The organism is Microbispora triticiradicis, from assembly GCF_005864065.1.
Taxonomy (GTDB): domain Bacteria; phylum Actinomycetota; class Actinomycetes; order Streptosporangiales; family Streptosporangiaceae; genus Microbispora; species Microbispora triticiradicis.
In genome coordinates this window covers 281,778-338,900 of record NZ_VANP01000004.1, presented here as the reverse complement: position 1 = coordinate 338,900, position 57,123 = coordinate 281,778, and the positions used below count along the sequence as shown (strand labels likewise).

Annotated in this window: 55 protein-coding genes and 1 riboswitch (2 of these 56 running past the window's edge); of the genes, 31 read left to right on the top strand and 24 right to left on the bottom strand. The window is 72.2% G+C overall.

Annotated elements, in window-relative coordinates; translation table 11 throughout:
- The 3 genes from FED44_RS12960 to thyX form a co-directional block, all read left to right on the top strand.
- Positions 1-323, top strand: the end of a protein-coding gene (locus FED44_RS12960; RefSeq protein WP_396700307.1) for an anthranilate synthase component I. It extends 1,846 nt beyond the left edge of the window; the window shows 323 of its 2,169 coding nt (coding positions 1,847-2,169); the start codon falls outside the window, past its left edge; the stop codon is at positions 321-323.
- A gap of 65 nt (positions 324-388) precedes the next feature.
- Complete coding sequence (locus FED44_RS12955) at positions 389-1,600, top strand: amidohydrolase family protein (protein WP_244301881.1); 1,212 nt, start codon at positions 389-391, stop codon at positions 1,598-1,600.
- Positions 1,601-1,717: 117 nt separating this feature from the next.
- A complete protein-coding gene (thyX, locus tag FED44_RS12950; RefSeq protein ID WP_111698680.1) occupies positions 1,718-2,500 on the top strand; it encodes an FAD-dependent thymidylate synthase in 783 nt (260 codons plus the stop codon).
- A gap of 21 nt (positions 2,501-2,521) precedes the next feature.
- Here the strand turns inward: thyX and FED44_RS12945 are convergent, their stop codons facing one another.
- Both FED44_RS12945 and FED44_RS12940 read right to left on the bottom strand, forming a co-directional pair.
- Entirely contained in the window at positions 2,522-3,598 is a 1,077-nt protein-coding gene (locus FED44_RS12945) for a WD40/YVTN/BNR-like repeat-containing protein (RefSeq protein ID WP_111698678.1), read from the bottom strand.
- A 24-nt stretch (positions 3,599-3,622) separates the two neighbouring features.
- Positions 3,623-4,804: an FAD-binding oxidoreductase gene (locus FED44_RS12940; protein ID WP_138460783.1), complete on the bottom strand. Its 1,182-nt coding sequence runs from the start codon at positions 4,802-4,804 to the stop codon at positions 3,623-3,625.
- 307 nt (positions 4,805-5,111) lie between these two features.
- Between FED44_RS12940 and FED44_RS12935 the strand changes: the two genes are divergently transcribed.
- Together FED44_RS12935 and FED44_RS12930 are read left to right on the top strand one after the other, a co-directional pair.
- The gene (locus FED44_RS12935) at positions 5,112-5,813 is read left to right on the top strand and encodes a gamma-glutamyl-gamma-aminobutyrate hydrolase family protein (RefSeq protein ID WP_138460782.1); all 702 of its coding nucleotides are present in this window, start codon (positions 5,112-5,114) and stop codon (positions 5,811-5,813) included.
- A 13-nt stretch (positions 5,814-5,826) separates the two neighbouring features.
- Positions 5,827-6,747, top strand: a complete 921-nt coding sequence (locus FED44_RS12930; RefSeq protein WP_138460781.1) for an alpha/beta hydrolase — start codon at positions 5,827-5,829, stop codon at positions 6,745-6,747.
- 15 nt (positions 6,748-6,762) lie between these two features.
- Here the strand turns inward: FED44_RS12930 and FED44_RS12925 are convergent, their stop codons facing one another.
- Both FED44_RS12925 and FED44_RS12920 read right to left on the bottom strand, forming a co-directional pair.
- Positions 6,763-7,944 (bottom strand): acyl-CoA dehydrogenase family protein, encoded by a 1,182-nt coding sequence (locus FED44_RS12925; protein WP_138460780.1) that lies wholly within the window; start codon positions 7,942-7,944, stop codon positions 6,763-6,765.
- Between the two features lie 18 nt (positions 7,945-7,962).
- Positions 7,963-8,568 carry a class I SAM-dependent methyltransferase gene (locus FED44_RS12920; RefSeq protein WP_138460779.1) on the bottom strand — a complete coding sequence of 202 codons (606 nt, stop codon included), beginning with the start codon at positions 8,566-8,568 and terminating at the stop codon, positions 7,963-7,965.
- Positions 8,569-8,721: 153 nt separating this feature from the next.
- Between FED44_RS12920 and FED44_RS12915 the strand changes: the two genes are divergently transcribed.
- The 15 genes from FED44_RS12915 (at position 8,722) to FED44_RS12845 (ending at position 25,403) form a co-directional block, all read left to right on the top strand.
- Positions 8,722-10,377, top strand: a complete 1,656-nt coding sequence (locus FED44_RS12915; protein ID WP_138460778.1) for an ATP-binding protein — start codon at positions 8,722-8,724, stop codon at positions 10,375-10,377.
- Positions 10,374-11,063 (top strand): response regulator, encoded by a 690-nt coding sequence (locus tag FED44_RS12910; RefSeq protein WP_138460777.1) that lies wholly within the window; start codon positions 10,374-10,376, stop codon positions 11,061-11,063. Before FED44_RS12915 ends, FED44_RS12910 begins: the two co-directional genes overlap by 4 nt.
- Before the next feature lie 168 nt (positions 11,064-11,231).
- A complete protein-coding gene (locus FED44_RS12905) occupies positions 11,232-11,384 on the top strand; it encodes a putative ATP-grasp target RiPP (RefSeq protein WP_111698653.1) in 153 nt (50 codons plus the stop codon).
- An 82-nt stretch (positions 11,385-11,466) separates the two neighbouring features.
- Complete coding sequence (locus FED44_RS12900) at positions 11,467-12,483, top strand: MvdC/MvdD family ATP grasp protein (protein ID WP_138460776.1); 1,017 nt, start codon at positions 11,467-11,469, stop codon at positions 12,481-12,483.
- Positions 12,464-13,435 carry a TIGR04500 family putative peptide maturation system protein gene (locus tag FED44_RS12895; RefSeq protein WP_138460775.1) on the top strand — a complete coding sequence of 324 codons (972 nt, stop codon included), beginning with the start codon at positions 12,464-12,466 and terminating at the stop codon, positions 13,433-13,435. Before FED44_RS12900 ends, FED44_RS12895 begins: the two co-directional genes overlap by 20 nt.
- Positions 13,432-13,608 (top strand): hypothetical protein, encoded by a 177-nt coding sequence (locus tag FED44_RS12890; RefSeq protein ID WP_165900508.1) that lies wholly within the window; start codon positions 13,432-13,434, stop codon positions 13,606-13,608. Before FED44_RS12895 ends, FED44_RS12890 begins: the two co-directional genes overlap by 4 nt.
- Positions 13,605-15,779 (top strand): peptidase domain-containing ABC transporter, encoded by a 2,175-nt coding sequence (locus tag FED44_RS12885; RefSeq protein ID WP_138460774.1) that lies wholly within the window; start codon positions 13,605-13,607, stop codon positions 15,777-15,779. Before FED44_RS12890 ends, FED44_RS12885 begins: the two co-directional genes overlap by 4 nt.
- A 10-nt stretch (positions 15,780-15,789) precedes the next feature.
- Positions 15,790-16,356, top strand: a complete 567-nt coding sequence (locus tag FED44_RS12880) for a CDP-alcohol phosphatidyltransferase family protein (RefSeq protein WP_244301880.1) — start codon at positions 15,790-15,792, stop codon at positions 16,354-16,356.
- A 3-nt stretch (positions 16,357-16,359) separates the two neighbouring features.
- Positions 16,360-18,864: a mannose-1-phosphate guanyltransferase gene (locus FED44_RS12875; protein ID WP_111698635.1), complete on the top strand. Its 2,505-nt coding sequence runs from the start codon at positions 16,360-16,362 to the stop codon at positions 18,862-18,864.
- 245 nt (positions 18,865-19,109) lie between these two features.
- On the top strand, positions 19,110-19,613 hold the full coding sequence (locus FED44_RS12870) for an FHA domain-containing protein (protein ID WP_111698632.1): 504 nt from the start codon (positions 19,110-19,112) through the stop codon (positions 19,611-19,613).
- A gap of 19 nt (positions 19,614-19,632) precedes the next feature.
- Positions 19,633-20,289, top strand: coding sequence for a transcriptional regulator FtsR (ftsR, locus tag FED44_RS12865; RefSeq protein WP_111698629.1), 657 nt, complete (start codon positions 19,633-19,635; stop codon positions 20,287-20,289).
- A gap of 98 nt (positions 20,290-20,387) precedes the next feature.
- Complete coding sequence (locus FED44_RS12860) at positions 20,388-20,858, top strand: bifunctional nuclease family protein (RefSeq protein WP_111698626.1); 471 nt, start codon at positions 20,388-20,390, stop codon at positions 20,856-20,858.
- A gap of 155 nt (positions 20,859-21,013) precedes the next feature.
- Entirely contained in the window at positions 21,014-21,631 is a 618-nt protein-coding gene (locus FED44_RS12855; protein WP_262367358.1) for a MerR family transcriptional regulator, read from the top strand.
- A 45-nt stretch (positions 21,632-21,676) separates the two neighbouring features.
- Positions 21,677-21,769: riboswitch (glycine riboswitch) on the top strand.
- Positions 21,770-21,949: 180 nt separating this feature from the next.
- Positions 21,950-24,775, top strand: a complete 2,826-nt coding sequence (gene gcvP, locus FED44_RS12850; protein WP_138460773.1) for an aminomethyl-transferring glycine dehydrogenase — start codon at positions 21,950-21,952, stop codon at positions 24,773-24,775.
- A gap of 91 nt (positions 24,776-24,866) precedes the next feature.
- The gene (locus FED44_RS12845) at positions 24,867-25,403 is read left to right on the top strand and encodes a hypothetical protein (RefSeq protein ID WP_111698617.1); all 537 of its coding nucleotides are present in this window, start codon (positions 24,867-24,869) and stop codon (positions 25,401-25,403) included.
- A gap of 44 nt (positions 25,404-25,447) precedes the next feature.
- Here FED44_RS12845 and FED44_RS12840 read toward each other — a convergent pair whose 3' ends face one another.
- Positions 25,448-25,855, bottom strand: coding sequence for a hypothetical protein (locus tag FED44_RS12840; protein ID WP_133305896.1), 408 nt, complete (start codon positions 25,853-25,855; stop codon positions 25,448-25,450).
- A 93-nt stretch (positions 25,856-25,948) separates the two neighbouring features.
- Between FED44_RS12840 and FED44_RS12835 the strand changes: the two genes are divergently transcribed.
- Positions 25,949-26,566: an alpha/beta hydrolase family protein gene (locus FED44_RS12835; protein ID WP_138460772.1), complete on the top strand. Its 618-nt coding sequence runs from the start codon at positions 25,949-25,951 to the stop codon at positions 26,564-26,566.
- On the opposite strand, the gene FED44_RS12830 is transcribed toward FED44_RS12835, so the two are convergent.
- Positions 26,563-26,763, bottom strand: coding sequence for a DUF5999 family protein (locus tag FED44_RS12830; protein ID WP_111698608.1), 201 nt, complete (start codon positions 26,761-26,763; stop codon positions 26,563-26,565). The genes FED44_RS12835 and FED44_RS12830 overlap by 4 nt on opposite strands.
- A gap of 295 nt (positions 26,764-27,058) precedes the next feature.
- Entirely contained in the window at positions 27,059-27,646 is a 588-nt protein-coding gene (locus FED44_RS12825) for a TetR/AcrR family transcriptional regulator C-terminal domain-containing protein (RefSeq protein WP_307801899.1), read from the bottom strand.
- A gap of 124 nt (positions 27,647-27,770) precedes the next feature.
- Here FED44_RS12825 and FED44_RS12820 point away from each other — a divergent pair, with 124 nt between their 5' ends.
- Entirely contained in the window at positions 27,771-28,223 is a 453-nt protein-coding gene (locus FED44_RS12820) for a hypothetical protein (RefSeq protein ID WP_244301879.1), read from the top strand.
- 67 nt (positions 28,224-28,290) lie between these two features.
- Here FED44_RS12820 and FED44_RS12815 read toward each other — a convergent pair whose 3' ends face one another.
- The 3 genes from FED44_RS12815 to FED44_RS12805 all read right to left on the bottom strand — a co-directional run bounded on the left by FED44_RS12815 (position 28,291) and on the right by FED44_RS12805 (position 31,410).
- Positions 28,291-29,706 (bottom strand): RNA polymerase sigma factor, encoded by a 1,416-nt coding sequence (locus tag FED44_RS12815; protein WP_208758951.1) that lies wholly within the window; start codon positions 29,704-29,706, stop codon positions 28,291-28,293.
- A 170-nt stretch (positions 29,707-29,876) separates the two neighbouring features.
- Complete coding sequence (locus FED44_RS12810; protein ID WP_138460771.1) at positions 29,877-30,191, bottom strand: hypothetical protein; 315 nt, start codon at positions 30,189-30,191, stop codon at positions 29,877-29,879.
- Positions 30,192-30,249: 58 nt separating this feature from the next.
- Positions 30,250-31,410, bottom strand: coding sequence for an AMP-binding protein (locus FED44_RS12805; RefSeq protein WP_244301877.1), 1,161 nt, complete (start codon positions 31,408-31,410; stop codon positions 30,250-30,252).
- Between the two features lie 82 nt (positions 31,411-31,492).
- On the opposite strand from FED44_RS12805, the gene menB reads away from it, so the two are divergent.
- The 6 genes from menB (at position 31,493) to FED44_RS38065 (ending at position 39,479) form a co-directional block, all read left to right on the top strand.
- Positions 31,493-32,323, top strand: coding sequence for a 1,4-dihydroxy-2-naphthoyl-CoA synthase (gene menB, locus FED44_RS12800; protein ID WP_111698600.1), 831 nt, complete (start codon positions 31,493-31,495; stop codon positions 32,321-32,323).
- A gap of 115 nt (positions 32,324-32,438) precedes the next feature.
- Positions 32,439-34,088: a 2-succinyl-5-enolpyruvyl-6-hydroxy-3-cyclohexene-1-carboxylic-acid synthase gene (gene menD / locus FED44_RS12795; RefSeq protein ID WP_111698597.1), complete on the top strand. Its 1,650-nt coding sequence runs from the start codon at positions 32,439-32,441 to the stop codon at positions 34,086-34,088.
- 106 nt (positions 34,089-34,194) lie between these two features.
- Positions 34,195-34,836 (top strand): DedA family protein, encoded by a 642-nt coding sequence (locus FED44_RS12790; RefSeq protein WP_111698594.1) that lies wholly within the window; start codon positions 34,195-34,197, stop codon positions 34,834-34,836.
- Positions 34,837-35,208: 372 nt separating this feature from the next.
- A complete protein-coding gene (locus FED44_RS12785; RefSeq protein ID WP_208758950.1) occupies positions 35,209-36,384 on the top strand; it encodes an SGNH/GDSL hydrolase family protein in 1,176 nt (391 codons plus the stop codon).
- Positions 36,385-36,486: 102 nt separating this feature from the next.
- The gene (locus FED44_RS12780; RefSeq protein ID WP_138460769.1) at positions 36,487-36,819 is read left to right on the top strand and encodes a YnfA family protein; all 333 of its coding nucleotides are present in this window, start codon (positions 36,487-36,489) and stop codon (positions 36,817-36,819) included.
- A gap of 659 nt (positions 36,820-37,478) precedes the next feature.
- Complete coding sequence (locus FED44_RS38065; protein ID WP_167521460.1) at positions 37,479-39,479, top strand: HNH endonuclease signature motif containing protein; 2,001 nt, start codon at positions 37,479-37,481, stop codon at positions 39,477-39,479.
- Positions 39,480-39,655: 176 nt separating this feature from the next.
- Here the strand turns inward: FED44_RS38065 and FED44_RS12770 are convergent, their stop codons facing one another.
- Entirely contained in the window at positions 39,656-41,452 is a 1,797-nt protein-coding gene (locus FED44_RS12770; protein WP_222867882.1) for an FAD-dependent oxidoreductase, read from the bottom strand.
- Positions 41,453-41,525: 73 nt separating this feature from the next.
- Positions 41,526-41,756 carry a hypothetical protein gene (locus FED44_RS36370; protein ID WP_187406004.1) on the bottom strand — a complete coding sequence of 77 codons (231 nt, stop codon included), beginning with the start codon at positions 41,754-41,756 and terminating at the stop codon, positions 41,526-41,528.
- A gap of 96 nt (positions 41,757-41,852) precedes the next feature.
- On the opposite strand from FED44_RS36370, the gene FED44_RS12760 reads away from it, so the two are divergent.
- Positions 41,853-42,506 (top strand): TetR/AcrR family transcriptional regulator, encoded by a 654-nt coding sequence (locus FED44_RS12760; RefSeq protein ID WP_111698585.1) that lies wholly within the window; start codon positions 41,853-41,855, stop codon positions 42,504-42,506.
- 66 nt (positions 42,507-42,572) lie between these two features.
- A complete protein-coding gene (locus FED44_RS12755) occupies positions 42,573-43,229 on the top strand; it encodes an IMPACT family protein (protein ID WP_111698582.1) in 657 nt (218 codons plus the stop codon).
- A gap of 40 nt (positions 43,230-43,269) precedes the next feature.
- On the opposite strand, the gene FED44_RS12750 is transcribed toward FED44_RS12755, so the two are convergent.
- Positions 43,270-44,499 (bottom strand): isochorismate synthase, encoded by a 1,230-nt coding sequence (locus tag FED44_RS12750; protein ID WP_244301920.1) that lies wholly within the window; start codon positions 44,497-44,499, stop codon positions 43,270-43,272.
- Positions 44,500-44,664: 165 nt separating this feature from the next.
- On the opposite strand from FED44_RS12750, the gene FED44_RS12745 reads away from it, so the two are divergent.
- A complete protein-coding gene (locus FED44_RS12745) occupies positions 44,665-45,480 on the top strand; it encodes a GDSL-type esterase/lipase family protein (RefSeq protein WP_111698717.1) in 816 nt (271 codons plus the stop codon).
- Positions 45,481-45,486: 6 nt separating this feature from the next.
- Here the strand turns inward: FED44_RS12745 and FED44_RS12740 are convergent, their stop codons facing one another.
- The 11 genes from FED44_RS12740 to FED44_RS12685 all read right to left on the bottom strand — a co-directional run.
- On the bottom strand, positions 45,487-46,068 hold the full coding sequence (locus FED44_RS12740; protein WP_111698576.1) for a CGNR zinc finger domain-containing protein: 582 nt from the start codon (positions 46,066-46,068) through the stop codon (positions 45,487-45,489).
- Between the two features lie 30 nt (positions 46,069-46,098).
- Positions 46,099-46,704, bottom strand: a complete 606-nt coding sequence (locus FED44_RS12735; protein ID WP_111698573.1) for a response regulator transcription factor — start codon at positions 46,702-46,704, stop codon at positions 46,099-46,101.
- Positions 46,701-47,861 (bottom strand): sensor histidine kinase, encoded by a 1,161-nt coding sequence (locus tag FED44_RS12730; RefSeq protein WP_138460766.1) that lies wholly within the window; start codon positions 47,859-47,861, stop codon positions 46,701-46,703. The genes FED44_RS12735 and FED44_RS12730 overlap by 4 nt, the downstream gene beginning before the upstream one ends.
- Positions 47,862-47,881: 20 nt before the next feature.
- Positions 47,882-48,607: an ABC transporter permease gene (locus FED44_RS12725; RefSeq protein ID WP_111698567.1), complete on the bottom strand. Its 726-nt coding sequence runs from the start codon at positions 48,605-48,607 to the stop codon at positions 47,882-47,884.
- Entirely contained in the window at positions 48,607-49,521 is a 915-nt protein-coding gene (locus FED44_RS12720; RefSeq protein ID WP_244301875.1) for an ABC transporter ATP-binding protein, read from the bottom strand. Before FED44_RS12720 ends, FED44_RS12725 begins: the two co-directional genes overlap by 1 nt.
- A gap of 177 nt (positions 49,522-49,698) precedes the next feature.
- Positions 49,699-50,241: a calcium-binding protein gene (locus tag FED44_RS12715; RefSeq protein WP_111698564.1), complete on the bottom strand. Its 543-nt coding sequence runs from the start codon at positions 50,239-50,241 to the stop codon at positions 49,699-49,701.
- A gap of 71 nt (positions 50,242-50,312) precedes the next feature.
- A complete protein-coding gene (locus FED44_RS12710; protein WP_208758949.1) occupies positions 50,313-51,119 on the bottom strand; it encodes an SAM-dependent methyltransferase in 807 nt (268 codons plus the stop codon).
- Between the two features lie 183 nt (positions 51,120-51,302).
- Positions 51,303-51,833 carry an RICIN domain-containing protein gene (locus tag FED44_RS12705; protein WP_111698561.1) on the bottom strand — a complete coding sequence of 177 codons (531 nt, stop codon included), beginning with the start codon at positions 51,831-51,833 and terminating at the stop codon, positions 51,303-51,305.
- Positions 51,834-52,033: 200 nt separating this feature from the next.
- On the bottom strand, positions 52,034-54,964 hold the full coding sequence (locus FED44_RS12700; protein WP_138460765.1) for an ATP-binding protein: 2,931 nt from the start codon (positions 54,962-54,964) through the stop codon (positions 52,034-52,036).
- A gap of 274 nt (positions 54,965-55,238) precedes the next feature.
- Entirely contained in the window at positions 55,239-56,543 is a 1,305-nt protein-coding gene (locus FED44_RS12690; RefSeq protein WP_244301873.1) for a glycosyltransferase family 4 protein, read from the bottom strand.
- Positions 56,544-56,666: 123 nt separating this feature from the next.
- Positions 56,667-57,123, bottom strand: the 3' portion of a protein-coding gene (locus FED44_RS12685) for a class I SAM-dependent methyltransferase (RefSeq protein WP_138460763.1). It continues 197 nt past the right edge of the window; only the last 457 of its 654 coding nucleotides appear in the window; the start codon falls outside the window, past its right edge — the gene reads right to left on this strand; it ends in the stop codon at positions 56,667-56,669.

The window sequence follows — 57,123 nt, the reverse complement described above, 5'->3', positions numbered from 1 at the left end:
AGCAGGCCGGCGGCACGCTGGAACTGCTGCCGTACCCGGAGCACGGCAAGCGCGGGCGCGTCCGCCGTGAGGGTGACAGCGCGCTGCTCGACGGCCTGCCCGGCGAGTTCGTCGCGGCCCGCTACCACTCCCTGCACGCCAAGGAGCAGGGCGTCACCGGCTTCCGGGTCACGGCGTTCACGCCGGACGGCGCGGCGATGGCCGTCGAGGACACCGAGAACCTGCGCTTCGGCGTGCAGTTCCACCCCGAGTCGATCCTGACCACCGAGGGCCGCGCGGGGGCGAGGATCATCGCCAACGTGCTGCGTCTCTGCGCCCGGTAGACGGCGGGTAAAGAGCCGTCCTTGCGCGGCGCCGGCGCGGCGGGGGAGCCGTAGAGTCCTCTGCCGTGCCGGAGACGCGACCCGATGCCCCGCCGCTTCCCGCGGACCCGTTGCCCGTGCCCGTCCCCGACGCGGTGCGCGCGGCCCTGCTCGCGCCGATGGTCGACCAGCACTGCCACGGGGTGCGGCGCGACGACCCGCCGCGTTCGGGGTTCGAGCAGCTGGTCGCCGAGGGCGGCGCGCCCGCGCCACCCGGCACCACCCACTTCGACACCCCGGCGGGCGCGGCCATCCGGCGCTGGTGCGCGCCGGTCCTCGGGCTGGAACCGCACGCCTCGGCCGCGGTGTACCTGTCCCGCCGCGCCGAGCTCGGCGCCGCCGAGGTGAACCGGCGGCTGCTGCGCGGCTCCTGCGTCTCGGCCTTCCTGGTGGACGCCGGCCCGGAGTCGCCCGGCCTGCTCGGGCCCGCCGAGATGGGGCGGCTCGGCGGCGCCGTGGCCGACGAGATCGTCCGGCTGGAGGAGGTCGAGCGGGACGTCGCCGAGGCGGGCCTGCCCGCCGTCGGCTACGCGGGCGCGCTGCGGGACGAGCTCGCGGCCCGCGCGGCCCGCGCCGCCGGGCTGAAGACGGTCGCCGCGCACCGCCGCTGGCCCGGCTCCGACCTCTTCCGGCCCTCCCGCGGCAGCGTGATCGCCGCGGCCGGCCGCAGGCTCGCCGACCCCAAGGCCCGCCTCGCCGACCCGGTCCTCGCCCGGCACCTGCTGTGGGCCGCCGCCGACGTGGCGAGGGAGCGGAGCCTGCCGATCCAGATCCACTGCGCCTTCTCGGAGGACGCTCACGGGGACGGAGCCTCCGGGGACGCCGCTTTCGGTGACGCGGATCCGGCGCGGCTCACGGGGTTCGTCCGCGCCCTCGCCCCGCTCGGGGTGCCGGTCGTGCTGGTGCACTGCTATCCCCACCACCGCCAGGCGGCGTACCTCGCGAGCGTCTTCCCGCACGTCTACGTGGACGCCGGGCTCGCCGTGGCGCTCACCGGGGCGGGTTCGGCCCACATCCTGCGCGAACTGCTGGAGCTGGTGCCGTTCCACAAGCAGATGTACGGCTCCGGCTGCCACGGCGCAGCCGAGCTGTGCTATCTGGCCGCCCTCTATCACCGCCGCGGGCTGGCCCGGCTGCTGGCCGGCCGGATCGCCGAGGGAGAGTGGAGCGTCTCCGACGCGGCCCGGATCGCCCACATGATCGGCTCGGCCAACGCCCGCCGCGTCTACCGCCTCTGAACCGAATCTACAAGGTAAAGGCGACGCCCTCGCGCCCCACCCCCGAGTCGCGATCGTGGGGCCTGAGCTGGTTTGCTTGGACCCGTCACAACCGGCACCGACTCAACGGGGATCTGAATGCGCAGCGTCGAGCCCGAGGTCTTCCTCGTCGCCAAGCCGTCCGTCGACTACGACGAGCTGGCCCGCTACCTGCGGGAGGTCGGCGGGGAGAGCTGGCTGGAGCGGCTGGAGCGCGGCGACTTCGACGCGCAGGACCTCGCCGAGTTCGCCGGGCGGCTGTGCTACCGCTCCTTCGAGCCGGGGCTCAACCCCAACGTGGTGCGGGTCCGCGCCGACCAGGAGGCGTACCTGCGCAACATCCTGGCCAGCGCGCACGGCAGCGTCCTGGAGCACGCCAGCTTCAGCTTCGTGCTGCACAACGTCTCGCGCGTGATGACCCACGAGCTCGTGCGGCACCGGCCGGGGGTGGCGATCTCGCAGGAGTCGCTGCGGTTCGTCCGGCTGAACGACCTGCCGTTCTGGTTCCCCGAGTGGGCGCGCGAGGACGCCGAGCTGATGAAGCGGGCGACCGAGATGCTCGACCGGATGGAGGAGTTCCAGAACTGGATGTCCGCCCACTTCGGGCTGGACGCCGACGGCGTGCCGTTCTCGGAGAAGAAGCACCGCACCTCGTTCATGCGGCGCTTCGCCCCCGAGGGCGTCGCGACGGGCCTGGTCTGGACGGCCAACGTGCGCACCCTCCGCCACACGATCGAGTCCCGTACGGCCGCCGGGGCGGAGGAGGAGATCCGCCTCGTGTTCAACCGCATCGGGGAGATCATGCGGGCGGAGGCCCCGGCGCTGTTCGGCGACTACACGGTCGAGGACGGCGCCTGGATCCCCGGCTACCGCAAGGTCTGAGCAGTCGCCCCTAGGCGGCTTCTACAGCACGGCGGCCCGCACGCACAGGACGTCGGGCAGGTGGCGGGCGATCAGCGTCCAGGTCTCGCCCGCGTCGGCGGAGCCGTACACCTCGCCGTCCCGGGTGCCGAAGAACACCCCGGCGGGCCCGGCGGTCATGGCGTCCCTGAGGACGGAGGCGTGCGCCGGGCCCTCGGGCAGACCCTCCGAGAAGCCCTGCCAGGTGGCCCCGGCGTCGTCGCTGCGGAACACCCGGCACCGGTGGCCGACGGGCGTGCGGTCGACGTCGCCGTGCAGCGGGAAGACGTACAGCCGGTCGGGGTCGTCCGGATGCACCGCGATCGGGAACCCGAAGTCGGAGGGCAGCCCGGAACCGATCTCCGTCCAGGAGCCGCCGAAGTCGTCAGACCGGTAGACGCCGAAGTGGTGCTGGAGATAGAGCCGCTCGGGGCGCGCGGGATGCTGCGCCACCTTGTGCACGCACTGCCCGAACTCGGGATACTGCGCTCCCTCGGGCAGGAAGGGCGCGCGGATGTCGGTGTTGGACGGCCGCCAGGTGGCCCCGGCGTCGTCGCTGCGGAAGAAGCCGACGGCGGAGGCGGCGACGCCGAGCCGCCCGGGGTCGGTGGGGTGCGGGATCACGGTGTGCAGGCACAGCCCGCCGCCCCCGGGCTGCCACCGGGGCCGGGTGGGGTGGTCCCACAGGCCCTCGACCAGGGTGTAGGTGGCCCCGCCGTCCTCCGAGCGGAACAGCGCGGCCGGCTCGGCGCCCGCCCACACCACCCCCGGCTCGGCCGGCGACGGCTGGAGCTGCCACACCCGGGCCAGCGCGGCCCCGGTGCGCTCGGGAAAGGCGACCGGCGGGGTGGCCGCCTCCTGCCACGTCTCGCCGAGGTCATCCGACCACAGGACGGACGGCCCGAAGTGGCCGTACTCGATCCCGGCCAGGATCCGGGGCGCCGGCCCGCGCGTGTCGACGGCGACGGAGGGGACGCCGATGGTGGAGAAGCGCACGGGGTCGACCTCGAACGGCCCGCCGTTCGAGGAGTGTGCCAGGAACAATCCTTTTCGGGTGCCGATCGCGAGTAGTGCGGGCATGCGTCCTCCCTGTCCGGATATCGATCATGTTTTCGATTCGAATCCTGCCAGGAATCGGTCCGGCGTGCCCGCTGTTTCGGTCGGGTCGCTCCGATCGCGGTCTCGCTCCGGATCGGCGTCGCGGTGGATCCGGGCGAGCGGCACCCCCGAGCGCCGCAGGCGCCGTACGGTCGCGTCCACCATGGGGGGCGGGCCGCAGACGTACACCTCGTGCCCGCTCCAGGAGGGGAACGCGTCCACGACGTCGGGGAGCCGGCCGCGCAGCCCCTGGTAGGCGGGGTCGTCGGAGACCACCGGCAGCACCCGTAGCCAGGGGAAGCCCGCCGCCAGCCGCGTCAGGTCCGGCATGTCGTACAGGTCGCCCGCGTGCCGCACCCCGAACAGCAGGTGGATGTTGGGGCGGCGGCCGGAGGCGATGACGTGCTCCATGACGGCCTTGATCGGCGCGAGCCCGGTGCCGCCGGCGACGCACAGGAGGTCCCGGTCCGACTCGGGCGGCGCCATCGTGCCCGCGGGCGGGCCGAGCAGCAGCTGGTCGCCGGGACGCGTGTGGCGGACCAGGGCCGAGCTCACCCAGCCGCCGGGCACGGCCCGCACGTGCAGGCGCAGCGTGCCGTCCGCGCGGGGGGCGTTGGCGATGGAGAAGCGCCGCCACACCCGCGGCCACCTGGCCGTCTGCACCGGGACGTGCTGCCCGGGGACGAAGTCCATCCGCTGCGACGGGCGGAGCGTGAGGACCGCGATGTCGCGGCAGCGCGCCTCGTGGCCCGTCACCTCCGCCAGCCACCAGGGGGGAGTGGTCTCCGCCGCGGCCGCGTCGATCATGATCCGCGAGGCCATGGCGTACGCCTCGCTCCAGGCCGCCTCGGTCTCCTCGGTCCAGATCCGCGCGGCGAAGCGCCTCATCGTCGCGAGCAGGGCGGCGCCGGCGGCCGTGTGGTGTTCAGGGGAGAAGCCGTACCTGCGCTGGTCGCGGCCCAGCCCGGCGAGATAGGACGTCAGTCCCTCGGGGCTGTCGAGCTCCCTGACGACCCTCCTGAGGACGTCGAAGAGCCGGCCGCGCGGCGCCGCCATGTCCGGCGGGAACATCCCGCGCAGGCTGGGGCGGTGCGCGAACAGCAGTCCGTAGAAGTACGCGGAGGCCCGCCCCGCGACGGGTTCGACGAGCGCGAAGCTTTCCTTGATCAGGCGCGCGTTCAACGACATCGGTTGTGTCCCACCCTAGGGACCGGAGGTGTGCTCCGGTCTGTCGATCCACCTCCCTGACGGCTCCGGGTGACGAGCGCCGGAGGCCCCGGCCCGACCGGTCGCTCACTGCGGAGTGTTCCACTCACTTCGGTGCGTCACAACCGATTCATGGCAAGGCAACCAGCTGTGAAGGCTTCGTTATTTTTCGTGATCCTTGCCTTGTGACTGGTGTGACTGGTGGGGTTACTGATCCAAAAGTCGACAAAAAGGAAAGAAGCTGCGCCATGATGGGCCCTGCCCCGCCCATGAACCATCAGGAGTCGCCATGGCGCGTCCGATCGTCGGCATCACCACCTACCTCGAGGCCGCGCGCTGGGGGACGTGGGTCCGTGAGGCCGCGGTGTCGCCGCACGCGTACGCGCGCGCGGTCGAGAAGGCGGGCGGCGCGCCCGTCCTGCTGCCGCCGCTGAGCCCGGTGTCCGCCGGCGATCACGTGCGCCGCCTGGACGCCGTCATCCTCGCCGGCGGCGTCGACGTCGATCCCGCGCTGTACGGCGAGGCCTCCGCCGCGGAGCCGGACGACGGCGACGGGCTCGCCGCGCCGCAGCCGCACCGCGACCGCTTCGAGGTGGCGCTCGCCCAGGCGGCGGTGGAGGCGGACGTGCCGCTGCTCGGGATCTCGCGCGGCCTGCATGTGCTCAACGTGGCGCAGGGCGGCACGCTGATCACCTCCCTGCCCGCGGCCGTGGGCCACGACCGGCACGAGACCGCGAAGCACGTCGTGACCATCAGCGTGACCAGCCGGCTGGGCAAGGCGGTGGGCGACCACGCCGAGGTGACCGGCGCGCACCGCCGGGCCGTACGGCGTCTCGGCACCGGCCTGCTCGCCGTGGCCTGGGCGGACGACCAGATCGTCGAGGGCGTCGAGCTCCAGGGGCACCGTTTCGCCGTCGGCGTCCAGTGGCACCCCGAGCGCGGTGCGGACAACCGCCTCATCGAGGCACTGGTGGACGCCGCCCGCCCCTGATTACCCTGCGGGCATGGCATTGCATCCCCAGGCCGCGGCCTACCTCGCGCTGTTCCCGTCGGACCTCGGCGCCGATCTCGCCTCCCTCACCCGCGAGCAGATCGCCGAGATGCGGACGATGGACGGGCTGGCCGAGCAGCGCGGGCCGAGGATCGACCTGCCGGTGGTCAGGGACGAGACGGTGGCCGGGGTCCCGGTCCGGATCTACCGCCCGGAGCCCGGGGAGCGCCCGCTGCCGGTGCTCGTCTACTTCCACGGCGGTGGCTGGGTCTTCGGCAGCGTCGAGCGCAACGACCCTCTCGCGCGGGATCTCGCCGCGCGTACCGGCGCCGTCGTGGTCTCGGTGGACTACCGTCTCGCGCCCGAGGATCCGTTCCCGGCGGCGGCCGACGACGCCTTCGCGGTGGTCCGCGACGTGCACGCCCGGCCCGGCTTCTACGGCGGCGACGCCGGCAGGGTCGCGGTCGTCGGCGACAGTGCCGGCGGCAACCTCGCGGCCGTGGCCGCGTGGCTCGCCAGGGACGCGGGACTCCATCTCTCCCACCAGGTGCTGATCTACCCGGTCGTCGACGTCGCGTGCGACACGCCCAGCTACCGGGCGAACGCGAAGGGGTTCGGGCTGGAGGCGGCGGAGATGAGGTGGTTCGTCGAGCAGTACGCGGGCGGCGCCGATCCGCGGGACCCCCGTCTGGCGCCGCTCCACCTGCCGGACAAGTCGGGTCTCGCGCCCGCGACGGTGATCACGGCCGAGTACGACCCGCTGTGCGACGAGGGCGCGGCCTACGCGCGGGCGCTCGCGGAGGCCGGGGTGCCGGTGGAGCACCGGTCCTTCGAGGGCGCGTTGCACGGCTTCCTCGGCCTGCCCGGGTTCTTCGACCAGGCGGTCGAGGGCCGCGAGTTCCTCTCGGCGCGCCTCAAGGAGGCGTTCGCCTGACCCGCGAGCGAGCGCTCAGAAGCTTTTCGGCAGGCCGAGAACCTGGGTGGCCAGGTGGTTCAGCAGCAGTTCCTCGGTGACCGGGGCGATCCTGCCGATCCTGGCGTCGGCGAGCAGCCGGGCCACGGGATACTCCAGCGAGTAGGCCATGCCGCCGTGGGTCTGGAACGCGGCGTCCGCCGCGTCCCACGCGGCCCGCGAGGCGGCCAGCTTGGCGATGTTGGCCTCGGTGCCGCAGGGCAGTCCGTTGTCGAAGGACCAGGCCGCCTTGTACAGCATCAGCCTGGCCAGCTCGATCTCGGCCTTGACCCGCGCCAGCGGGAACGCGACGGCCTGGTTCGCGCCGATGGGCCGGCCGAAGACCTCCCGCTGCTTCGCGTAGTCCACGCCCACCCGCAGGGCCACCTCGGCCGCGCCGAGCGCGCTCGCGGCCAGCAGGATGCGCTCGGGGTTCAGCACGTCCCACAGCACGGCGACGCCCCGGTCCACCTCGCCGAGCACGCTGGACGCGGGCAGCCGCAGGTCGTCGATGAAGACCATGTTGGACGGCGTGGTGTTCGCGCCCATTTTGGGGATGGGCCGGTAGGTCAGGCTGCCCGCCCGCACCGCCTCGGGCACGTCGACCAGGAACACCGTCAGCCCGTCGGTGCGGGGCCGGGCCCGCTCCGCCGGGATCGTCCGGGTGACCAGCAGCATCCGGGCGGCCCGCTGCACCCCGGTGATCCAGACCTTCTGGCCGTTCACCACGAAGTCCGAGCCGTCGCGGCGGGCGAAGGTCGAGATCGCCAGCGAGTTGGATCCGGCGTCGGGCTCGGTCAGCGCGAAGCAGGTCTCCATCTCGCCCGTCGCCAGCTTCGGCAGCAGGGCGGCTCTCTGCTCGGCCGAGCCGTGCCTGGCCAGCGTCAGCGCCCCGAACCCCGGCGTCAGCACGTACATGAACGCCGAGCCCCCGGCCGAGCCCGAGGCCGACAGGGTCTCGGTGGCCACCGCGAGTTCGAGCAGGCCCTGGCCCGCCCCGCCGTACTCCTCCGGGACGGCCAGGCCGAGCCAGCCGCCCTTGGCGAGCTCCGCCCACACCTCCTCCGGCCAGCGCTTCTCCGCCTCGCAGCGCTGCCAGTAGTCCATGTCGTACCGCGCGCAGACGTCCGCGACGCCGCGCCGCACGGCCTGCGCGCTCTCCGGCAGGGTGAAGTCCATGCCGTCACTGTAGAGCCGTCACCGGAGAACGGCGCTCGCCCGGGGGCGGCGGGCGTGGTAGACGAAGGCGGGCGGCAGGTTGCGCCACACGGTGCGGCCCGCCACCACCTCCTCGAATGAGGCCGTCAGCGAGCGGCGGAAGCGCAGCGCCGCGGGCAGCGCGCGGGCGTGGACGTAGGAGAAGGTTGTGAACGCGCCGCCCGGAGCGAGCGCGGCGACCGCCGCGCGCAGCAGCCCGGCCTGGTGGCCTGGGGAGAACGCCGCCCAGGGCAGCCCGCTGACGATCACGTCGGCCGCGGCCAGTCCCCGCTCGGCGAGCAGGGCGGGCAGGTCCGCGGCGCTGCCGACGACCAGGTCGACCCCCGGGTGACGGGCCGAGAGCCGCCCGGCCAGGAGCGGGTTGATCTCGACGGCCAGATGCCGTCCCCGGCCCGCGAGCCGCCGCTGGATCTCGGCGGTGAAGGGCCCGGTGCCCGGTCCGAGTTCCACCACGACGGGCTCGCCCCCCTCGGGCACCGGTGCGCACACCGCCCGCGACAACCGCCGCGAGCTGGGCGCGACCGCTCCCGTGGCGGCCGGGGAGCGCAGGAACTGACCGAGGAGAACCGCTGACTCACTGTTCATGCCGGTTACGCTAGGGCGCGCCACCGCCCCCGCCCGCCCGCAGTACGGGCCGACCTGGCGGCCGGTCGGCGCACGGAGGGCGGCCAGAAGGAGGAGGCGCGGTCCTCCGGCCGGAGGACCGCCACCGCCCCGGGAGTTCGGTAGCGTTCCCCCATGCGGCGGCCCTTTTCGCGTGGCCCGGTCCTCGACGTGTTCCTCGCGGTGAGCGGGACCGGCCTCGACGTGCTGGTCAGCGCGGGAACCTGGACGGGCCGCAGCGGTCCGGCCCCGGTGTGGGTGGGGCTGGGACTCGCGCTCCTGGCCGGGCTGCCGATGGGGCTGGTGCGCCGATGGCCCGGTCCGGTGGCCGTCTACCTGGCCGCGCTGCTGGTGGGCTGCGACCAGGTCGGCGCGTTCACCGTCAACACCGTCCAGATCCTGCTGCCCATCGCGGTGGGCGTGCTGGCCCGGGGGCGCGGGTGGGGCTGGACGGCCCCGGTGGCCGTGCTCGCCTGCGTCGCGACGGCCGTGAACCTCGCCGACCCCGGCATCGCCCTCACCGCGAACACGTGGTTCTACTCGGCCGGCCTGATCGCCGCCCCGGTGCTGATCGGCGGCTATCTGCGCACCCAGGAGGGGCGGCGCAGGGAGGACCCGGCCCCGCTGCTCGACCTCCTCCTCGCCGGCGGCGGGGTGGCGCTGGCGGTGCTCACCACCTGGCCGTACTGGCACAGCGGGGTGCCGCCGGTGTGGGCGGTCGCGCTGGGGGTGATGCTCGCGGGGCTCGCGCTGGGCGTCGTGCGGCACCTGCCCGGCGCGGTCCTGCTGCTGGAGAGCCTCACGCTGGTCGTCGCCGACCAGTACGTCCCGAGGACCGGCAACAGCCTGCAACTGCTCGCCCTGGTGGCCCTCGGCGTGTTCGCGACCCGCGCCGCCTGGCCGTGGCTCGCCGCGGCGTACGCGCTGACCTGCTCGGTCTCCGCCGTCGTGACCGTGGACGACCCGGCCGACGTCACCCCGTTCCGGGTGGTGGCGCTGATGACGATGGTGACCGCCCCGGTGGCGATCGGCCGCTACGTCGGCGCGCGGCAGGCGCAGGCCAGGCACGCGGCCGAGCTGGCCGCCGAGCGGGCCAGGGCCGGGCGGCTGGCCGAGCGGGAGCGGATCGCCCGCGAGGTCCACGACATCGTGGCGCACCATGTGGGGGCGATGGTCCTGCGGGCGAGCGCGGCCCAGTACGCCGGGGCGGACGGCCCGGCCGCCGAGGCGCTGGACGACATCCGGGAGACCGGGCACCGCGTCCTGGAGGACCTGCGCGGCCTGCTCACCGTGCTGCGCGATCCCGCCGAGGCGCTGCGCGACGACCTCCCGCTCGCGGACATGCTCGCCGACCCCGGCGACGTGCTGCGGGACGCCGTGGCGCGGATGTCGGCGGCCGGCCTGCACGTCGACCTGCGGCAGTCGCCCGAGGCGTGCCTGGCCCCGCTGGTGCTGCGCGCGGCGGCGGCCAGAATCGTCCAGGAGGGGCTCACCAACGTGCTGAAACACGCGGGGCCCGGCGCCTGGGCCGAGGTCGGCGTGCGGACGCGCGAGGGCGCGCTGGAGGTGGAGGTGCGCAACGGCCCGGGCCCGGCCCGCCCGCCGGAGGCGCTGCCGTCCAACGGCCAGGGCATCGCGGGCATGCGGGAGCGGGCCCGCGCCTTCGGGGGGCGCGTCACCGCGGGCCCGGCGGGGGACGGCGGGTGGCGGCTGACCGCCTCGCTGCCCATCCCGCCCCAGGGCGCGTGTGAGAGCCCGCCCGACCGCTGCGTGAGAGGGAGGTTCGCGTGATCCGCGTCGTCGTCGCCGACGACCAGGCCCTCGTACGGGCCGGCGTCCGCATGATGCTGGAGGCGGCCGGGGACATGGAGGTGTGCGGCGAGGCCGCCGACGGAGCCGAGGCCGTGCGGCTGGCCGAGCGGCACCACCCCGACGTCGTGCTGATGGACCTGCGCATGCCGCGCGTCGACGGGCTGGAGGCCACCCGCAGGATCCTCGCCGCCCGGCCGTCCGCGCGGATCGTCGTGCTCACCACGTTCTCCGAGGACGAGGACCTCTACGCCGCGCTGGGCGCGGGCGCGCTCGGTTTCCTGGTCAAGGACGACCCGCCCGCCCACATGGTCGAGGCCGTGCGGCGGGCCGCGGTGGGAGAGCCCCCGCTCGCGCCGTCGGTGCTGCGGCGGGTCGTCGAGCGGGCCCTGGCCGCCGAGCGGCAGGCGCTGCCGCCGCCGGCGGCCCTGACCGAGCGCGAGTCGCAGGTGCTGACGCTGATCGGCGTGGGCCTGTCCAACGCCGAGATCGCCGGGCGGCTGCACGTGGGCGTCACGACCGTGAAGAGCCACGTCGCCGCCATCACCGAGAAGCTGGGCCTGCGCAACCGCACGCAGGCGGCGGTGATGGCGCACCGGTTCGGGCTGGTGGACGCCGCCTTCACCCCCGTGGCTCCTCCGCGGAACGCCCGGGACACCGGTATGTAGGTGTCCCCGCGGTCCCTGCGGGTGATCGACCACAAGCGACCGTTTAGCCGTTCCCAAGGTCGTGCGAAGCGGGCGTCGAGAAGGCCCTCCTAACGTCTGTGTCCGGCGCCCGAGCGGGTGCCGTCACATCGGAGAACGCGCCGTCCCCGGGCGGCGGGAGGGATCACAATGTCCAAGATCAGAATCGACGACATCGCGGCGGCCGGGCCGGAGCTCGACGAGGGAGACCTCCGCCTCGTCAACGGCGGCCGGAAGTTCGAGTGGTCGAGCCAGGTCATGACCCCGGACGGCACCGTCGACGCCAAGGACCTCGACTTCTGAGCGACCGCTTCCGAGTGACCGCGCGGGGCGCCCTTCCGGCGCCCCGCGCCCGATCGGGAAGCCAGACCAGGAAGAGCGAAAGATGTCCGGCGAAATACTCATCCTCACGATCGACGGCGACTCCCATGCCGAGCACGTGGCCCGTCTGCTGGCCGCGCGGGGGGCGGAAGCGGTCGTCTTCGACCCGGCCGGCTATCCGGTCCACGCGGTGCTCGACGCGGTCTACCACCGTGACGGGCGGGTGCGGCGGCGGCTGCGCACGGAGAAGGCGGACGTCGATCTCGACCGTCTGACGGCGTTGTGGTTCCGCCGTCCCCAGGCTCCCGTCGCGCATCCCGAGATCACCGACCCGGTGGCACGTGCCCACATGGAGCAGGAGTGCGCGGTGTTCGCCGGGGACCTGTGGGAGCAGCTCGACTGCCGCATGGTCCCCGCGCCCAGGGAACGGGTGAGGCTGGCCCAGCGCAAGTCGTCACAGCTGGTCCTGGCCGGTCGTCTCGGATTCGAGCTGCCGGACACGCTGATCACCAACGACCCCGACGAGTTCCTGGACTTCTACAACCAGCACCAGGGCCGCGTCATCAACAAGCCCCTGGGCGTTCCCGCCGGCTCCCGCGCCGACGGGGAGGGCGTGGCCCGGATGTCGGAACCGGTGTCCACCCGGGATGTGACGTACGCGGACGCGATCAGGTTCGGCCCGGTGGTCGTCCAGGAGTACGTGCCCAAGCGGGTCGAACTGCGGGTGACCGTCGTGGGGCGGGCCGTCTTCGCGGCGGAGATCCACTCGCAGGAGAGCAATCACACGAGGCTCGACTGGCGCCGCTACGACCCGGGCGGCACCCGCCACGAGGTGCACGAGCTGCCGCCGGAGGTGGCCGAGCGCTGCCTGCGGATCGTGCGGCGGCTCGGCCTGCGCTACGGAGCGATCGATCTCATCCTCACCCCCGACGGGCGTTACGTCTTCCTCGAAGTCAACCCCAGTGGCCAGTGGCTCTGGATCGAGAAGGCCACGGGCCTGCCGATCGGCGCGGCGCTGTGTGATCTGTTGATGTACGGCACGGTCGGAGAGGAGACCGCGCATGTTGCCGGACGCCCTTGAAACCCTCCGCGGCCTGGACGGCCTCGACCCGTCCGAGGCCCAGGAACGCCTGCGTGAGCTGCGGGAGCGCCATCCCGGCGTGCGCTTCCGGCTGCTGTGGCAGCGGGAGGACTACGACGACTCACTCCACTACGACCTTCTGATCAAACGGCCGGGGGAGGGGACGGTGTCGCTGTCCTGGAGCCCCGACCGCGCCCTGCCCTGGCCCCTGCGGGGCGTGCAGCGGGCCGGCGAGATGCTGCTGCTGCGGATCGACGGAGTCGGGGTCAAGGTGGTCGACGCGGTCGCCTGGCTCGACTTCCTGTGGGACGAGGCCCGGCTGGTGGACCGGATCGTCGCCGCCGCCCTCGTCCAGGCGGAGCTGGAGGAGGCGCCGGTGGAGCTCTCCGACCACGAGATCCAGGAGGCGGTGGACGCGTTCCGGCGCGCCCGGGGACTGCTCACCGCGGAACGGACGCGCGAGTGGATGGACCGCCGCTCCCTCACCGTGGTGGACCTCCAGGAGCTGGTCGCGGGGGAGGTGGCCGCCGCCCGCGTCCGCGAGCGGGTGACGGCCGGACGGGTCGAGCCCTACTTCGAGGAGCACCGGGAGGAGTTCGGCACGGCCCGGGTCGCCCGCCTCACCTTTCCCGGCTCCGAGGCGGCCCGGCGGGCGGCGGCCGAGATCGACGCCGGAGCCGGCTTCTTCGCGCTGGCGGAGCGGACGCGCGGCGCCCGGCTGGTCGTCGAGGACGTGCCCGCGGCCGAAATAGGCACCGCCCGCCCCGGCGACGTCGTCTCGCCCGCCCCGGACGTCCTGCTCAAGGTGATCTCCGTGGCCGGCGCCGAGCTCGACGCGGACACGCGCCGCCGCGTCGAACGGCGGGTCTTCGACCGGTGGATCGACGAACGCCGCCGGGCCGCGAAGATCGAATGGTTCTGGGGAACCACGGCGCGGACCGGCACGCGGTGAACGGACGGATCTTCCGCGCCGAGGCGCTGCGCCGCCATTCCGCCCCGCCGTCCGCCCCGGCCGCCGTCAAGGAGGTCGGCGGCCGTGCGCTCGTCCTGCTCTGGTGCGCGGTCGCGGTGCTCACCTCGGGGCTGGCCGTTCTCACCGCTCTGGTCCTGAGGGGTGGCGGGTGAGACGGGTCCCGGTCTTCCTGCAGAACTCGGCGACCGAGTGCGGCGCGGCCTGTCTGGCCGTGATCCTGTCCTTCCACGGCCACCGCACCACCGTGCAGGAGGTCACCGACCACCTCCAGGTGGGCAGGGACGGCCTGAGCGCGCTGGCCGTCGTCCGCGCCGCACGGGAGTTCGGCCTCAAGGCCAGGGCGTTCTCGCTGGAGCCGGCCGACCTCGGGCGGGTGCCCATGCCCGCGATCGTCCACTGGGACTTCCAGCATTTCGTGGTGGTGGAGCGGTGGACCCCCGATCACGTGGACATCGTGGACCCCGCCCAGGGACGCAGGCGGCTCACGCCCGCCGAGTTCGACGCCGGGTTCACCGGCGTGCTGCTGGCGTTCGAGCCGGAGCCGGGGTTCCGCCGCGTGCGGTCCGGCGCGGCGCGGGCGTGGCGGCGCGACTTCCTGCGCGCCCTGGTGTTCCGCAGGAAGGGCCTGCTCACCCAGGTGCTCGCGGCCTCGGTGCTGCTCCAGGTGCTCGGCCTGGGGCTCGCGACGGCGTTCCAGGTCGTCGTCGACCGGATCCTCCCGCGCGGGGACTCCGGGCTTCTCGCCCTCCTCGGCGTGGCCGTGCTGGCCGCCGTGGTCACCCAGTTCGCGGTGGGCTACCTGCGTTCGGTGCTGCTCGTCGCGCTCCGCTCGCGCACCGACGGCGAGGTGACGCGGAATCTGGTGTCGCACCTTGTCGCACTGCCGTACCGGTACTTCGCGGTGCGCGGCAAGGGAGACCTGGTGAACCGGTCGAACAGCGTCATCGCCCTGCGCGAGACGCTGACCGGGCAGATTCTCTCGTCGTTGCTCGACGGGCCGCTGGCCCTGGTCTACCTGCTGCTCGTCTTCGCCCGGGACCCGGCCTTCGGCGCCTTCCTCGCGTTGCTCGCGGCAGGGCAGGCCGCCCTCCTGCTCGGCACCGCCCGCCGGGTGGGCGAGCTGACCAGACGCGAGCTGGGCGCTCTCGCCGTCACGCAGGGCCGGCTGATGGAGGCCCTCGGGGGCATCGAGACGCTCAAGGCGTCCGGGGCCGAGCCGCGGGCGATGCAGCGCTGGTCGGACCTGTTCGCCCGGCAGCTCGACGCCGACGTGCGGGGAGGGCTCGTCCGAGGGCTCGTCGAGGCTGCGCTCGGGGCGGTGCGCCATCTCGCGCCGCTGGGGCTGCTGTGGGTGGGCGCGTGGCGGGTGCTCGACGGGTCGATGAGCCTCGGGACGCTGCTCGCGCTGAACGCCCTGGCCACCGCCGCGCTCACCCCGATCGGTTCGCTGATGACCAGCCTGCGCAGCCTTCAGCAGGCCGGGGCGCACTTCGACCGGCTGTCGGACATCCTCGCCTCCGAGCCCGAGCCGTCCACGGGGATCGAGGTGCTGCGGCTGCGCGGCGGCATCGAGCTGCGCGGGGTGTGCTTCCGGCACGACCCGCGCGGCCCGTGGACGCTGCGCGACGTCTCACTGGTCGTGCGGCCGGGGCAGAAGGTCGCGCTGGTCGGTCCGTCGGGGTCGGGCAAGAGCACGCTCGCCCGCCTCCTGCTCGCCCTGTACCAGCCGACGGCCGGGGAGATCCGGTACGACGGCGTCCCCGCGGCCGAGCTCAACCCGCGATCGCTGCGCCGCCAGTTCGGCGTGGTCACCCAGGACCCGTCGCTGTTCACCGGGACGATCCGGGAGAACATCGCGCTCAACCTCCCCGAGGCCGGCCTGGACCGGATCGCCGACGCGGCCCGGATCGCGGGCCTGCACGACGAGATCATGGCGATGCCGATGGGCTACGAGACGATCCTGGTCGAGGGCGGCGGCCTGTCGGGTGGACAGCGCCAGCGCCTCGCCCTGGCCCGCGCGCTGCTGCCCCGCCCCAGGGTGCTGCTGCTGGACGAGGCGACCAGCAACCTCGACAGCGCGACCGAGGCCGGCATCGAGGCGCGGCTGTCCCGCCTGACGCAGACCCGCATCGTGATCGCGCACCGGCTGAGCACGGTGCGGGACGCCGACCTGATCCTGGTCGTCGAGCGGGGCACGGTGGTGGAGCGGGGCACCCACGAGGAGCTGCTGGCCCTGGGCGGGCGCTACACCCGGCTCGTCGCCGCGCAGACGGCCTCCGCCGCGGCCGCCGCTCCGCGGAACGGCCGGGATCCCGGCATGTAGGGTCTGGGGCGTGAACGCTGCCGAGGACCGGATCTGGACGGTTCCCAACCTGCTGAGCGCCCTGCGGCTGCTCGGCGTCCCCGTCTTCCTCTGGCTCGTGCTGGGGCCCCGGGCCGACGGATGGGCCGTCGCGCTGCTGATGCTCGCAGGCTTCAGCGACTGGCTCGACGGCAAACTCGCCCGCGCGTGGAACCAGATCAGCAGGCTCGGCCGCCTCATCGACCCGCTCGCGGACCGGCTCTACATCCTCGCCACGCTGGTCGGCCTGGTCATCCGGGGCGTCATCCCCTGGTGGCTGGCGCTCGCGGTGCCGCTGCGCGACATCCTGCTGCTGTGGATGCCGCCCGTCCTGCGGCGGCACGGATATGGCCCCGCCCTGCCCGTCCACTTCCTCGGCAAGGCCGGTACCGCCGCCCTCATGTACGCGTTCCCGCTGCTGTTCCTCGCCTCCCACGAGGGCTGGTACGCCGAGATTAGCGCGATCTTCGGATGGGCCTTCGCCATCTGGGGAACTGGTCTGTATTGGTGGGCGGGGGTGTTGTATGTCGTACAGGTGCGCCAGCTAACGAAGGGGTGACCCGTGAAGGCCGTCGTCATGGCGGGCGGGGAGGGGACACGGCTGCGGCCGATGACCGCCAACCAGCCCAAGCCCCTGCTGCCCATCATCAACCGGCCGATCATGGAGCACGTGCTGCGGCTGCTCAGGCGGCACGGGTACACCGAGGTCGTGGTGACCGTGCAGTTCCTGGCCGCGCTCATCCGCAACTACTTCGGTGACGGCGACGAGCTCGGCGTGACCCTCCACTACGCCACGGAGGACGTCCCCCTCGGCACGGCGGGCAGCGTGAAGAACGCCGCCGACAAGCTCCGCGAGGACCGGTTCCTGGTCATCTCGGGCGACGCGCTCACCGACATCGACCTGACCGACATGCTCCGCTTCCACCGGGAGAACCGGGCGCTGGTCACGATCGGGCTCAAGCGCGTGCCCAACCCGCTGGAGTTCGGGATCATCATCGTCGACGAGAACGGCCGCATCCAGCGCTTCCTGGAGAAGCCGACCTGGGGGCAGGTGTTCTCCGACACGGTCAACACCGGCGTCTACATCATGGAGCCGTCGGTCCTCGACGAGATCGCCCCCGGCCAGCCGGTCGACTGGTCGTCCGACATCTTCCCCCGCCTGCTGGAGCGGGGCTGCCGGCTGTTCGGCTACGTCGCCGAGGGCTACTGGGAGGACGTCGGCACCCACGAGAGCTACCTCAAGGCGCAGGCCGACGTGCTGGAGGGCAAGGTCAAGGTCGACTTCGACGCCTTCGAGCTGGCCCCGGGCGTGTGGGCCGCCGAGGGCGCCTCCGTCGACCCCGAGGCGGTGCTCAAGGGGCCCCTCTACATCGGCGACTACGCCAAGGTCGAGGCCGGGGCCGAGCTGCGGGAGTACACCGTGCTCGGCAGCAACGCGGTGGTCAAGGAGGGCGCCTTCCTGCACCGCGCGGTGGTCAGCGACAACGTGTACGTCGGCCCCGCCGCGCACCTGCGCGGCTGCGTGATCGGCAAGAACACCGACGTCATGACCGGCGCCCGGATCGAGGAGAACGCCGTCGTCGGCGACGAGTGCGTCATCGAGGCCGAGGCGTACGTCTCCTCCGGGGTGAAGATCTACCCGTTCAAGACGATCGAGGCGGGCACGGTCGTCAACACCAGCGTGATCTGGGAGTCGCGCGGCCAGCGCAGCCTGTTCGGCCCCCGGGGCGTCTCCGGCCTGGTCAACGTGGAGATCACCCCCGAGCTGTGCGTACGGCTGGCCAGCGCGTACGCCACGACCCTGAAGAAGGGCGACACGGTGGTCACCGCCCGCGACGCCTCACGCGCGGCGCGGGCGCTGAAGCGCGCGGTGATCAGCGCGCTGAACTCCAGCGCGATCAACGTCGTCGACCTGGAGGCTGCCGCCCTGCCGGTGGCCCGGTTCAACACCTCCCGGGAGAACGTCAGGGGCGGCATCTTCCTGCGCACGACCGCGGGCGACCCGCAGAGCGTGGACATCGTGTTCATGGACGAGACGGGCTCGGACCTGTCGCAGGCGGCGCAGCGCAAGCTGGAGCGGGTCTTCACCCGGCAGGAGTACCGCCGGGCCTTCCCCGGCGAGATCGCCGAGCTGACGTTCCCGGCCAGGGCCGTCGACACCTACGCCAGGGAACTGCTGGCCTGCGTCGACATGTACGGCGTGAAGGACGCCGAGATGAAGGTCGTGGTCGACTGCGCCGGGGGCACGTCCTCGCTCGTGCTGCCCAGCCTGCTCGGCCGGGCCGGGGTCGACGTGCTGACCGTGAACAACCGCCTCGACGACGCCTCGCCCACCGAGACCCTCGCCGAGCGCCGCCGCGACCTGCAGCGCCTGGCGGACCTGGTCGCCTCCGCGCGGGCCGCCTTCGGCGTACGGTTCGACCCGGTGGGGGAGCGGGTCTCGCTGGTGGACGAGATGGGCCAGCTCATCAGCGAGGAGCGGGCGCTGCTCGTCGTGCTCGATCTGGTCGCGGCCGAGCGCCGCGGCGGCCGGGTGGCGCTGCCGGTGACCACGACCAGGGTGGCGGAGATGGTGTGCCGCTTCCACGGTGTGCAGGTCGACTGGACGGCCACCAGCCTCGACACGCTCACCCGGGCGGCCCGGCACCCTGACACGATCTTCGCGGGCGACGGGCGGGGCGGCTTCATCGTCCCGGAGTTCGGGCCGACCCTGGACGGCCTGGCCGTCTTCCTACGTCTGCTCGGCCTGGTCGCGCGCACCCGGCTGTCGCTCAGCCAGATCGACGCCCGCATCCCCGAGGCCCGGCTGCTGAAGCGGACCGTGCCGACGCCGTGGGCGCACAAGGGGGCCGTGATGCGCTCGGTCGTCGAGGCCGCCGAGGGCCACCGCCTGGACACCACCGACGGCGTCCGCGTCGTGGAGGAGGACGGAAGCTGGGCGCTCGTGCTGCCCGACCCCGCCGAGGCCGTCACCCACCTGTGGGCCGAGGGGCACGACGTGGACGGCGCGCAGGCCCTCCTGGAACGCTGGGCCCACGTGGTCGAGCAGGCCGCCGGCTCCTGCTGACCCCCGTCTCCCTCTTTCGTGATCAGGATGGGATGCTGGGGATGCATGTGTCGGGATGGACCTTGAACCTCCGTGGGCTGTAGCGTTGGTCAGTCCACGCCCGGCCGCGCTTCTTGACCTTTGTGCCTGATCAGCGTAAGTTGCGGCATTCGCAGTTCGAGCCGGACCCGAGCAGTTGAGCAGTCCCCAGCAGTGAGCCAGTCCCGAGCAAGTCGTGAGAGTCGTGAGAGAGGCCGAGCCGTTCGATGCCCAGCGTCTACTGCACGCAGTGCGGTCATGCCAACCCCGAGGATGCCCGTTTCTGTTCACGATGCGGTTCGCCGCTGAGCGCTCCGGCGCCCGTCGCAGCCGATACCACCTCGACGATCTCCCTGGAGGCGCTGGAGGCGGAGACGGGCCAGACGCTGCTGCCGGATCGGTCGGCGATCGAGCAGATGCCGCCCGGCACGGCTCTCCTGGTGGTCATGCGCGGCCCGAACGCGGGCAGCCGTTTTCTGCTCGACAGCGATCTCACTACGGCGGGTCGCCACCCGGAAAGCGACATTTTCCTGGACGATGTAACCGTGTCCAGGAGGCATGTCGAGTTCTACCGCCGCGGCGGCCAGTTCACGGTCCGCGACGTGGGCAGCCTGAACGGCACCTACGTCAACCGTGAACGCATCGAGGAGTCTCCCTTGCAGGGCGGCGACGAGGTGCAGATCGGCAAGTTCCGGCTGGTGTTCCTCACGCGTGGTCCTGGAGGGCTGTGATCGGTGAGGAGGAGCAGTCATGAGCGCACAGGCCGTACGGGCGTTCATGAGCATCGGGGAGGTCCTCGGCCTGCTGCAGGCCGAGTTCCCCGACGTGACCGTCTCCAAGATCCGTTTCCTGGAGGGTGAGGGGCTGATCGAGCCCCAGCGGAGCCCTTCGGGCTACCGCAAGTTCACCTACAACGACGTGGAGCGCCTGCGGTACATCCTGCGGGCCCAGCGTGACCAGTACCTGCCGCTCCGGGTGATCAAGGATCAGCTGGACGGGCAGGCCGCGCGCCCGCAGAGCGTCTCGGACGGCCCGCCGGCGGTGCGTCTCAGCAGGGAGGAGCTCATCGAGGCCGCGGGCATCGACGAGGAGACCCTGGCCGAGATGGAGAGCTTCGGCCTGGTCGCGGCGGTCGCGCGCCGCTACGACGGCGAGGCGCTGGAGATCGCGCGCAGCGTGGGGGCCCTGTCGCGGTTCGGCCTGCGAGCGCGGCACCTCAGGGCGGTGCGGGCGCTGGTGGAGCGGGAGACCGGCCTGATCGAGCAGGCGGTGGCGCCCGTGCTGCGCCGGAAGGCGCCGGGGGCGATCGCGGAGGCCGACGAGACCGCTCGCGAGATGTCCGGTCTTCTCCAGGAACTGCACAATGCGTTGCTGCGTGGCAGTGTTCGCGGCGTTCTGGGACGGTAATGGGGTGCTGATGGGGCGGTGACCGGCACATCCGCTCCCTGGTGGGTGTTACGTTGAATGCCTGGTGATATGCCGCGACGCTTGAGACGGAGCCGCCCGTGTTGCAGATGGAGGTCGTGGGGGTTCGCGTTGAGATGCCCACAAACCAGCCGATCGTGCTCCTGAAGGAGGCGAGCGGTGATCGGTACCTGCCGATCTGGATAGGCATGACCGAGGCGACCGCCATCGCGCTGGCTCAGGCGGAGGAACCCCCGCCGAGGCCGCTCACCCACGACTTGTTCCGCGATGTGCTTGAGGCGTTGGGGGTGCGGTTGCGCACCGTCAACATCGTCGCGCTCCGCGATGGGATCTTCTTCGCCGACCTGGTGTTCTCGAACGGCGTGGAGGTGAGCGCCCGCCCTTCGGACTCGATCGCGCTGGCGTTGCGCACGGGGGCGACGATCTACGCGAGTGAGGACGTGATCCAGGAGGCGGGTGTGAGCATGCCCGACGACCAGGAAGACGAAGTGGAGAAGTTCCGCGAGTTCCTGGACAAAATCACACCGGAAGACTTCGGGCGAGCGGGCTGACGTGCCGCACCATTTCGGGAAATTACGCTTCACGACGCGCCGGACGGGGTCGTTGACTGACGATGGCCCCGGTCCTACGGTGCAAGGGAAACCACGGTTGTAATTCACGAACCCCCAGATCAGACCGTGGGATGAGAGAAAGCCGGAGGTCCGCAGTGGCGGTCAGCAGCGGCGAGGGTAGGTCGGCCGGCCAGCACGACCCGGTTCGGCGGGAGGCGCGCGAGCGCGCCGGCGAACAAGGCCTGCTGTTCGACGAGCAGCCGACGGCGCTGCCCGAGAACATCGGTTACCGTGGCCCGACGGCGTGCGCGGCGGCCGGGATCACCTACCGGCAGCTCGACTACTGGGCCCGGACCGAACTGGTGCTCCCGACCATAAGAGCAGCTCAGGGGTCCGGGTCGCAGCGACTCTACAGCTTCCGCGACATCCTCGTCCTGAAGGTCGTCAAACGTCTCCTCGACACGGGGGTCTCGCTCCAGCAGATCCGCACCGCCGTACGGCACCTGCGCGACCGGGGCGTCAACGACCTGGCCCAGATCACCCTGATGAGCGATGGCGTGAGCGTCTACGAGTGCACCAGCGCCGACGAGGTGATCGACCTGCTGCAGGGCGGCCAGGGCGTGTTCGGCATCGCGCTCGGGCGGGTCTGGCGCGAGGTGGAGGGTTCCCTGGCGGAACTGCCCGGTGAGCGCGCGGAGTCCGCTCCGGATGCGGAGGGGGATCATCCGGCCGACGAGCTGGCCCGCCGCAGGAAGGCCCGTAAGATCGGCTGAGAAACGGGTACAGAGGAAGTAACCGGGTAGAGTGGACACGGCCGACGACCTCGTGCGGGAGAGACCCCTGAAGTTGCAGGGGCGCCGAAGGAGCAAACCTCCCCGGAAACTCTCAGGCATCCGTACCGCACGGACGAGGCGACTCTGAAAAGCAGGCCCGCCCGCCAGGCGGCGCCTCACCGAAGGGGAAAGCCGGGCCGGGCGGCCCGGTGAAGCTCTCAGGTCCGATGACAGAGGGGGAGACCGCATCACGGCCGGTCGCGCTCACAGGCGCGAGGCGGCCGCCGCAGGTCTCGACCCGCCCAGGAGGCCCCTGTCATGACCGACCGCTCGACGCTTCAGGATCTTTCCGCCCCGCCCTTCGCGACCCGTCACATCGGTCCTTCGGACGCCGGCCGTGCCCGCATGCTGGAGGTCGTCGGCTACGAGTCGACGGCCGACCTGCTCGCCGTGGCCGTTCCCGAGGCGATCCGCACGCGGGGCCCGCTGAACCTGCCGGAGGCGGCGGGGGAGGCCGAGGCGCTGGCCGAACTCCGCGCGCTCGCGGCCCGAAACCGGGTGCTGACCCCGATGATCGGCCTGGGGTACCACGACACGATCACTCCGGGGGTCGTCCTCCGCAACGTGCTGGAGAACCCGGGCTGGTACACCGCGTACACGCCGTACCAGCCGGAGATCTCACAGGGGCGGCTGGAGGCCCTGCTGAACTTCCAGACCGTCGTGTCGGACCTCACCGGCCTCGACGTCGCCGGCGCGTCCCTGCTGGACGAGGCGACCGCCGCGGCCGAGGCGATGACGCTGGCCCGGCGCGCGAGCAAGGTCAAGGCGGACGTCTTCGTGGTCGACGCGGACGCGCTGCCGCAGACCAAGGCCGTGCTGGCGACCCGCGCCGAGCCGCTCGGCATCACGCTGGTGGAGTCGGACCTCGCGGGCGACCTGCCCGAGTGCTTCGGGGTCCTCGTCCAGTATCCGGGCGCGAGCGGCCGGGTGGCGTCCTTCCGGGCGCTGGCCGAGCGGGCGCACGCCGCCGGCGCGCTGCTCGTCGCGTCGGCCGACCTGCTGGCGCTGACCCTGCTGGAGCCCCCCGGCGAGCAGGGCGCCGACATCGCCGTCGGCTCCTCCCAGCGCTTCGGCGTCCCGCTGGGCTACGGCGGCCCCCACGCGGCGTACATGGCGGTCCGTGAGGGCCTGCAGCGGCAGATGCCGGGCCGCCTGGTCGGCGTCTCGGTGGACGCCGACGGCCGTACGGCATACCGGCTGGCCCTGCAGACCCGCGAGCAGCACATCCGGCGGGAGAAGGCCACCAGCAACATCTGCACCGCGCAGGTCCTGCTCGCGGTCATGGCCTCGATGTACGCCGTCTACCACGGCCCCGACGGCCTCCGGCGGATCGCCCAGCGGGCGCACCGCCACGCGGCCGTCCTCGCCGCCGGGCTGCGCGAGGGGGGTGTGGAGATCGTCCACGACGAGTTCTTCGACACCGTGCTCGCCCGCGTGCCGGGCCGGGCGGAGCACGTCGTGGCCGCCGCCGCCGAGCGGGGCGTCAACCTCCGCCTGGCGGACGCCGACCACGTCGGCGTGGCCTGCGACGAGAAGACCGTCGTCGGCCACCTGCGGGCCGTCTGGGAGGCGTTCGGCGTGCCGGGGATCGTGGTCGAGGACCTCGACCGGGCGACCTCCGACGCGATCCCCGCGAACCTGCAGCGGACCTCCGGCTTCCTCACCCACCCGGTCTTCCACTCCCACCGGTCCGAGACGGCCATGCTGCGTTACCTGCGGCGGCTGCAGGACAAGGACGTCGCGCTCGACCGCTCGATGATCCCGCTGGGCTCCTGCACGATGAAGCTCAACGCGACCACCGAGATGGAGCCGGTCACCTGGCCGGAGTTCGCCGCGATCCACCCGTTCGCGCCGGCTGAGCAGGCCGAGGGGTACGCCGAGCTGATCGCGACGCTGGAGGGCTGGCTGGCCGAGGTCACCGGCTACGACCGGGTGTCGATCCAGCCGAACGCCGGCTCGCAGGGCGAGTTCGCGGGGCTGCTGGCGATCAGGTCTTACCACCGCTCCCGGGGCGAGGACGGCCGCGACGTCTGCCTCATCCCGTCGTCCGCCCACGGCACCAACGCCGCCAGCGCCGTCATGGCCGGCATGCGGGTGGTCGTGGTGGCCTGCGACGAGAGTGGCAACGTCGACCTGGGCGACCTCGCCGCGAAGATCGACAAGCACCGCGACGCGCTCGCCGCGATCATGGTGACGTACCCGTCCACCCACGGCGTGTACGAGGAGACGATCGTCGAGATCTGCGAGCGGGTCCACGAGGCCGGCGGGCAGGTCTACGTGGACGGGGCCAACCTCAACGCGCTGGTCGGCCTGGCCCGGCTGGGCGAGTTCGGCGCGGACGTCTCGCACCTGAACCTGCACAAGACCTTCTGCATCCCGCACGGCGGCGGCGGGCCCGGCGTCGGCCCGGTCGCGGTCAAGGCCCACCTCGCGGAGCACCTGCCCGCGCACGTGTCGGCCTCGCCGTACGGCTCGGCGGGCATCCTGCCGATCTCCTGGGCGTACGTCCGCATGATGGGCGGCGACGGCCTCCGGCAGGCCACCGAGCAGGCGATCCTGTCGGCCAACTACCTGGCCCGGCGCCTCGCGCCGCACTACCCGGTCCTCTACACCGGCCGGGACGGCCTGGTCGCGCACGAGTGCATCGTCGACCTGCGCCAGATCACCAAGGAGACCGGCGTCACGGTGGACGACGTGGCCAAGCGGCTGATCGACTACGGCTTCCACGCGCCCACGATGTCGTTCCCCGTCGCCGGGACCCTCATGATCGAGCCGACCGAGAGCGAGGACCTGGCCGAACTGGACCGCTTCGCCGAAGCGATGATCGCCATCCGGGACGAGATCGCCAAGGTGGCGTCGGGCGAGTACGACAAGGCCGACAACCCGCTGCGCAACGCGCCGCACACGGCCGAGTGCCTCACCGCCGACGAGTGGGCCCACCCCTACTCGCGGGCCGTCGCCGCCTACCCGGTGCCCGGCCTGCGCGACGACAAGTACTGGCCGCCGGTGCGCCGCATCGACCAGGCGTACGGCGACCGCAACCTCGTCTGCTCCTGCCCGCCCATGGAGGCGTACGAGGACTGACCGGTTGCGCATGTCGGCCCCGCCCGGAGGCCGGGCTCGTTAAGATCGCGGATGCACGCTCCTGTCCCTGCGACCTCTGCGAGGCCACCTCATGACGGCCATCGACCCCGGGCGGCCCGACCGGCTCGACCAGGCGCACCGGCTCTCCGAGACGGGCGACCTCGACGCCGCGGCGTCGATCTTCGCGGAAGTCGCCGCGGACGAGGAGGCACCCGACCGCGCCGAGGCCGCGGCGGGCCTGTCGGCCGTCGTGGAGCACATGGCGGAGCGGCTGCTCGCCGAGGGAGAGCCGGAACGGGCGGCGGACGTGCTGCTGGAGGCGCTGTCGGTGCCCGCCGTGGCCGACCGGGCGCGCCTGCGCGTGCTGCTCGGCATCGCGCACCTGGAGATGGCCTGCGCCCAGTTCGCCGGCGCGGTGGAGGAGGGCCGCGGGGAGGGCCCGGACGCCGAGACCGGTGCGCTGGCGATCGAGCTGCTGGCCCGGACGCTGCCCCTGCGGGGGCGCGACGCCGACGCCGGGACCGTGTGGCGCTACGGCCTCGACCACCCCGACCGGGCGCTCGCCGAGCAGGTGCGGCTGCGCCTCGGCCGGGACGTCCGCCCGGTCATGGAGAGCGTCGAGGCCTGATCGGGGACCGAACGGCCGGTGGTCCGCCGGCCGGCCCCCGTCGGTCAGCGTTGGGTGCGGCGGCTCAGCGCGTACGCCAGGTTGACGGCGACGATCCCGCCCCAGGCGAGCAGCAGCCCCGGCCCGCCTGAGGTGCCCGCCGCGATCCCGGTCAGCGGGATGCCGATGCCGAGCGAGCCCAGGGCCACGCCCACCGCGCTGTCCTTCGGGCGCCTCCCGGGAAGCGGCTGGTGCCCGATGTGCGCGGCGACCTCGTTCCGCACCCGCGCGGCGATCTCCACGTCGAGCTTGTCGAGGAACGAGTCGACGAGCGCGTCCTCGTACTCCGGGCCGAGGTCCCGGCGGGCCGCGATGACGGCGCGCAGGTCCTCCCGGGTCGTCTGCGTCCCCGCCTGCGGCGGCGGCCTGTAGCCCTGCCCGGCGGCGGGCGGTTGCGATGCGATCTCCGGCACCATGACATTCTGGCCCATACTCGCGAGCCCTGCCATCCTCCGAACGGAGGGTCCGCACCTCCTGCCGGGGACGGAGCCGATACGGTCACCGGCATGGGAGTCGCGCTGGAGATCGAGACCCCGCACGGCCCCGCGCTGGCCGAGGTGGAGGAGGCCCCCGGCGCCCGGCTGCTGCTGGTGCTCACGCACGGGTCCGGCGGCGGGGTGGACGCCCCCGACCTGCTCGCCGTACGGGACGCCGTGCTGCCGGCGGGGGTGACGGTCGCACGGGTGGTCCAGCCGTTCCGGCTGCGCGGCGCCCGGGCGCCGGGATCGGCCGTCAAACAGGACGAGGCGTGGCTGGCCGTCGTCGCCGCGCTGCGGGCCCGTCACCCGGGCCTGCCGCTCGTCCAGGGCGGACGGAGCAACGGCGCACGGGTCGCCTGCCGTACGGCACACGAGGCGGGGGCCGGGGCGGTGGTGGCGCTCGCCTTCCCGCTGCACCCGCCGGGGAAACCTGATCGGTCGCGGGCGGACGAGCTTCGGCAGGCCGGGACCCCCGTGCTCGTGGTCAGCGGGGATCGGGATCCGTTCGGCGTGCCGGACGAGAAGGACGCCGCACGTCTCGTGGTCCTCCCGGGGGAGGGGCACGAGTTCAGGAAGAACCCCGCCCGGGTGGGCGAGGAGGTGGCGCGGTGGCTGCTGCCGTGGCTGCTGGAGCAGGAGGCCTAGGCCGCGCTGATGGCCATGTCGGTGGGGCGGTGCGGAGCGATGACGCCGCCGTCCGGCAACAGCTCGCCGGTGTCCTCGAACAGCACGACACCGTTGCAGAGCAGGCTCCAGCCCTGCTCGGGGTGGCAGGCTACCGTTCGGGCGGCTTCTCGGTCCTTCGCGTCCGCGGTGGGACAGGCCGGTTCATGAGGGCACATCGCCGGGGCTCCCCGTGTTCTTTATCGTTCGTCTTACGTTCGTGTGTTCCGCCGGGCGTCCGCCGCGCCGTATGACGTACGACACATCGGACTACTCCAGTCTGCGGTTCGGCCCCATCCGCATGACATAGTCCGTTCGGGGCATTTCCGCCGGTCGGGCTGGGGACCCGACCACACCCCCCGAGCGGTCTCACACACACTGATGTGACCTAGTACACAAGAATGCCCCATTCGAGATAACGCTCCAACCTCGACACGCCGACCATCGGGTAACCGGGAGGCCACAGCTCCGGTGTCAGCCCCCGTGCCGGACGCCGAGACCGCTGATCAGCGCGTCGAGGCCGTGCTCGAAGTCGCGCTCGCCCTCGGCGGTGCGCGCGTCGCGCACGGTCGCGTCCGGGTCGGCCCACCCCGACCGCTGGACCTCCACCGCGACGCTGCCGAACACGTACGCCCGCAGCGCCCGCACCGCCGCCTCCGGGTCGTGCGCGCCCGCCTCGCCCAGTTGCTCGGTCTGCTCCCTGATCGCGATCAGGGCCGAGCCCTTCGGCGGCTTGGTGAGGGCCAGCGACAGCACGCCGGGGTGTTCGAGCAGCGCGGCGCGGCTCGCCCGGGCCCAGGCGCGGGCCCTGTCCGGCCAGCCCGGCGCCTCGGCCGGGTCGACGCGTACGGTCGTCACGTGCTCGGCGAGCGCGTCCATCAGCGCCTCCTTGCCCCGGGGCAGGTGGTGGTAGATGGCCATCGCCTCCACCTGGAGGGCGTCGCCGAGCCGGCGCATGGTCAGCCGGCGCAGGCCCTGGCCGTCGGCGATGTGCAGGGCGGCGTCGATGATCCGTTCCCGGGACAGCGGCACGGGTGGTCGCTTGGCAGGCATGGCGATCATGCTGCCACAGCTCTCCTTACTTCGTAAAGGGCGGCGCACCCTGCGGTACGAGGCCTCGCGCGGACCGCGTACGCTACCGAGTGCATGACTTGACTGCACACGTTGGATACCTAAGGGGTCGACGATGGCGTTTTTCCGTCCGCGGGTGAGCCGGGAGGCGGAGGTCCGCTACCACGCGGATCTGGAGATCCGGCGGAACTTCGGCGACGTGCTGGAGAAGATCCGGGTGGCGCAGCGGCGGTTCCAGGAGGCGAAGGCGGCCGGGGCGCCGCTGCCCGTGCTCCGCGAGGCGGCCCTGGGCCTGGACACCGCGCTGACCGAGGCGCTGCGCGCCGCCGAGGCGGGGCAGCGCGCCACCTTCGGGGTGAAGTCCTACGACAGCAGGATCGCGCGGCGCAAGGGACGGGCGACGCCCGACGGCGCGCTCTGGACCGACGAGGTGAACCGCCTGCGCACGATGCGCGAGGCGCACCGGCTCAGCGGCATCCCCCGGGTGCCCCGCGCCGGCCGGACGGGCGACCCCGCCCGCCTGACCCCGCGGGACGTGCGCGGGGGCCTCGCCTCCGCCCGCGGCTGACCGCCCGCTCCTGAGAAAGCCTTACGGCCCGCACCCCCGAGGGGCGCGGGCCGTACGAGTAACCTGATCAGCTGGCCCAGTCGAGCAGGGGCCGGGTGTTGCTCGGGTGGCGAAGCTTGGACAGCGACTCCTTCTCCAGCTGGCGGATCCGCTCCCGGGTCAGGCCCAGGTGCTTGCCGATCTCGTCCAGCGTGTGGGGCTTGCCGTCGGCCAGGCCGAACCGCAGGCTCATGATCTTGGCCTCACGCGGCGACAGGTTGCCGAGCACGCCCTTGAGCTGCTCGGCCAGCAGCTGCCGGTCGACCACCTCGGACGCCTCGGGCGAGTCGACGTCCTCGATCAGGTCGCCGATGCGGGTCTCGCCGTCCTCGCCGATGGTCGAGTCGAGGCTGATCGGCTGCCGGCTGGTGCGCAGCAGCTCCTCGATCTGGTCGGGCGTCTTGTCCAGCTCGGCGGCGAGCTCCTCCGGGGTGGGCTCCCGGCCGAGCCGCTGGTGCATGTCACGCTCCACGCGGGACAGCTTCGACAGCATCTCCAGCACGTGGACGGGCAGCCGGATGGTGCGGGCCGAGTCGGCGAAGCCGCGCTGGATGGCCTGCCGGATCCACCACATGGCGTACGTGGAGAACTTGTAGCCCTTGGTGTAGTCGAACTTCTCGACCGCCCGGATCAGGCCGAGGTTGCCCTCCTGCACCACGTCGAGCAGGGCCATGCCCCGGTCGGTGTACTTCTTGGCCACCGAGACCACCAGCCGGAGGTTGGCCTCCAGCATGTGGTCCTTGGCCCTGCGGCCGTCCTCGATGGCCCACTCCAGGTCCTCGCGGACGTGCGCGGGCAGGTGGTCGCCGCTCTCCAGGGCCGTCTCCAGCTTGTACTCGGCGTACAGCCCGGCCTCGATGCGCTTGGCCAGCTCCACCTCCTGGGCGGCGGTGAGCAGCGTGCGGCGGCCGATCGACTTCAGGTAGGTGTGCACCGAGTCGCCCATGACCGAGGAGGTGTCGTCGAGGTCGAGCGGCTCGTTGTCCGCCGCCTCGGTCTCCGCCTCGGCGCCGGCGACCTCCTCGTCGAAGGGCTCCTCGGCGGCGGTGCCGGCCGTGGTGTCGGCCGCGCTCGCCTTGGCCGTCCGCTTCTTCGCGGCGCCGCCGCGGGCGGGTGCGTCCCCGGCGGCCTGCGCCGCGGCCTGGGCGGCCCGGCGCGACTTCCTGGCGGGCGCCCTGCCCGGCGCCTCTCCGGAGGTCTGCGTGGACGTCCGCGCGCCGGCGGTGAGACCCGGCTCGTTCTCGGCGGCCAGGTTCACGCCCGCCTCGGTGAGCTCGCGGAGAATGGAGCGGCCCTCCACGGGGCTCACGCCGGCCTCTGCGAAGGCCTCGCGCAGCTCCGACAGGGAAAGGCGGCCCTGTGCACGGCCGCGCTCCAGGAGCCGGTCGAGCGTCGTCGGGGTCACCTCGCGCTCGTGCGAGTTCGCCACGGCGGTCCGGGGCATGAAGACACCTCCTCCTTGCGGAGTTCATCGTCGATTCGGGGTTTCAAATGCTTGTGATCGGGGCGCGGCGTCCGGCGGCTCAGCGCACCAGTATCAATAACGCTCTCGTGCCCGGTTTGTTCCCAGACCCCGTAGGGCAGGTCTTCCGATTCGGCGTGCGGGCCGTTTCCTCAGTCGTTGGGCGTGACGATGTTGATGCTGAGCTCGGGCACCGGCATCGGGCTCGCGTCCTCCAGACGCTCCGGCGTCCAGTAGCCACCGACCTGTTCCGGGTCGTCGGTGAGGACCCTGGACACCACGGAGGGGTCCTGGGGATCTTCGGTGGGGGTGGGGCCGAGCTTGGCGGCGGGGGCGTTCTGCACGACCTTGTCCAGCCGGGCGGCGAACGCGGCGGCGGTCACGGAGGCTCCGCCCAGGATGACGAGGCTCACGAGGACGGCGGAGGCCATCATCTTGTGGGCCGGTGTGAGCCGGATCGGTCCCATGCGGCGTCCCCCTTCCCCTGCTCTCGGTCGACGCCCCTGCTTGTATGACGCACAAAGGTCAGTCGCGGTTCCGGTTCCTGAGAGCGACCATATCCGGTTTGCCGTTCGGCAGCAGGGGAATCCGGGGCACCAGCTCGACCGCGCGTGGCGCGGCGTAGGCGGGCAGCCGCTCCTTGGCGAAGGCCCGCAGGTCGTCCAGCCCGACCTTCAGCCCGGTCCTCCCGGTCACGACCGCCACCACGATCTCGCCCCATTCGGGGTCGGGCCTGCCCACCACGACCACGTCCCGTACGGCCGGGTGCCCGGAGAGGACCTCCGCGACCGCGCCGGCCACGACCTTCCGGCCACCGGTGTTGATCACATCGTCGGCGCGGCCCAGCACCGTGAGCCGCCCGTCCTCGACGGAACCGAGGTCGGAGGTGACGAACCAGCCGCCGTCGAGGTGCGGCTCGTCGCGGAGACGGTAGCCCGACAGCAGCACCGGGCCCGCGATCCGCACCCGCCCGTCGCCGCCGATCGCGACGTCCACGCCGTCCAGCGGCACGCCGTCGTACACGCACCCGCCGCTCGTCTCGCTCATGCCGTACGTCGTGACGATCCGGGCGCCGGAGGCGCGGGCCTCGGCCAGCAGGCCGGAGGGGGCGGCGGCCCCGCCGAGCAGGATCGTGCGGAAGGCCGCGACGTCCGCCCCGGAGTCGAGCATCCGCCGCAGTTGCGTGGGGACGAGGGAGACGTGGTCAGCGCCGCTCGCGGCCACCGCGGCGGGGGAGAAGCGCGGGTGGACGATCGGCTCGGCGCCGCACAGCAGCGACCGGACGAGCACCTGCGCCCCCGAGATGTGCGAGGGCGGCAGGCAGCACAGCCAGCGGTCGCCCTCCCCGGCCCCGAGCCGGGCCAGCGAGGCGCGGGCCGACGCGAACAGCGCGTCCGCCGTCAGCTCGACGCCCTTGGGCGCGCCGGTGGAGCCGGACGTCGCGATGATCAGCGCCGCGTCCGACGGCACGCCGTCCGGCTCACGCCGTACGCCGTCGGGGGTCACCACGTGGGTGGGGCGCATCGCGGCGAGCGCCGCCTCCAGCGCGGGCCGCGGCAGGTCGGGGGAGAGCGGCAGCACGGCCGGCCCGTCGCCGGTCAGGGCCCGCCGCACCGCGTCGTACAGGGCGGGACCGGCCGGCAGGACGAGGGCGTGAACCGGGCGATGTCCTGGACGGCTGAGCACGGTCGTAAGGTTAGTCCCGGCGCGGTGGCGGGAGGCGACCGCCTGCTGGTGACGACGTACCGGTGACGACGAAGGAGCGGGTGTGACGAGCGGGGTCGACTGGAAGCGGTCGGGCGAGTACGAGGACATCTTCTACGAGACCGCGGAGGGGATGGCGAAGATCACTATCAACCGCCCCGAGCGGCGCAACGCCTTCCGGCCGACGACTCTGTTCGAGCTCCGCGACGCCTTCAACCGGGCGCAGGAGGACACCGAGGTCGGTGTGATCATCTTCACCGGCGCCGGCGACCAGGCGTTCTGCTCGGGCGGTGACCAGAAGATCCGCGGCGACGACGGCTACGTGGACGACAAGACCCACGGCGTCGGGCGGCTCAACGTCCTGGACCTGCAGGTGCAGATCCGGCGCTGCCCCAAGCCGGTCATCGCGATGGTGGCGGGCTACGCCATCGGCGGCGGCCACGTCCTGCACGTGTGCTGCGACCTGACGATCGCCGCCGACAACGCCAGGTTCGGCCAGACCGGCCCGAAGGTCGGCTCGTTCGACGGCGGGTACGGCTCCTGGCTGCTGGCCGAGACCGTGGGCCTGAAGCGGGCCCGCGAGATCTGGTACCTGTGCCGGCAGTACGACGCCGAGACCGCCCTCCAGTGGGGCCTGGTCAACGCCGTCGTCCCCCTGGAGCGGCTGGAGGAGGAGACCGTCCAGTGGGCCCGCGAGCTGCTGGAGAAGTCTCCCCTCGCGCTGCGCATGCTGAAGGGCGCGCTCAACGCGGTGACCGACGGCGCGGCCGGCATGCAGCAGTTCGCCGGCGACGCCACGCTCCTCTACTACATGAGCGAGGAGGCCCAGGAGGGCCGCGACGCGTTCAAGGAGAAGCGCAAGCCCGACTTCGGGAAGTTCCCCCGCCGGCCATAGGGCGTGGTGTGACGGGGTTTGCCCCGTTGTGTCGTACGCTGACGGCTTCGGGAACGGGAGGAGACGGGCGGTTGGACACGAACCGGGCCGGCCGGGGCGTTCGGGAGGCGCGGCGGTGAACCCGGCGACCGCCCTCGCGACCGTGCTGATCGACGAACTGGTGCGCTGCGGGGTCACCGACGTGGTGCTCGCCCCCGGCTCCCGGTCCGCGCCGCTGGCGCTCGCCGCGCACGCCGACTCGCGGGTGCGGCTGCACGTGCGCGTCGACGAGCGCTCGGCCTCCTTCGTCGCGCTCGGCCTGGCCAAGCGGTCCGAGCGGCCGGTGGCGCTGGTCTGCACCTCGGGCACGGCGGCGGCGAACTTCCACCCCGCCGTCATCGAGGCGTCCGAGTCAGGCGTGCCGCTGCTCGTGCTGACCGCAGACCGCCCGCCCGAACTGCGCGGCACCGGCGCGAACCAGACGATCGACCAGATCAAGCTGTACGGATCGGCGGTGCGCTGGTTCGCCGAGGTCGGCGTCCCCGAGGACCGCCCCGGCCAGGTGGCCTACTGGCGGTCGCTCGTGTGCCGGGCCTGCCAGCGGGCCGCCGGGCCGCCCGACCCCGGGCCGGTCCACCTCAACGTGGCCTTCCGCGAGCCGCTGATCCCCGACGGCGACGCGTCGTGGTGCGAGTCCCTCGACGGGGACGCCTCCGGCTCGTGGTTCCGGGCGCGGGTCGCGCCTCCGTCCGCCGCCCTGCACATCCCGCCGACCCGGCGCGGGGTGCTGGTCGTCGGCGACGGCGCGGCGAACGTGCGGCGCTACGTCGCCGCCGCGGGCATGGCGGGCTGGCCGGTGCTGTCGGAGCCCAACGGCGGCGGCCGGTACGGCGACCACGCCGTCTCGGCCTACCACTTCCTGCTGGGCGACCAGGAGTTCGCCGACGCCCACCGGCCGGACGTGGTGGTCACCCTCGGCCGCCCTGGGCTGTCGCGCCCGCTGCTGTCGTGGCTGCGGCGGGCCGAGGAGCACATCGTGGTGGCCCCCGACCTCACCCGCTGGCCCGACCCGACCCGGTCGGCCACCCAGGTCGCGCAGGCCGTGGAGATCCCGATCGCCGCGGGCGGCGACGCCTGGCTGCGCTCCTGGCGGCACGCCGACCACGTGGCCCGCGAGGCGATCGACGCCGTGCTCGACTCCTCCGGGCTGACCGAGCCGCGGCTGGCCAGGGACCTCGCCGAGGTGCTGCCCAACGGGTCGCTGCTGTTCTGCGGGTCGTCCATGCCGATCAGGGACCTCGACCAGGCCATGCGGCCCCGCAGGGGACTGCGGCTGATGGCCAACCGGGGCGCCTCGGGCATCGACGGCCTGGTCTCCACCGCCGTCGGGGCCGCGCTCGCGCACAACGGCCCGGCGTACGCGCTGATCGGCGACCTCACGCTGCTGCACGACCAGAACGGACTGATCCTCGGCCCGCGCGAACCCCGGCCCGACCTGTGCCTGGTGGTGGTGAACAACGACGGCGGCGGGATCTTCTCGCTGCTGCCGCAGGCCGCGCTGGAGGATCCGTTCGAACGGGTCTTCGGCACGCCGCACGGGGTGGACCTCGGCTACCTGGCCGCCGCGAGCGGCCTGCCGTACACGGTGGTGCAGGAGACGGAGGAGCTGTCCAAGGCTCTCAAGGGGGACGGCCTGCGCCTGGTGGAGGCGCGGACCGACCGGGCGCGCAACGCCGCCGTCCACGTCGCGATGCGCGAGGCCGTACGCGCGGCGATGCGCGACTGATCATCCTCCGGTCGCACACGACACGGTCTTCTCTGGTCCTCACGGCGGATGCCGCATCGCCGGGGCGGCGGCAGAATGGGGGAAGCTTTCCGCACTGAGGAGTGAGATGCACGTCGACGAGTGGCTGCAGACCATACCGTCCGTCTGGGTCTATGTGCTCGTGGGCGCCATCATCGGCCTGGAGAGCCTGGGCATTCCGCTGCCTGGGGAGATCGTGCTGGTCAGCGCCGCGCTGCTGTCGTCGCGAGGGGTCGTCGACCCGGTGGTCCTCGGGTTGTGCGCGAGCGGCGGGGCCATCGTGGGCGACTCGATCGGCTACGTGATCGGCCGCAAGGGCGGGCGGCCGCTGTTCGACCGGCTGGGGCGGCGCTTCCCCAAGCACTTCGGCCCGGCGCACATCGCCAAGGCCGAGGAGGTCTTCAACCGCCACGGCATGTGGGCGGTGTTCTTCGGCCGGTTCGTCGCGCTGCTGCGCATCCTCGCCGGGCCACTGGCCGGCGCCCTGCACATGCCGTACTGGCGCTTCCTCGTCGCCAACGTCCTCGGCGGTGTCGCGTGGGCCGGCGGCACCACGGCCGCGATCTACTACCTGGGCGTCGTGGCCGACAAGTGGCTGAAGGGCTTCTCCTGGGTGGGGCTGGTGATCGCCCTGCTGTTCGGGCTGGGCAGCACGGTGTGGCTGAAGCGTAAGGCCGCCAAGGCGGCCCGCGAGGAGGAGCCCGTGCCGGAGACCGCCACCGCCGCCTGAGGGAGGCCGTCCCGGCTCTTCCACCTTCCTGCTCTTTCACTCACCTTCCGGCTCTTTCACGTTCCGGCGCGGGCGTGACCTTCACGGGGTCTTGACCTTGCAGCGGGGGAGCGGACACTCTGCACCCGGCGCCGGCCCCGGAGCGTCTCCGGGTCCCGCCGCCTGCCGTCCGCTCCGAGGCAGAGGGTGAGCCTTGCCCCCCAGGTCATCCGCGGTCACCCGCGCCCCGGCGCCCCCGCGTGCCTCCGGGCCGCGTGCGCCGCCTCCGTCGCCGTCGTACCCGCGTCCGTGAAACGTTCAGCGCCGGCCCCCGGCGCCCGGCGGGCCCGACGGGCCCGGGCGCCTTCGCGCCGGCATGGAGAAGGGAAGACCGTGCGACGCACTCAGGTACACGCGGCACTGGCCGCGCTGGCGGTGACCGCCACCTTGCTGCCCGCGGCGGCCCATGCGGCCACCTCTGCGACCACCTCTGCGGCCTCGCCCCCGGCCGGTCCGGAGACGGCGGGGCGGCGGCCGGGGCAGGCCGCTACGGGCGCCCTGGCGACGGCGCACACCGCCGGCCGGGTCGAGGCCGCCGGACGCTCCGTGCGGTACAGCTGGCCGGGCGTCTACTTCGAGGGCCGCTTCCGCGGCACCGGCGTGGGGATCGTGCTCGACGACGCCGTCAACGACTACGACGTCCAGATCGACGGCGCCACCGTCGCCACCCTGGTCACCCCCGGCCGTACCACCCACTGGGTGAGGAACCTCCGCAACGGCGTGCACACCGTACGGCTCGTCAAGCGCAGCGAGAGCCCGTGGGCGGTGGGCGAGTTCGGCGGGTTCGTCGCCGCACCAGGCGGCGCGATCCTGCCCAGGCCCGCCGACCGCCGCCGGCAGATCGAGTTCATCGGCGACTCCTACACCGCCGGCTACGGCAACATGTCCGGCACCCGCGACTGCCCCGCACCGGGTCAGATCGACAGGACCACCAACGCCGACGTCAGCTTCGGCGCTCTCACCGCACGAGGGCTCGGCGCCGACTACCAGATCAACGCCTTCTCCGGGCGCGGCGTGGTGCGCAACTACAACGGGATCGAGCCGGGCACCGACTACCGCACCTACTACGACCGGGCCCTGATCGGCGTGCCGGGCGACGTCTGGAAGAACCCGGGCACCTGGCATCCGCAGCTGATCGTGATCGGCCTCGGCATCAACGACTTCTCCACCACGATCAACCCGGGCGAGCCGTGGACGCCGGAGACCCTGGTCGCCGCGTACAAGAGCGCCTATCACGGCTTCATCGACAAGCTCCGGTCCCGGTACGGCAAGCAGGCGATGATCGTGGTCAGCGCCACGTACATGTCCAACACGACGGCGTTCGCCGACGCGGCGCGGCAGATCGTCCAGGACCGCAACAGGCGGGGCGACGACCGGGTCCGCTACTGGTACTACGACAACACGGACCTGGACTACGGCGGCTGCGACTGGCACCCCTCAGCCCACGACCACAAGATCATCTCTCGCCGGCTCGGCGACTTCATCGCCACCCTCCCGCTGCGCTGGTGACAACCCCCGGCACGCCGGGTGGCGGAGCGGTCCGCCACCCGGCGCCGGCGTTGCCGGACCCGCCGCGGGGCGCGGGACAGCGGATGTGCTGCACTACCGGTCATGACGATCGTCCGTTCCCTGGTGTTGTTCGTCCTCGCGGCCGTCTTCGAGATCGGCGGAGCATGGCTGGTGTGGCAGGGCTGGCGTGAGCATCGGGGAGTCGCCTGGGTCGCCGCCGGGATCCTCGCCCTGGCCGCCTACGGATTCGCCGCCACGTTCCAGCCGGACGCGCACTTCGGTCGCATCCTCGCCGCGTACGGCGGGGTGTTCGTCGCCGGATCGCTGCTGTGGGGCGTCGTGATGGACGGCTTCCGTCCCGACCGGTGGGACCTCGCCGGTGCGGCCATCTGCCTGGTCGGAGTCGCGGTCATCATGTACGCCCCGCGCGGCTGAGTGTCTCTTCCGTAGCCGTACGACCCTGCGACGGCGGCAGCGGAGACCTGCTTGAAGGCGCACCACATTCTCGCCACCTGTGACTCCACGTAATCGTCGGACCCGCTTGTTCTATACGGAGAGCGATGAAAGGATTAGTTCAGGTGTTCGAAGTGTAGGTGTTGCGGGAGGAGGGGCAGATGGAGTCTCCGACGATCGACGTGCCATCGCCTCGTCCTCCGGCTGATCCCTGGTGGGCCAGGATCATCCACGGCCCGCCCTTCGGGTCCCCTGATGGCTCTCTCGCCTCCAAGCCCAGCGCTGAGGAATCACCCCGTCGTCCCCCTGCCGCCCCGCCGGAGCACCCCGTTGTCCCGGCCGACCGCCGTGCCGTCCCGCCGGGCCGCGCTGCCGTTCCGCCGGGCCGCGCTGCCGTTCCGCCGGGGCCCCCTGGCATTCCGCGGGGCCGCCCTGGCGTCGTGTCCGAATGCTCTGCCGTCCCGCCGGGCCGCGCTGTTGGTGGTGACCGCTGCAAGGACAGCGTCGGCGGGCGCCCCGCCACCGCAGGCGGCGGCACTCCCACCCCAAGGACCACCGACGAGGCCCCGGCGAACCCAGCCGATGCCCTCGGCGGTGGTGCTGAGGGTGTTCGGGGTGCGGGTTCGTCGTCGTGGGTGGCGGTGGCGGCTGTTGGTGAGGCGGCGCGGGCGGTGGCGCTGGTGGCGGTGCCTGAGTCGGCGGAGGTGTGTCTGGCCGAGGCTGAGGAGTTGCTGGCGGCCCGCGATCGCATCACTTCGGCGTTGGCCGCCCGGGTGGGCCGGGTGCATCGGGCCGGGGAGGCGAAGAACCATGGGCATGCCTCCACCCGGTTGTGGTTGCGATCCGTTGGCGGGATGACGATCCCGGGTGCGGGCCGGTTGGTGACGATGGGCATGGAGTTGGGTCGTCTGTCGCGGGTGCGTGAGCGGTTCGCCGAGGGCGGCCTGGCGGAGGGGATCGTGGAGGCGATCTGTACCGCCACTGCGGGGTTGACCGATGAGCAGGCGATCACCGCCGAGGGGATTTTGCTGGAGTTGGCAGGTTCGGCGGGGGCGGCGGAGGTGGCCAAGGCGGGGCGGTATCTGCGGGCGGTGCTGGACCCCGACGGCCACGAGCAGGATGAGCAGGCCGATTTCGACCGCCGGTTCTTCCGGGTGCGGCGGCGCAGGAACGGCGGGCTGGAGGGAGAGTTCTACCTCCCGGTCGAGGCGGCCGCGCGGTTGCAGCACCTGCTGGACGTCTACGCCAAGCCCAAGGCCGAGGGCGACGACCGCACCCCGAGTGTGCGGAACGCGGATGCGTTCATCGCGTTCCTGGAGAACAAGATCGCGACCGAGCTTCTGGTGCTGGTCAACGCCGAATCCCTGCCCGACGACCCCCCAGCCGACGAACCCTCACGCGAGCCCGCAGGCACCGACCCCTCTGCCGACCACCCCACCAGCGACCCGGTAGACACCGACCCCTCTGCCGATCACGTCACCAGCGACTCCTCGCGCACCGACCCGAGCGACGGCCCTGGTCCCGGCCCGTCAGGCACCCATCCCTCAGAGGCCGACCAGTCAGACGTCAGCCCGTCGGGCGCCCATGCCTCAGGGACCGGCTACTCAGACGCCGACTCCTTGGACACGGAATCCTCAAACACGGGCTCCGGTGACGACCCTGGCCCTGAGCCTGGCTCAGGCGACGACCCCGTTTCCGGCCCTGACGCCTGCGCCGCTGCGGACTTCGGCTTCGACGCCTGTGCGACCCGCTCCGGTGCGACCTTTGCCGGCGCGGCCAGCGCCACCGGCGAGCCCAGCGCCGCCGACTCCGCCTCTGATCCGCCGCCCGAGGACGCCGACGCCCGGGGCAACGCCGAGGACCGCCCCGGCGGGGACTGCCCTGCTCCCTGCTGCCCTGCTCACGATTGCCTCGGTGAGGGCCACCCTTCCGGTGACTGCCCGGCGGGGGACTACGGGCATGCTTCTACGCCGGGTGAGGCGCCGCACGGGATGCCGGGGGTGGGCTCCGGTGCGCCGCCCGGGTCGGGAGGCCGGGCGTGGGCGGAAGGCAGCCCCCGGCTGGGAGGTAGCGCCTGGCCGGGAGGAGACGCCCGGGTGGGAGGAGACGCCCGGGTGGGACGTGAGGCTTGGCCGGGGGGAGATGCCCGGGTGGGACGCGAGGCCTGGTCAGGGGGCGCGGCTTGGGCGGGGGTGGGGGTGAACAGTCCGCCGCCGGGGGTGTGGTTGCGGGGGTTGCCGGGGTTGATCCTGGCGACCGGGCATCTGCTGCCCGTCTCCGGCGTGCACCGCCTGGCGCGTACCAGCACCCTGGTGCGGATCGTGATGGACGCCGGTGGGCAGGTGCTGGACATGGGCCGCAAGGCCCGCCTCGCGACCCCGGCGCAGCGGCGGGCGGTCTTCGCCCGGTATGCGACCTGCTGGGTGGACGGCTGCCCGCTGCCCGCGACGATGTGCCAGATCGACCACGCCGAGGACTGGTGCAGCGGCGGGCTGACCGATCTCAAGCTGCTGGGGCCGGCGTGCCAGTTCCACAACCGCGACCGCTACCGCCACCCGAACCGCTACACCCGCCGCAAGATCGGAGCCGACCGCTGGGCCTTCACCTACCGCAACCCCCACACCACCCGGAGACGCGAATGAGACACCAACGCGAATGAGACACCGAGCGGACTACTACCGGGCTCACGGCTGGGTCTGGGTGAGCAGGAAGATCGGTGTTGGACCGCCCACGTATCACACCACCCACGTATCACCACCCACGTATCACCACCCACGTATAACCGCTCACGTATATACGCGAGTCGACGCTTACGACTTCAGGTGTGGGCGGGTTCGGTGACTCCGAACCACAGCTGCAAGGCTGCCCGGAGTGCTTCGATCTCCGTGGGGTTGGGCCGGGGCGACGCAGATGCCCAGGCCACATAGCCATCCGGTCGAAGGAGCAGGGCGGTGGGTGTGGGGATGCGAGAGCGCGCCGTTACGACATCGACCTGGTCGTGCCGCAGGGCGAGGGTCTCTGCTAGCGATGCCTCTTCGGTCAGGTCGAGCAGCAGAGGGCGTGCGTTTCTGGTGAGCTCGGCCAGCCGGACCGGTCCGGTCGGGGTGTGCAGGTCCATATCCGGGGCGAACCGGCCGGTCAGCGGGTGTGCCTCGTGTTCGCCCATGTCGTAGCGGACGTCTGCGCCGGCGAGGAGGCCGGCGAGGCGCTGTACGGTGCTTTGGTCGCGGAGCAGCTCGGTGAACACCTCGCGCAGTCCGGTGACATCGCTGCCGGGGGCTATCAGAGCCGCTTGCGCCTGCGCGTTCAGCACCATGCGCTGGGCGGCCGATCGTCGCTCTGTCTCGTAGCTGTCCAGCAGCCCGGGCGGGGCGCTTCCCCGGATCTCGGCGGCGAGTTTCCAGCCGAGATTGACCGCGTCCTGCAGGCCGAGGTTGAGCCCTGGACCACCTCCCGTGGCGGCGTACACATGCGCGGCGTCACCGATCAGGAACACCCGGCCGTCGGCGAACCGTTCGGCGATGCGGGTGTTGCCGCCGGTCAGTCGGCGCAGCACGTGCGGCCCCGGGCCATCGGGCGGATCGAGCGGCACGTCGACGCCGAGCACGCGGCGGATGCTCACCCGCAGTTCCTCCAGGCTCATGGGAGCGTCGGTCGCGGGCCTGTCCCATTCAGTGGTGCTGATCAGCGGTGGGTGGCCAGGCATCGGCGCGTAGGAGAACCCGCCGTGTTCGGTGCGGTGGGGCAGGAACGGCAGAATGTCGCCGTAGCCGGGCACGTTCAGCGCGCCGGTCGCGGGATCGACCCATTCCGCCGGGACCGTAGCGTGCGCTGAGCAGACGGTCATCCGGTCGTAGGTGATGCCGGGGAACGCGATGCCGGAGAGCTTGCGCGTGGTGCTGTGAGCTCCATCCGCGCCGACGAGGTACCGGGCCCGCAATTGGCCGGCCTCGCCCAGGCTCGCGAAGTCGACGGTCACCGCGTCGTCGTCCTGCGACAGGCCGACGACCTCGTGTCCCCGGCGGATCTCCACGCCCAGTTCGATGGCGCGCTCCTCCAGGACCTGTACGAGGCGTCGCTGCGGCACCGGCAGGGCATAGACCGGGCTGTCCTGAAGCAGGCTCAGGTCCAGGCCCAACGCGCCGAACATGAAGTATCCGGAGTTCGGCTGCGGAGGTTGTGGGCTACCAGAAAGACGTTCATGCAGCCCTCGATGGTCGAGCATTTTCACGACTTGGCCGAGCAATCCGTTCGCTTTCGGTTCTTCGCTGGGCTCGATCAGCCGCTCCAGCACGACCGGCCGGGCCCCTGCCAGGCTCAGTTCGCAGGCCAGCATCAGCCCGTTCGGGCCACCACCGACGATGACGACATCTATGATCACGTGTTCTCCTCGGTTCGTACGGAAAGGGCGGGACGGGTGGTCGACGCCGCCGAAGCGCTCGCGGACCAGTCGCACGGCGGTGCCGAGGAATTCGTTGACACAAGTGCTGACGTCGCCGATCTGCTCCCGCACGCGATCTGGCCGGCTCGGCGACGCGACCCGCTCGTCGGTGCTGTCACCGGGTAGGAATCCAGAATTCATCAGACTCGGCTCGGCGCCGACGACGAACACCACCGCGGCTCCCGCCGCCTCAGCCGCTCCGCGCGTTCGGCGCAGTCCGCGAACAACGACACCATCTCCTCGGCGGTCAGTTCCAGGGGGTAGGGGGAGAACCAGACCTCCAGGCCCGGATCGGCGGCGTGCGCCGCCGCCGGCTCAATCCGTTCCGGGTCGCCGCCCAGACGCGGACCGCGGTGCAGTGCAGGTCATCGCGGATGATGCGCATCTCGCGCCCGACCACGTCCGGGCCGAAGCGTTTGCGGGAGATCGCTCCGTTCTCGACGAAGCCGGTGTCGTAGCTGATGCCCTTGCCCCTCATCGTGCTGGTTCCCTCCTGGCGGGTGAGGAGGCCAGGCTAGAGAGAAATCTGCGCGCACGCAACTTTGCGTGCGCGCATATAGACTATGCTGAGCCCGTGACGACGAGACGGACGGGGTTGCGCGAGCAGAAGAAGCAGGCCACCCGAGAGGCATTGCGCGCGGCGGCCCTGCGGCTGGCTCTTGAGCGTGGACCGGACAACGTGCGCGTCGATGACATCGCCGAGGCCGCCGGCGTTTCGCCGAGGACGTACAACAACTACTTCTCCAGCCGAGAACAGGCGATCGTCGCCGCCGTCACCAGCGAACGAGAGGCACGAGTCGCGGCGGCGGTGGCCGCCCGGCCCGGCGGCGTCGGCCTCGCCGACGCCGTCGTCGAGGCCATCGTGGATCAGTACACCGCCTCGGACGCGCCCGGCCAGGACGCGCTGCTGCTGATCACCACCCGCCCCGCGCTGCGCGACGCATTCATCGACACCACCACCGCGATCGAACATCCCCTCACCGAAGCCATCGCCGAGCGTCTCGGCGATGGCGACCCGAGCATCGCACGGGTGCTCGCGGCGAGCGTGGCCGCCGCAGTCCGCGTGGCGCTCGAGCAGTGGCTGCAGACGGCTTTCTCGTCCTCCACGGCCAGCGGGCTCGTCGTGCCGTCCGGCTCGCTGCCGGACTTCCTGCGCGCCACGCTCGCACCCCTCAGACCGGCACTCGACGCCGCAGAGCAACGAGCACTCCGCCACCGGCAACGGTGAACTCCCGCCCCACGTGAAGCGTTCTCACCTTACTTCGTAAAGGGGCGCGCTCAATAGACTGACCATGTGACAACGCCGTACCGGACGATCGGAAACGTCGTCGAGCATGAGACTGAGATCCGCCGTTCGCGCTTCATCTGTGCCCTGGCTCCGGCGGCCACGGAGGAGGCGGCACGGGAGTTCGTCGCCGAGCGCAGGAGGCTGTACGCCGACGCCAGCCACAACTGCACGGCGTACGTCATCGCAGGAGGCGGAAGCGGAGGCGGGGACGGTGGCGTGCGCCGGGCGGACGACGACGGCGAGCCGGGCGGAACGGCGGGCACGCCTATGCTGGAGATGCTCACCCGGCGTGGATTCGCGGACGTGGTGGCCGTCGTCACCCGCTACTTCGGCGGGGTGCTGCTGGGCGCCGGCGGCCTCGCCCGCGCGTACGGCGGCGCCGTGGGGGAGACCCTCGACCGGGCGGAGGTCGTCGAGATGGTTCCCGCGGCGGTTGTGACCGTGTCGGTCGGCCACGCCCAGGCCGGCAGGCTGGAAAGTGATCTGCGCGCCTCGCCGTACCCGGTGCGCGGTGTCGACTACAGCGTCGGCCACGGCGCGCGGGTGGCCTTCGAGGTCGCCGTCGCCGAGGACCGGCTGCCCGCCTTCGAGGAGTGGGTCGCGGCGGTCACCGCCGGGCGGGCCGAGACCGAGCTCGGCGAGATCGTCCACCTGGCCCGCTGAAACCCTGGCCCTGAACCCCGGCCTGCTGAAGGCCCGTGTGTCACCCCTCCAGGGCGTACTGCATGACGCGGAGCTTGGCCTGCGCCTCGGCGAGTTCCTTGGCCGGGTCAGAGCCGGCCATGATGCCGCAGCCGGCGAACAGCCGGGCGTGCCTGCCGGAGATGTACGCGCAGCGCAGGGCGATGCCCCACTCGCCGTCGCCGTGCGCGTCGATCCAGCCGACCGGGCCGGAGTAGCCGCCGCGGTCCATGCCCTCCAGTTCGCGGATGAGGCCGAGCGCGGTGCCGGTGGGCGTCCCGCCGACGGCGGCCGTGGGGTGCATGGCGGCCACCACGTCGAGCACCGACGCCCCGTCGGACAGCCGCCCGGTGACCCGGCTCGCCAGGTGCTGCACGTTGGGCAGCACGAGTAGTTCCGGCTCCTCGGGCACGTGCAGCGTCGAACACAGGGGAGCCAGGGCCTCCCGGACCGAGGCGACCGCGCAGGCGTGCTCGTGCCGGTCCTTCTTCGACGCGTACAGGGCGGCGGCGCGGGCGGCGTCGTCGGTCGGCCCCGACCCGCGCGGAGTGGTGCCGGCGAGGACCAGGGACTCCACCGCCTGGCCGGTGTGCCGGACCAGCAGTTCGGGCGTCGCGCCGACCAGGCCGTCCACGGAGAACGTGTAGCACTCGGGGTAGCTCCGGGCCAGCCGCCCGAGCAGCACGCGGATGTCGATGTCCCGGTCGGCGACGGCCGTGAGGTCGCGGGCGAGCACCACCTTGTCGAGGCCGCCGTCCCTGATGCGGCTTACCGCTCGCGCGACCCGATGCTCCCACTGGGGCGCCGTCAGCGTGCCGTCACCGTACCGGATGCGGCCGGGTTCCACCGGGGGGCGGGCCAGTTCGAACGCGTTGTCGCCGATCGTGGTGAGCCAGGCGCGGCCGTCCCGCCGGGCGAGCACCACGCGGGGGACGACCAGGACGGTCCCCGGGGCGTCGGCGTCGAAGGTGAAGGAGCCGAAGGCCACCGGCCCCGAGCCCGGCATGCCGACCTCGTCCCGGATGAGCGCCCCGGCGAAGAGCGAGGAGAGCCAGCCGCGGGCCCAGTCGAAACGGCCCGGACCCGGCGGCACCATGGCGCGTGCCGCCTCCCCCCACCCCACGAGTCCCTCGCCGTTCCTGATCCACGCGTACGGCGCGGCGCCGGGCAGGCGCGCCAGGAGATCGTCGGGGTCGCTCACCGCGACCGTGCGAACCACCAGGGGCTGGATAAGGGCGACACTCACCCGAATCACTCTACGCACGATCTGAACATGTTCGACAAGAGGCCCCCGCATGCCGCTGGAGCCCACTCTGTCAAGCCGCGATAGGAAATCGGTCACGGAAGGCCTGCCTTCCCTGAAGGCGATAGAACGCACCTCCAAGAAATCCCTACCGTTGATCTTCCGGAGGTGTTCATGCTCAAAAAGATCGCGCCTGTCCTGGCCGCGTCCGTCCTGTTCGTGCCTGCGGCCGCCCACGCCGGCACGTCACCCACCGTGATGGCCGCGCTCGGCGACTCGATCAGCGCGGGGTTCAACGCCTGCGGCTGGTACGTCGCCTGCAGGTCACGCTCCTGGTCGTCGGGCGACAACGCCGGTGTGCACAGCCACTACCTGCGCCTGCTCGCCTCGGACCATGCGATCAAGGGGCACAATCTCAACTTCGCGGTCCCCGGCTCGACCAGCGCCGCCCTGCCGGGGCAGGCCCGGCATGCCGTGCGCGAGAAGGCCGACTACGTCACCGTCCTCATCGGCGCGCAGGACGCCTGCGTCGGCTCCGAGAAGGAGATGACGCCGGTTCCGGTGTTCCGGCAGCACATCGACGAGGCCTTCGCCGTGCTCCGGCCGACCGGCGCGCGGGTCTTCGTGGCGAGCATCCCCGACATCGAGCGCCTGTGGCGCATCGGCAAGGGCAACGGGTGGGCCAGGGCCTTCTGGGCGGTCGGCCACATCTGCCAGGCGATGCTGGCCAATCCCCGGTCGACGGCGAAGAAGGACCAGGCCAGGCGCGACCGGGTGCGCGAGCGGGTGATGGACTACAACGAGCAGCTCAGGGAGGCGTGCGGCCTGTACGGCCCGGCCTGCCGTTACGACGGGGGAGCGGTCTTCTCCTACCCGTTCACGCTCAAGGAGGTCAGCGGCTGGGACTACTTCCATCCCAACGCCGACGGGCAGCGGGCCCTCGCGAAGGTCACCTATGACGCCGGCTTCTTCCGGAACACCGACGCCTGACAGCCGTCACCCTGGCGGTACGTCGCGGGAGCGGTGTGCGCGCACCTTGTGCCGGTTGCCGCACCGCTCCATCGAGCACCAGCGACGGCTGCCGGGGCGGGAGGTGTCGACGAAGAGGAGGGGGCAGCCGTCCGCGGCGCACTCGCGGACCCGGCCGGCAAAGGGCCCGGTGAACAGGTCGATCGCGTCCCGCGCGACGGCCGCCACCACCTGGCGGCCGGTGGCGGGGGAAGCCCAGGATCTCCGCCCGTCCGCGGTCATGACGGGCACCGGCGGGGCCGCCGCGGCCGCCTCGTTCACCGCGTCGACGTCGGACTGCCGTGGCGTACGGCCGTGCGCCTGGTCGGCGGCGAGCCCCCACAGGGCGGCGCGCAGGAGTTTCGCCCGGTCCAGGTCGTCCTCGGTCGTGTCCACCCGTTCCAGGCCGAGCCGGGACACGGCGGTCCAGCGGGCGAGGTCGGCCGGCTCGTGCAGCGACTCGTAGCAGGCGTAGACCCCGACGCCTCCGCTCATGAGGAACTCCAGGCAGAGCGCGCCCGGATCGAACCGGAAGGTCGCCCCGTCGCGGGCGCGTAGCGTCAGGCTCATGTAACCATTATCACTGGTTACCGCTCCGGGCTACAGCCAGCCGTTGTGGCGGGCCAGGCGGGCCGCCTCGATCCGGTTCCTGGTCCCGGTCTTGCCGATCGACGAGGACAGGTAGTTGCGCACGGTGCTCTCCGACAGGTGGAGCCGCGCGGCGATGTCGGCGATCGTCGAGCCGTCCGCCGCCGCCGCGAGGACGTCGCGTTCGCGGTCGGTCAGCGGGCTCGGGCCGGTGCTGAGCGCGGCGGCCGCGAGGGCGGGGTCGATGACCAGATCGCCCCGCAGCACCCGGCGGACGGCGTCGGCGAGCTCTTCGACCGGCCCGTCCTTGACCAGGAACCCCCGTGCCCCGGCTTCCATCGCCCGGCGCAGGTATCCCGGCCGCCCGAAGGTGGTGAGGATGAGCACGGCGCAGCCGGGCAGGCGTTCACGCAGGTCGGCGGCGGTCTCCAGGCCACTGCGGCCCGGCATCTCGATGTCGAGCAGGGCCACGTCGGGCCGGGCGCGCAGGGCGGTGTCCACCACCTCGTCGCCGCGGCCCACCTGGGCGACGACCTCGATGTCGGCCTCCAGGCCGAGGAGCAGGGCCAGCGCGCCGCGCATCATGCCCTGGTCCTCGGCCAGCAGCACCCTGATCACGCCTGCTCCTCCTTGTCGTACAGCACAGCCTTGGCGTACGGCACGGACACCCCGAGCAGGAAGCCCCCGTCCGTCGGCGTGGCGATCTCCAGGCTGCCACCCACGGCCCGCACCCGTTCGCGCAGCCCGGTCAGCCCGTTGCCGTGCCCGGGGGCCTTTCCCCGGGCCGGGCCGTCGTCGCGGATCTCCAGCAGCAGGCGGCCGTCCCCCTCGACCGGATCGATCTCACGCAGGGTGATGTCACAGGCCGCTGCGCCGCTGTGCCTGACGACGTTGGTGACGCCCTCGCGTACGGCCCAGCCGAGCAGCGCGTCGATCTCGGGGGCCGCCCGCACCGGGCAGGTGCGGACCACGGCGCCGATGCCGGCGTCGGCGAGGACGGTCCGGGCGGCGTCGAGCTCGGCCGCCAGGCCCCTGCCGCGATAGCCGGTGACCGCCGCCCGCACCTCCGCCAGCGCCTGCCGCCCGATCCGCTCGATGTCGGCGGCCTGCGTGCCGGCCGCCTCCGCGTCCACCTGCGTCAGCCGGCGTACGGCCTCGGCCTTGACGACCATCACCGAGAGGGTGTGGCCGAGCAGGTCGTGCAGGTCGCGGGAGAACCGCAGCCGTTCCTCGGTCACGGCGGTGCGCGCCAGCTCCTCCCGGGTGGCCTTGAGCTCGTCGATGGCCGCCCACAGCGCGACGATCATCGCCGGGATGAGGCCGGCGGTGAACGTGCCCCAGACCAGCGGGGCCGCGTCGGTGAGGCCGGCTCCGCCTCGTACGGCCAGCAGCAGGGCGGCGGCGCACTCCGCGAACAGCAGCAACGGCAGGATCCGGCCCCTCACGGCGATCCCGGTGGCGGTGGCCAGCATGATGACCAGGTACAGCCAGTTGTCGCCGAACCCGGTGGCCGCCGTGAGGACGACGGCCGCCAGCAGTCCCAGCGACGGCAGGGCCCGGCGCCGGTCGGCGAAGGCGTAGTGGGTGGTGAGGAGGTACAGTCCGGCCGCGGCCGCCGCCGCCGGCCACGCCAGCCAGAGTGGGTGGGACCGGCCGTGTGCGATGTCCCACACCGGTCCCGCCGTCAGGAGCACCCAGATGAACATCCCCTTCGCGTCGGGGCCGCGCTCGCCCCCGCGCAGCGGGTCGAGCCAGGTGTCGCGTTCGGTCGTCATGGGAAACGTCGGTATCGGTGTCAGGCCCGGCGCCCGGCGCGGCGGTAGCCGTACACCGCGTAGACCGCGAAGGCGAGCAGCCACGCCACAAGAGTCGCGGCCTGACGGAGGGTGGGGGCGTCGCCGAACGCGATCCGCCAGGACAGGCCCGCGTAGCTGTTCGACGGCGTCCACTCGGCGATCGCGTGCAGCCAGGAGGGGAACGTCTCGGCCGGTATCCACAGGCCGCCGACGATGGACAGGGTCAGCATGGTCGCGACGTTGGCCACCGCCGCCGTCTGGCCGGACAGGCGGTAGCCGTTGCCGAGGCCGAGCAGGGAGAACGGCACGGTCCCGGCCCACAGGAGCACGACGATCGCCAGCCACCGCTGCGGCGGGAGCGCGACGTGGTTGACCAGCACGCCGGCCAGCAGCACGGCGGCGATGCTCGGCACGACGCCGACGACCCCGGTCAGCACCTTCCCCGTGACGACCTGCGCGGGGGTCAGCGGAGTGAGGCGTAACTGACGCAGCCATCCGGTCGCGCGGTCCTCGGCGATGCCGCTGCCGTTGTTGAACGCGCCGCCGAGCGCGCCGTAGGCCGCCATGCCGACCATTGTGTAGATCGCCGCGTCGTGCCGGTCACCGGGGGCCAGGCCGAGGTTGGTGAAGATGAGGTACATGACGACCGGCATCACGACAGCGAAGATCACATAGCCGCCGTCGCGGAAGGTCCTGGTCAGTTCGAGCCGGACGTATCCCCACATCACGCGTTCTCCTTGCTTGCCGGGGCTGTGCTCGTCAGGGCGACGAAGGCGTCCTCCAGGTCGGCCGGGACGACCTCCAGGTCGCGTACGGCTCCCGCCTGGGCGAGCGCCATGACGGTGGCGTCGGAGTCGCCGCTGCGCAGGTTAGCCCGGCCGGCCCGGATCTCCATGTGGCGCACACCGGGCAGGGTGGCGAGCCAGGCGGCGTCGCCGTCGATGGTCACGCGGACGGTGGTCAGCGCCGCCGCGCGTTTGATCTCCGCACTGGTGCCGTCGGCGATCACCCGGCCGCGGCCGAGCACCACGATCCGGTCGGCCTGCTCGTCGGCCTCTTCCAGGTAGTGCGTGGAGAACAGGATGGTCTTGCCCCGGTCGGCGAGCCCGCGCAGGCCGGCCCAGAACTCCCGCCGGGCCTCGACGTCGAGGGCGGCGGTGGGCTCGTCGAGGACGACGAGGTCCGGATCGCCGCACACCGCCATGGCGAACCGCACACGCTGGCCCTGGCCGCCGGACAGCCGGTCGACCCGGCGGCCGAGCAGGTCGCCGATCCGCGCGAGGGCGACCACCTCGTCGAGGGGGAGGGGAGCGGGGTAGGTGCCGGACACGAAGGACAGCAGTTCGCGGACCGTGACCCGCTGGACCAGGCCTCCCTCCTGCGTCATCGCGCCCACGCGGCCCCGCCGTACGGCCCGCTCGGGGTCCAGGCCGAACAGCGCGGCGCGTCCGGCGTCGGGCGGGATCAGGCCGAGCAGGAGCGCGATGGCCGTCGACTTGCCGGCGCCGTTGGGGCCGAGGAGGGCCAGCGTCTGGCCGCGGGGCACGGTGAGCGTGAGCCCGTCCACGGCCCTTACCGGGCCGAAGCTCTTCGTCGCAGTGGTCAGGGACACTGCGGGATCGGGGATGTCGGTGTCCACGAGGAGAACGCTAGAAGCGCGGAGCCTGCCGCGACCAGAGCGATCGATCCGGCCTCGGGCAGGACAAAAGTCCTGAAGAAATCTACTTTGTAAAGGCGAGCTCTAGGTGCATTAAGCAAATAAGACAAATCTCCAGTCGGCGGCTGCCGGGACCCCTGCAGCCGCCGACGTCGCTGACTATATCTCGCAGTTGATCTCAGTCTCGGCGGTGCAGGTGTCGATGCCGGCGGCGCCGTTGGCGGTGTCGATGCCGCCGTTGCCTCTCAGGATGTCGTCTCCGGAGCCGCCGTTGAGAGCATCGCGGCCAGGGCCACCGGTCAGGCGGTCGACGCCACTGCCACCGAGTATCGACGATTGCAAAGAGGTCTGATTGTTCACCGAGTCATCGCCACCGATGGTGCTGGCCTCGATGAACAGGATCCCGCTACCGGTCCCGGTACAGTCGACCACGAGGGGGCCTTTCTTGACGCATCCCGCGCCGGCCGTCACCGACGCATCGGCGCCCACGCTGACCTTGCCGGCGAGGCTGGTGATGTTGATGACGTCCTTGCCGGGAGTTCCCACGATGAACACTGTGCTGCCGCTGACGTGGACGGTGATCACGTCCGCGGACGCATGGGCGGGGGAGGTGAAAGCGGCGGTGACCAGGCCGGCCACCAGGGCCGCGCCGGCGACCCGGGTGGTCAGCCAGGAGCGCGGGTGAAGCGAAACGGTCGTCATTACCGTGTCCCTTTCTCTTTCTAATTCTCTGTCTTATGCAGGCCGGGCGGGATTTCCGCTGCCGCCGCCGTTCAGGTGCGGAACAGGGGCTGCTTTGTATAGGTGACGGGGACGGAGGAGACGGGTTCGTCGAGTGCGGTGTCCGATCGGCGCCGGGCGACCGCGCGCACATACCCGAGGTGGCGTCCGCGATCGGCGTTGAGGACGTTGATTTCCGCCTCGTTGTCCGGTGCGATCGCCTGTTGCCATGCCAGCCAGTGCTTCCAGCCGTCCGTCATGGTGTCTGCGAGGTCCATGGAGGCGATGCCGCTGCGTTCCCAGTGCCGGTGCCACCAGTGGGCCGAGTGCAGACAGGCCATGCTCGGCTCCCACCAGCCCCGCAGATGCTCGGGGACCGGCCCGTCGATCTCCTGGGTCAGTCCCGCGCCGGCGATGCCGATCTGGCCGCCTGGCCGGACGAACCGGGCCAGATAGTTGAGGTACAGGTCGTCGGTGCCGTAGTAGACGAAGGAGTCGATGCTGACGACGGCATCGAAGAAGCCCGCCGCGAACGGCAGGGATCGGGCGTCGGCGTGGATCGGGAACACCGCGTGGTCGGCGCCGGCGTCGCGGATGCGGTGCAGCCGCTCGTCCGCACCGAACCACAGGTCCGTTGCCCAGACCTGGACGTCGAACTCGTGGTGCAGGAAGATCGATGACGCGCCACGGCCGCAGCCCAGGTCGAGCACCCGCATCCCGGGCTGTAACGTCATCGCCTGGGTGAGCCATTCGGTCAGCCAGAGCGAGTTCGCTCCGCCGCTGACGCTGGAGCGGATCCAGTCGGGGTGGTAGCGCGAGGTTCGCGGGAACAGCGGGGTCGCCAGGGGGTCTTGGGGCACGAGTGTCTTCTCCTCATGGTCAGGATGGATGGTTGCGCCGTGCCCACGCTGATCGCACCGCTGCGGAGCGGCTCCGCAGGTGGACGGGGCGAGCATCCGGGACGACAGGTCACCCCCGCCGCCCTCCACGCCACCCGCTCCCGGCCGTCCAGCGTGGTCGACCGGTCTCGCTTGCGGTCGTGGTCACAACGTCGGCAGGAACTCGAACAGCTGATTGCGGGCCCCGCCCTTGCAGGAGAACTGGATGATATTCACACTGTTCGCGGTACTGGCGCTCGGCACGTCGAGGCACATGTTGAAGACGTGCCGCGGATGAATGTTGTTCAGCGATGACCCGCCGTTGGTGAGCTCGAACCGCTGGTTCGGAGCGCCGGAGCAGTCGTACTGGATTACTCGCGCTCCCGGGGCCTCGCTACCGCCTTGGATGTCGAGGCACTTTCCGTCGACGTGTGTTGGGCGTATCTCGAACTCATCGCCGCTCACGCGGACCAGGCGGAATCTCTGGTTCGTGGCGCCAGTGCAGTCGTACTGAATCAGATTGGCGCTGTTGGCAGTGCTACCAGCTTGAATGTCCAGACACTTGCCGATGGCGTGGAGCGGCCTGATCTTGACGATCTGGTCGGCGGCGGCTCCGGCTGAAGCCGGCGCGGCTGCACCGGTGAAGCCGGTGATGGCCGAGATGAGGAGTGTGGTGGTGGTCGCAAACGTGCGCACGTAGGTGCCCTTGCCTTCCTTGACCGGTTGCGATGTTCGGGATGGACCCGCAGTCGACGACGAGCAGCCGGGCGTTCGGGCGCATTGCCTCGCGGATGGTCGCCAGGATGCGGCTGGCGTCGCGGCCGCCCCAGCCGTCGTGTGTTGTCGTCATGCCCTCCAGGGTCGCCGGGGCACGGCCGACTACGCGTCCGTGCCGGCTACTGATGTTCGTGGGGCGCGTACGTACGCAACTGGGTCCGGTCCGCCGCGCCGGTCTTGGCCAGAAGCCGACTGACGTGGGTTTCCACCGTGCGTACGGACAGGTGCAGCCGTGCTGCGATCTGCGGGTTACCCAGCCCTTCGGCCACCAGGGCGAGCACCTCGGCCTCCCGGGCGGTGACCCCGGCCGCGCGTAGTCGAGGCGGCACGCTCGCGCCCCTGTTGCGGCGGGACGGCGCACCGGCCTTCCGCAGGAGGTCTCGGCACTGCCGCGCCAGCGCCTCGTCGCCGTTGAGCTCGTGGCAGGCCAGGTCGGCGCGCAGTCCAGGTATGGGATCGCCCCAGCCCTCGGTCACCGCGGCAGTCCACACCGGCAGCCGCAGCAGTCGATGCCACCACGGATGCGCCTTGAGAGCCCCATCCCCGCGGGCCAGCGCCTGCGCCGCCTCCTTCGCCCTGCCATCGCGGCCCGCGGCGACGGCGTCGGCATAGAGCAGCGCACCCCGGTTGACCCGTCGGCGGCCCATCCGGGCGTGCTGGAACACCGCACGGGCCTCCTGCGGCTCGTGGCCGGTCACTTCGCGCAGCAGCAACCACAGCCCCCACCAGTGGGTGGGGGCGGCCGAGGCGTGACCGGCCAGGATCGCGGCGCCGTCATCGGCCTGCGTGGCCGCGCCCGGCAGGTCCCCGGTCACCACCGAGCAGATAGCGCGTACCAGGTCAAGACCGGCCCGCACCTCCCACGGCGCGTTCGGCCGGGCTCCGGCCCGTCGCAGCCATCGCTCCACGCCGTCGCGGTCTCCGGCACCTGCGCGGGCGGCCGCGACGAAGAGCTCGGCGACCGCCTGGACGCTCGTCAGCCGCAGCCGTGCTGACAGCTCGGCACAGCTGCGGGCCACCGGCTCACCCACGCGGGGACCATGCGCCACCAACGCCAGGTCGGCTACCAGCAAGTCGATCGACGCCAGCTGCCCCAGCAGCCCGGCGGACTCGGCGATCTCGCGGGCCTCGACCAGCGCGGGCGGGTCGGGCTGCCCACGCTGGACGGCGGCCAGGTGGAACAGGGCCGCCACGCGCAGCGGGGTCAGGCCACGCATGGCGGCCACCTGCACCGCCCGCCCGAACGCCGCGCGCGCCGCAGCGGCATCACGTTGGGCCAGGCAGCGCCCCTGCACCAGCAGCGCACCCGCCAGAGACTCGCCATCGCCGGAGCGTTCGGCCTCCCGGACCGCGTCGGCGGCGAGGGCGCCGGCGCGTTGCGGATCCCCCTCGCCGTAGGCGGCGTCGGCCCGCACGATGGCAAAACGCGGATCGTGCGGCCGGTCGGCTCGCTCGGCATACTCGATCGCCGCCGCCCGGCGTCCGCCCACCACACAGCTACGGGCCAGCTGCAGACACAACTCGACGTGCTCGTCCCCGGTCGCGGTGTCGATGACCTGTTCCCCAGTACGCAATGCCGCTTCCACCTCGCCGGCAAGTGTCAGCAGCCGGACCTGCTCGATGGCCCACGCGACGCGGATCGCACCGGCGGCCTCCACCCGGGCCAGCAGCGCCCGCGCGCTGCGTAACGCCCCTCGTGCGAGATCGTGGCGGGCCAGCCGGAGCAGGATCCGGCCGGCCCGATCATGCTCTCCCACCGCGGCCAGCAGTTCGGCGGCCCGTACGTCAGCCTCACCAACGCCACCACCGTCGAGCAGTTCCGCAGCACGCCGTGCCATCGCGGCCCGCTCCGGCGGCAGCAATCCCGCCAGCACCGCCTCCCGGGTGAGCGAGTGCCGCCAGGTCAGCTCATCGGCCTCGGTGCGCAGCAGATGCACCCGGGTGGCGGCACGCAGACCCGCCAGCAGCACCGACTCGTCCGCCTGTGCCACCGAGGCCACCACGTCCCAGCCCAGGTCAACCCCAACCACCGCCGCCACATGCAGCAACCGGCGGTGCTCCTCAGCCATGGCCGCCATCCGCTCACCGACGAGCGCCCGCAACGTCGGAGGCACTGCGATGTCGTTCAACGCCTCCCGTGGGGCGGTTGGATCCACGCCCGTCTCACGCAGTCCCGCCGTCAGCTCCTCCACCAGCAGCGGCAGCCCGTCGCAGCGCTCCACCACAAACGAGGCGGTCGCCGGCGCGAGCGGCATCCCGGCCCGATCGCGGGCCAACTCGGTCACCTGGGCCGCGTCCAGCCGGGCGGGCCGCAGCATCCGCACAGTCGGCCGTCGGCCGATCCGCTCGATCTGATCGGCGGTAGGCGGCTCCTCACGCGCCGTCCCACAGATCATGATTTGCTGGTCGACTACCTGATCGACCAGGTATTCCAGGACCGCCAGCGTGTCCGGGTCGGCCCAATGCAGGTCGTCCAGCACGAGCAGGCATCCGCGTCCGGCGCCGACCACGCGCAGCAGCCGCAGCACGCCCTCCCCCACCATCACGGCGGGATCCACCATCGTGTCGGCACTGTCGGCATAGTCGTTCGACACGAAATCGGGAATGATCCGCCCCAGCGCCGCCCGATACGGCCGCAGCTCGGCGTCCCCCGCGAGCACGGCATCCCGTAACCGCCCGACCAACGCGGTGGCCAGCGCCCGGTATGTGCCGCCCCCCGGCACCGCCCGGCCCGCCAGCACCTCCATGCCCGCCGCCGATGCCCGTGCCGACGCCTCCGCCAGCAACCGCGACTTGCCGATGCCCGCCTCGCCGACGATCATCACGGCCGCACCATGCCCAGCGGCCGAAGCCTCAATGAGCTCCTGGATCGCCGCCAGCTCCTCGGCCCGGCCCACGATTGTGGCTTCTGCGGCCGAGGACGGCCGGTGTCCGGCCTCGGGGGACGGTGAGCGTGAGCTCGTCCACGGCCCGTGCGGGGCGAAGCTTTTCGTCGCAGTGGTCAGGGACACTGCGGGGGAGGTGTCAGGGTCGGGGGTATCGGTGTCCACGCGGAAAACGGTAGAAGCGCGGGACCGTCCCGGGTAGAGCGATCGACCCGGCCTCGGGCGGGCAAATGGCCCATATGTTCGTCAACGTGCCGATGGCCGCCTGCGCGCTGGCACTGGCCTGGTGAGCCGTCGCGCCCGGCCCGCCGTGGCTCCCGGCGGTCGTCCGGACGTCCTCGGCGCCGTCCTGGCCACGGCGGGCACATCACTGCTGGTCTTCGGGATCGTCCGTGACCGCCACGGGGCGGCCTGGTTCGGCCCCGTGCCTTCGGATCGGTTAGGGGCCGGGTCGCGACAGGACTGACGACGCCGGGAGGTCCGGCTCCTCGGCCGGCCCCTGGGACGGTTCGGCGGGCCCGCCCGCGTCGAGGGCGCGCCTGCGTTCGACGAGACCGGAGAGCAGGTTCTCCCACCGGGCGCCGATGACGTCGAGGTCGTAGCGGGCGGCGGTCGCCAGCGCGTTGGCGCCCATCTCGCGGCGCAGGTCCTCGTCCTCGATGAGGGTGCAGATGGCGTCGGCCAGCGCGTGGATCTTCTGCGGCTTCACCAGCAGCCCGTCACGGCCGTGGCTGATCATCTCCTTCGGCCCGGTGGGGCAGTCGTAGCTGACGACCGGCAGACCCTTGCTCATCGCCTCCAGGATGACCATCGGCATGCCCTCGTGGCGGGAGCTCAGCACGAACATCGAGGCGTCCGCGAGGACCGCGCCGACGTTGTCGGCCGGGCCTTCGAGGAACACCCGCTCCGTCAGCCCGCGCCTGTCGATGGACGCCTGGAGCTTCTCCAGCCGGGGACCGCCGCCGTGGATCCGCAGCGTCCAGTCCGGGTGCCGCCCGGCGACGTGCGCCCACGCGCGGATGAGCAGGTCGTACCCCTTCCCCCAGGTCAGGCGGCCCACGCTGACGACGGTCTTGGCGGTGAGGGGCGAGAGGCCGCCGTCCAGGCGGGGTGTCGCGTTGGGCACCTGGGCCAGCACGGCCGGGCGCTCCCTGCGGGCCTTGTCGAAGGACCGCTCGTAGGTGCGCAGATCGGCCTGCGTGAGGGTGACGACCGCGTCGTGCCTGCTGTACCGGCGGACGATCTGCTTGCGCACCAGGGGCTGGTGTGAGGACAGGTTCCCGTGCTCCTGGGCGACGGTGATGATCTCCGGGGGTGCGAAGCGCGCGGCGATCAGGTTCAGGCCCGGCCGCGTGCCGATCAGGATGCCGCGCCGGCGGGACCGGATGTAGCGGACCAGCTTGAGGTCGGTGCGCAGAGTGAACCAGTGGTAGGCCGCCTCGTCCTTCGGCACGAGCCTGCTGGGGAAGCGGGACAGCAGGCCCTTACGGCGCGGCAGGCGGTCGTCGAGGTAGCGAACGCGTACCCCGGGCGGGACGGGGAAGGAGGGCTCCGCACGTTCCCGCACGACGCTGACGATCTCGACGTCGTGTGTGCGGGCGAGGTGTCCGGCCAGGTTGAAGACCGTGCGGACCGTGCCGCCCACGCCGTTGGCGTGCAGCAGCAGGATGCGGATCTCCTTGCCGTCGGGCGGCGGCGCCGACCTCGCGCGGCGCCGGTCGCGGGCCTCCAGGCCCCTGACCACCAGCCTGGCCCCGATTCTGCGTAGAGAAACCACAATCTCGCCCCGTCCGTGTCGGTGAAGATCCCCTTCCCTTTGACGTCACCGGCAGTTCACATGTTGCTGTGATGTGGGTCACGTCCCGCTTTACTGGCCGGAAAGCCGATATATCGTCGTCCGCTTCCTGGGCGCGTCCTCCAGGAGGGTGGGCACCTCGTGCACGGCCACCGGCTCGAACACGCCCTCCGGCAGGTAGGAGCAGGCCCGGTCGGGCACCCCGGTGAGGACCTCGCCCGCGGCCCTGGCCAGGAACGGGGCGACCCGCAGGGCCAGGGGCCTTTCGTAGAAGACGTCTCCGGCGAGCACGACCTCCTGGGGCGGCGCGCCGTCGAGCAGATCGCCGCCGAGGACCCGTACGGCGACGCCGTTGGCGGCGGCGTTGAGCCGCACGGCCGCCAGCGCGTGCGGGTCGACGTCGTTGGCCACGACCAGGGCGGCTCCGGCCAGCGCGGCGGCCACGGCGACCAGCCCGGACCCGGTGGCGAGGTCGAGCACCGTCCGGCCGCGCACGGTCTCGGGGTGATCGAGCACGTGGCGCGCGAGC

Excerpts from the sequence above, each read along its gene's own strand:
- thyX (WP_111698680.1), top strand. The coding sequence starts at position 1,718 with ATGCGCAGCGTCGAGCCCGAGGTCTTCCTCGTCGCCAAGCCGTCCGTC.
- FED44_RS12945 (WP_111698678.1), bottom strand. The coding sequence starts at position 3,598 with ATGCCCGCACTACTCGCGATCGGCACCCGAAAAGGATTGTTCCTGGCA.
- FED44_RS12940 (WP_138460783.1), bottom strand. The coding sequence starts at position 4,804 with ATGTCGTTGAACGCGCGCCTGATCAAGGAAAGCTTCGCGCTCGTCGAA.
- FED44_RS12935 (WP_138460782.1), top strand. The coding sequence starts at position 5,112 with ATGGCGCGTCCGATCGTCGGCATCACCACCTACCTCGAGGCCGCGCGC.
- FED44_RS12930 (WP_138460781.1), top strand. The coding sequence starts at position 5,827 with ATGGCATTGCATCCCCAGGCCGCGGCCTACCTCGCGCTGTTCCCGTCG.
- FED44_RS12925 (WP_138460780.1), bottom strand. The coding sequence starts at position 7,944 with ATGGACTTCACCCTGCCGGAGAGCGCGCAGGCCGTGCGGCGCGGCGTC.
- FED44_RS12920 (WP_138460779.1), bottom strand. The coding sequence starts at position 8,568 with ATGAACAGTGAGTCAGCGGTTCTCCTCGGTCAGTTCCTGCGCTCCCCG.
- FED44_RS12915 (WP_138460778.1), top strand. The coding sequence starts at position 8,722 with ATGCGGCGGCCCTTTTCGCGTGGCCCGGTCCTCGACGTGTTCCTCGCG.
- FED44_RS12905 (WP_111698653.1), top strand. The coding sequence starts at position 11,232 with ATGTCCAAGATCAGAATCGACGACATCGCGGCGGCCGGGCCGGAGCTC.
- FED44_RS12900 (WP_138460776.1), top strand. The coding sequence starts at position 11,467 with ATGTCCGGCGAAATACTCATCCTCACGATCGACGGCGACTCCCATGCC.
- FED44_RS12895 (WP_138460775.1), top strand. The coding sequence starts at position 12,464 with ATGTTGCCGGACGCCCTTGAAACCCTCCGCGGCCTGGACGGCCTCGAC.
- FED44_RS12870 (WP_111698632.1), top strand. The coding sequence starts at position 19,110 with ATGCCCAGCGTCTACTGCACGCAGTGCGGTCATGCCAACCCCGAGGAT.
- ftsR (WP_111698629.1), top strand. The coding sequence starts at position 19,633 with ATGAGCGCACAGGCCGTACGGGCGTTCATGAGCATCGGGGAGGTCCTC.
- gcvP (WP_138460773.1), top strand. The coding sequence starts at position 21,950 with ATGACCGACCGCTCGACGCTTCAGGATCTTTCCGCCCCGCCCTTCGCG.
- FED44_RS12845 (WP_111698617.1), top strand. The coding sequence starts at position 24,867 with ATGACGGCCATCGACCCCGGGCGGCCCGACCGGCTCGACCAGGCGCAC.
- FED44_RS12835 (WP_138460772.1), top strand. The coding sequence starts at position 25,949 with ATGGGAGTCGCGCTGGAGATCGAGACCCCGCACGGCCCCGCGCTGGCC.
- FED44_RS12830 (WP_111698608.1), bottom strand. The coding sequence starts at position 26,763 with ATGTGCCCTCATGAACCGGCCTGTCCCACCGCGGACGCGAAGGACCGA.
- FED44_RS12825 (WP_307801899.1), bottom strand. The coding sequence starts at position 27,646 with ATGATCGCCATGCCTGCCAAGCGACCACCCGTGCCGCTGTCCCGGGAA.
- FED44_RS12820 (WP_244301879.1), top strand. The coding sequence starts at position 27,771 with ATGGCGTTTTTCCGTCCGCGGGTGAGCCGGGAGGCGGAGGTCCGCTAC.
- FED44_RS12815 (WP_208758951.1), bottom strand. The coding sequence starts at position 29,706 with ATGCCCCGGACCGCCGTGGCGAACTCGCACGAGCGCGAGGTGACCCCG.
- FED44_RS12810 (WP_138460771.1), bottom strand. The coding sequence starts at position 30,191 with ATGGGACCGATCCGGCTCACACCGGCCCACAAGATGATGGCCTCCGCC.
- FED44_RS12790 (WP_111698594.1), top strand. The coding sequence starts at position 34,195 with ATGCACGTCGACGAGTGGCTGCAGACCATACCGTCCGTCTGGGTCTAT.
- FED44_RS12780 (WP_138460769.1), top strand. The coding sequence starts at position 36,487 with ATGACGATCGTCCGTTCCCTGGTGTTGTTCGTCCTCGCGGCCGTCTTC.
- FED44_RS36370 (WP_187406004.1), bottom strand. The coding sequence starts at position 41,756 with ATGAGGGGCAAGGGCATCAGCTACGACACCGGCTTCGTCGAGAACGGA.
- FED44_RS12745 (WP_111698717.1), top strand. The coding sequence starts at position 44,665 with ATGCTCAAAAAGATCGCGCCTGTCCTGGCCGCGTCCGTCCTGTTCGTG.
- FED44_RS12740 (WP_111698576.1), bottom strand. The coding sequence starts at position 46,068 with ATGAGCCTGACGCTACGCGCCCGCGACGGGGCGACCTTCCGGTTCGAT.
- FED44_RS12730 (WP_138460766.1), bottom strand. The coding sequence starts at position 47,861 with ATGACGACCGAACGCGACACCTGGCTCGACCCGCTGCGCGGGGGCGAG.
- FED44_RS12725 (WP_111698567.1), bottom strand. The coding sequence starts at position 48,607 with ATGTGGGGATACGTCCGGCTCGAACTGACCAGGACCTTCCGCGACGGC.
- FED44_RS12715 (WP_111698564.1), bottom strand. The coding sequence starts at position 50,241 with ATGACGACCGTTTCGCTTCACCCGCGCTCCTGGCTGACCACCCGGGTC.